Genomic DNA, 56,115 nt, shown 5'->3' on the forward strand with positions numbered 1-56,115 from the left:
TGTGTGTAGCAGGCTACTCGCAAACCACGGCTTATGATGCACCTGATATGATTCAGTGCGGTATCGAAGTTTTTGATTTAACTCTTCAAAACAATATTGTTTTGGGTAATCAGGATCCTTCAAATTTTACAGTGGCATATTTCCAAACAGAAGAAGATGCCATAAATAATACAAACCCTATTCCTGACCCAACGTTTTATATGACACCCGAAGATGTGTTTATTGAGGTTTTTGTAAGGGTAACTTCTGAAATAGATGACTCTTATGATGTAAGCTCGTTTTCTGTAGGATGGGGCAGCGGATGGATAGGGTATGATGAAGAAATTCTCCAATGCGAAAGCTATACATTGCCTGTACCTGAAATCGGCAATTATTACACTGGCCCCGGCGGCACCGGGACTATGCTCATGCCGGGCGATGTAATAACAGAAACAACAAATGTTTATGTTTATAATGAATGGGCAGGCATTTGTGCTGCTGAGAAAATTATATATGTAAATATATACCCAATACCCGCAATTACTGTCAGCCCGCTGATTGCGTGTGATGATAATGAAGATGGTTATGAGTTATTTGACTTAGCCCTGATATGGGAGCAGGTTTATGCCATGCTTAATGCAAGTGATAACTATGTAATAACAATACATGAAACTTACGCTGATGCAGAAGCAGGTATGAACGCAATTGCAGACCAAATGTGGAGTTATACGAACATTGTGCAATACCAGCAAACGCTTTATGTTAGGGTAGATGGCGGTACTTGTTTCGGGGTATATGAAGCCCCTATTGTAGCAGGGCCATGTACTGACAACACTATTAGCGGCACTGTTACTTATGACGCAGATGGTAACGGCTGCTCTGCAAGTGATATACCTGCCGCAGGTATTATTGTGAGCTATACACATAATAATGATGTTTACTATACATTTACAGATGAGAACGGGCAATATACTTTTTACCATGTTCCTGATGGTGACAATATTCTATATATAAATAATACCCAGCAATATGCACCAACCCCGGCAAATTATACTGTTACGCTTCCTGAAGATGAAACAGCATATGATTTCTGCCTTGCCGCTGCTAACCCTGTAAATGATGTTGCCGTAACAATTTTCCCGATACTTAACGCTATTCCGGGTATGGAAACAGGTTACCTGATTATGTATGAAAACTTAGGCTCTTATATACAAAATGGTACCATTACCCTGAACTTTGACGATGCAATGCTTAGCTATAATATGTCGGTTCCTGCGATGCAGCTAAACGGAAGTTCACTAACGTTTTCATATTCCGGGCTTCAGCCTTTTGAGTGGGAATATGTTTATGTGTACTTTAATGTAATGCAGCCGCCAACAGTACAATTAGGCGATGTGGTTACTCTTACTGTAGGTATAGACGGTACTTCTGATGATAATATGGCTAATAACAGCCACGTACTTAACCAGGTTGTTGTTAACAGCTACGATCCTAATGATATAAGGGTTCATGAAGGTGAATACATAACCCCTGAACAGGCAGAAGGTTACCTGCATTACACTATCCGATTCCAGAATGAAGGTACTGCCAATGCCCAAAATGTAAGGATTGAAACCGAACTGGATGCAAACCTTGACTGGAGCACATTCGAACCGATTGCTGCGAGCCACAATTATGTAACACAACGCAACGAAGAAAGTGTTGAATTTATCTTTAACGGAATTGACTTGCCTTATGCAGATATGGATGAGCCGGGAAGCAATGGTTGGGTTACTTATAAAATCAAGCCTGTATCAGATATTGCTTTAGGAGACTCTATGTCGGCTACAGCAGGTATATACTTCGATTTTAATGAAGCTATTATTACCAACACAGCTACAACAACTGTGCAGACTGCAGCTTCGGCAAAAGATTTTAATAACACAGCTTTTGTTGTGTACCCTAACCCTGCCTCAGGCTCAGTTTCTATATTGGCTGAAAACCTTACCGGAGAAGCAGATGTAGTATTTACAGATGTATTGGGTAAAACAGTTTTAAGTACAAAAGTGTCTGGAGCTGATTCAACTATTAATCTTTCATCTTTAACTAGCGGAATGTATTTTGTTACGCTTTCTGCAAATGGAAAATCTGTTACTCAGAAAATAATTGTAAGATAAATAACAGAAATAGTTTTTGGCCCTCCGTTTTTAAAGCGGGGGGCTTTTTATATTTATAAATATTGTATCTTTTCCATTTTAAAACCAACCACTTATGAAAAAAATTCTACTCTTTCTATCATTATTTTACGGAAGTACAGCATTTAGCCAGACTGTAGCCAACACCCCACCGGATATTGTGCATTGTAATCCTAATGTTTTTATGGATTCGGCGCCACCGGTAGATTTGACTCAGCAGACACCACTCATTTTAGGAGGGCTTAATCCTTCAATGTTTACTGTCAGCTATTATGAATCTGAAGCAGATGCGGAAGCTTCGGTAAACGCCATTCCTCAACCGGAGCAGTATACTGTACCCGCTATTGTGCCTGGGTATGTGACTATTTATGCGCGTGTAGAAAACAACAATGATGAGAGTTATATGATAGTTAATTTTACAGTTACGGATGTAAGCTTATATGCAATGGAACCTACTCTGATAGTTTGTGAAGGATATGATGTACCTGAACTGAATATCGGAGAATTTTATTCTGAGCCTGGAGGGCAGGGTACAATATATGGTTCAGGTACTATAGTACCTCAATTTACACATTTATACGCCTATGCCGAATATGAAGGATGTATATTAGAGTTTGATTTTATTGCACAGCCTGATTTTGTACATTTTGATGGGCCTTTAGAACCGCTTACAGGTTGTGACGAAAATATGGATGGTATTGCATTGTTTAACCTTGCATCGCTTATAGAAGGTATAAACGGAAACAATCAGTGGATTATGGTAACATTCCATCAGACGTATGCTGATGCTGAGGATGGTGTAAATGCAATAGCCACTACATCAGCCTACCAAAACATATTACCATATAACGAGACAATATATGTAAGAAAGTATGATGGCACCTGCCATTCTGTTACCTCTTTAGAGCTTATTGCCGGAGATTGTGAAGGTGCAAGTGTTACAGGTATGGTTACATATGACCTTGGTAGTAATGAATGCAATACAGGTGCTGTAGGCGCTCCGGGCTTACCTGTAAGCTTTAATAACGGCATTACAAATTATGTTGCATTTACGGACAGCAACGGAAATTATGGGTTTGTGAATGTACCTGAATTAGAGGGCACACTTACTGTAGGGCAGGGCGGCACATTCCCCTTTACCACAACGCCGGGAAGCTATACTTTATCACCTGAGGGAGAGGAACAAGGTTATAATTTCTGCCTTTCGGCAGAAGATAACAGTACCAATATATCTGTAACAATGGTGCCGATGGGTAATGCAATACCCGGTTTTGATGCTTATTACCAATTAGTAATACAAAATACAGGCAGCACTCCTGCAGGCGGCACTATAACCATAACCTTTAACGATGCAAGCCTTACCTTTAATTCTTCAAGCCCTGCAATGTCACCGTCAGGCAATGTGCTGACCTATAACTTTGCCCAGCTTATGCCATTTCAGTCTGTAACGGCAGCTATTAACTTTACAGTATTTACGCCTCCAACAGTAAACGGCGGAGATATACTTGAGTTTACAGCAGCACTATCGGGAACAGATGATATAGCAGATGATAATGTTTCAATAGTAAACCAGACTGTTGTAAACTCATATGACCCAAATGATATTACTGTTCACGAAGGTGCTTTTATAAGCCCAGAGCAGGCAGAAGGTTACCTGCATTATACAATAAGATTCCAGAATGAAGGTAACGGCAACGCCATAAATATACGAGTAGATGACATGCTGGATGACAATTTAGACTGGGACACCTTTCAGCCTGTTGCTTCAAGCCACAATATGCAGACGATGCGTACAGGCAATATGGTACAGTTTTATTTTAATAACATAAACCTTCCTTACACAGATGCAGATGAAGCGGGAAGTCAGGGATATATCAGCTACAGGATAAAGCCTGTCAGCAACATAGCAGAAGGAGATATTATTATGGCTTCAGCAGGTATTTATTTCGACTTTAACCCTGTAGTGCTTACCAACACTACTACAACAACTGTGCAGACGGCTGCTTCGGCAAAAGATTTTAATAACACGGCTTTTGTAGTGTATCCTAACCCTGCATCAGGAACAGTTTCTATACTGGCTGAAAACCTTACAGGAGAAGCAGATGTAGTATTTACAGATGTATTGGGTAAAAAAGTATTAATTGCAAAAGTAGCGGGTAATACAAATTCGATAGACATTTCCTCATTACATAGCGGCATGTACTTTATAAGGATAAGTACAGAAGGCAAATCTTCTACCCAAAAACTGATAATAAAGTAAAAATAAAGCTTGCAATACTAAAAGCCCTTTTGTAATGTGCAAAGGGGCTTTTTTATGGAGTAGTTTTTTCTGCGGGTTTGGCTGCTTTCTTGTAAAGTGGTATAAAATAAGAAACAGTATAGTTAAACCCTGCGCCAAAGCTGCCTGCATAGGTGCGGTTATAACCGGGTATATACAGGTTATCAAAATTATCGGGCTTTTTGTTTGCGAACAATAAATTCAGCCTAACGCTAAACCCTAAAAAAAGATTATCAAAAACTTCAGCTTTAACACCGCCTACAACTTCAGCCCAGTGTGCATTAAGGCTGCTATACTCTCTGCCCGATATCACTGTTACCTCATCAAGATAACGTACATTACCATCTAAAATCCGGTTATCATATATTTTGTAAGAGTTCAGTGTCTGGCTAAATGAAGCTATGCTATAGCGGAAACCCACATATATCATATTCTCCATATCAAGCCAGTTTTCATAGGCATTATAATCAAAGCCTACTTTTAAATAGCTGCCTGATGCCGTAAAATTTAACTGCCTGTCATCAATGGTATAATCTTCATTACCTATTTCTGCCGCTGCATAAAGCTTTTTACTCAGCCTGTAATCCCCAACTATCTCAAGGCCCCTGTAATCATCGGTATAGAAGCCTTTTGCAATCTTATTAAGATCTACACCTAGGCGTAATCCATACCGCTCACTTTTAGCAGCAGGCACTGCAGTCTCGGCAGGGGCAACAGTATCTGTTGCTACCTGCGCTGACCCCTGCATGGCAGCAAGCATAATGCCCAGGCTAGTAAAATATTTTAATATGCTCTGTGTTCTCATCTTCAATATTGCTTTCTATAACCTGTATTTCTTGAATCCACAGGTTATCTGCAGGTATAGTGTCTGTTAGTACAGGGTTTGGCTCTTCGTTAGTATTTTCTTTAAGATAGAAAAGGGATTTAAACCCACACGCCCTCGAAATGTAAACCTCATTGTGGGTATATTTAAATTCAATATAGTCGGTATTATAATTTAAGCCGCCGCCGGGCGCGTTTGTAACCAGTGTAAAGCCCCATCTTACAGATTCTGCATCTGCTCTTAGCGGTACTACTAAACTGTCAACAGCCACAGCATCCCTGCCTTCAATGCTGTCACCTTCCATAAATTGCAGTATCCTGCCGCTTTTACGTACTTCCTGGTTATCGGCATTATAAAAAGTGACAATCATGTTGGGAGTAGTAGGGGTATCTTCAGCACATATATCGTCTTTCTCACAGCTCCAAAAGTAGGTAGCTATAACTGTAGCGATAATTGCAGTAATAATAATCTTTTTCATAGCGGTTGTGCCGTGTTATTTTCTTTTTTCTAAAAGTACAACATTTTCTACGTGGTGCGTTTGCGGAAACATATCTACAGGGCGCACACGGGTTACTTTATACTGTTCATCCATCAGGGCAAGGTCGCGAGCCTGCGTAGCCGAGTTGCAGCTTACATATACCACACGCTCCGGAGCTATATTTAATATTTGCGCCACAACATCTTTATGCATACCATCACGCGGAGGGTCGGTTATTATAACATCGGGCCTGCCATGAGTAGCGATAAACTCTTCGTTAAAAACCTCTTTCATGTCGCCTGCAAAGAACTCGCAGTTCGTAATGGCATTGCGCTTAGCGTTCTCTTTTGCATCGGCTATGGCTTCGGGCACTGCTTCTACACCAATTACCTTACTTGCCTTTTTAGATACAAACTGCGCAATAGTACCCGTACCGGTATAAAGGTCATAAACCAGTTCGTTACCGGTTAGCCCTGCAAAATCTCTTGTAATTTTATACAGCTCGTAAGCCTGGTCTGAGTTAGTCTGGTAAAAAGATTTGGCATTAATGCTGAATTTTAAACCTTCCATTTCTTCCAGTATATAATCCCTGCCTTTGTAGAGTATGATATCCTGGTCGTAAAGCGTGTCGTTTGCCTTTTGGTTCACCACATACTGTAATGATGTAATTTCGGGGAAACGCTCAGCAAGAAAGTTGAGCAGCAATTCTCTTTTCTCCTTGTCGTCATCATAAAACTGTACCAGTACCATTATTTCCCCTGTGCTTGCCGTGCGTATCATAAGCGTGCGCAGTAGTCCGCTGTGCTCGCGGGGGTTAAAAAAGCTCAGGTCATTTGCATTTGCAAAATCACGTATTTCATTCCGTATTGCATTACTTGGATCTTCCTGAAGGCTGCAATGGGTAATATCAAGAATTTTATCCCACATCCTTGGTATATGAAAGCCAAGTGCGTTTGCATTATCTATTGTAGCTCCGCTTGCAATTTCTTCTTCCGTCATCCAACGGCTGTTAGAAAAAGAAAACTCCATCTTGTTGCGGTAAAAAAAGCGTTTCTCGCTGCCCATTATCGGTTCAAACTCCGGCATCTCAATTTTACCGATGCGTTTCAGGTTGTTATAAACTTCCTGGTTCTTGTAAAAAAGCTGCTGGCTGTAGGTCATGTTCTGCCATTTGCAGCCCCCGCACGAGCCAAAGTGGGCGCACACAGGCACAGTGCGGTGCTCTGACAATTCATGGAATTTTATAGCACGCCCCTCATAATAGGCGCGTTTCTTTTTAAGTGTTTGCACATCTACCACATCTCCGGGTACAACATTAGGTATAAAAATTACCTTTCCATCCGGCGCTTTTGCTACAGAAACACCTTTTGCGCCTGCATCCAGCACACTTACATTTTCAAATATGATCTTGTCTGATCTTTTTCTTCCCATGCGGCAAAAATAAGCTATTGGTAATTAAATATGAATAAATTTGCATGTAACCTTTTTCTATAGTATGCAAAAATACCTTGCTCTTTTTCGCGGAATAAACGTTAGCGGTAAAAATATCATTAAAATGGAAGGCCTGCGAAAGGTTATGGCAAATGCAGGATATACAGATGTAGCTACCTACATACAAAGCGGTAACGTAGTTTTCATAGCGACTGAACCTGATAAAGATATAGTAAGGCAGCATATAGAGGCATTGGTAGAAAAAGAATATAACCTTAGTATTGCCATTTTTATATTTGATGAAGCTGATATGCATAGGGCATTGTTCTTAAATCCGTTTGCAGGCCCTGATGACATAGAAGAAGGCATTAAAAAGCTGTACGTTACTTTTCTTTCCGGCATTCCTGAAGCAGGTTATTATGAAAAGCTGTTACAGGCGCCAATCGGTGAAGATGAAATAGTACTTAAAGATGATATTTTATATTTTAAACTTGCAGGAAAGGCATCTGATTCTAAGCTCTCAAATAACCTTATCGAAAACAAGCTTAAGCTGCGCGCCACCACACGTAACTGGAATACCACAATAAAACTTTATGGTATGCTTAAAGAAACCGGAAGCAAATCATAAGTTTGTGTTAATGGCAGTTGTTTGATAATGAGTTTTATATCTTATTTATTAATTTTAAATAACAGATAACAAAACAACAAACAATTACCATGAAAAGAAATGCAACCGCAGTTTGGGAAGGTTCCCTTAAAGAAGGTAACGGCAAACTTACCACAGAAAGTAACGTTTTAAGCAACACACAGTACTCATATAAAACCCGTTTTGAGAGCGGCAACGGTACCAACCCCGAAGAGCTTATAGCTGCTGCACACGCAGGCTGCTTTACTATGCAGTTAACGGCATACTTAAACGAATCAGGGTACAGGGTAGCATCGTTAGAAACAAAATGTAATGTAGATTTCCAGAACGGCAGCGTGGTTAGCAGCCACCTTTCTGTTATCGGCAGGGTAGATGATATATCAACAGAGGCGTTTCAGCAGCACGTACAGAAGGCAGAAAAAAACTGTCCTATATCAAGACTGCTTAATACCGAAATTTCATCTCATGCTACTTTAGTAAGGAGTTAGTTATTCGATTTCATATTTTGTGATAAGCCCCTTTATACAGGGGCTTTTTTTGTTATTTTTGGAGTATTGCTAAAGATAAGGCCATGAACCGTTTTGACAGGATAACCGCTATACTGATACAGCTACAGTCTAAAAAAGTAGTAAAAGCGCAGGATTTAGCCGAAAGGTTCGGCATAAGCCTTAGAACGGTGTATCGTGATATCCGTACCTTAGAAGAGGCAGGTGTGCCGCTTTATGGCGAGGCGGGTGTAGGCTATTCTTTAGTAGATGGCTACAGGCTGCCGCCGGTTATGTTTACACCCGAAGAGGCTATGGCTTTCGTTACTGCAGAAAAGCTCATGGAAAGGTTTACAGATGCTGCGCTTCAGCAAAATTACACTTCGGCTATGTTTAAGGTAAAGGCTGTTTTGAGGGGTTCCGAAAAAGACATGGTCGCAAATTTAGAAGAGCTTATTGAGGTGAAAGACCAAAAACGCAATAAGAACTTCCCGGCCAACACGCTGGATGTACTGCTTAAAGCAATAGCCGAAAAAAAAGCGGTAGAGATGGAATACCGCGCGTTTGGCAATGATGCAAACAGCAACAGGCTTATAGAACCCATTGGTATATTTCATGAAAACGAAAACTGGTACACCATTGGCTTTTGCCATTTAAGGGATGAATACAGGCAGTTCAGGATAGACAGGGTGCGGGCTATAAAATTGACTGATATACAGCAAAAAGAACGCGAAACCCTTAAAGAATACAGGAACAAAGAGCAGTTAAAGAATATGCACTGCCTTAAAAAAGCTGTTATACGGGTAGATAAAAACATTGCGATGTACCTGCAGGAGCGCAGGCATTTTTTCGGTTTTGTTGCTGAAGAGGAGAAAGAAGACTGCATTGAGATGACTTTTTTAACAGCATCATTAGATGAGGGGCTTGCACGGTGGGTACTCTCTTTTGCTGATTATGCTGAAATTTCAGAACCTCTGGAACTTAAAGACAGGATAGTGGAACTTACACAAAAAATTGCTGATAAAATGACAGCTGCCGCTGCAATAGCAGGATAATTGGTTTATAATCCGATTGCATTTAATGTAAAATAAACAGAAAATTATTTTATTTTTAGTAATTTGCACGCATGAATCGGATGATTTCTCTCCTATAATAAAGAAGGAATTACTTTTTAGAAAATTATAATTTCGGAATTAAAATGTCGGTATTAGAAAAAATGACTTCGGCAGATGCCATTGCCCTTGAAGATAAGTACGGAGCCCATAACTACCACCCGCTGCCTGTAGTGTTAAGCAGGGGAGAAGGTGTATATGTGTGGGATGTGGAAGGTAAAAAATATTATGATTTCCTTTCTGCCTATTCAGCAGTAAATCAGGGGCACTGCAACCCTAAGATTGTAGGTGCCATGATGAATCAGGCACAGACACTTACTTTAACTTCACGCGCATTTTATAACGACCAGCTTGGGCACTATGAAGAGTTCATTACCCAATACTTTGGTTTTGATAAAGTGCTGCCAATGAATACAGGCGCTGAAGCTGTTGAAACTGCAATAAAGATATGCCGCAAGTGGGCTTATGAGCGTAAAGGTATTGATGAAAAGCAGGCAAAGATTGTGGTGTGTGAGAATAACTTCCACGGGCGTACAACAACTATTATTTCTTTCTCTAACGATGAAAATGCAAGAAAGAACTTTGGACCCTATACTCCGGGATTCATTAAAATAGCTTATGATGATATTGCTGCGCTTGAAGAAGTGCTTAAGAATGATAAAGATATAGCAGGTTTCCTTGTAGAGCCTATTCAGGGTGAAGCAGGTGTTTATGTACCATCTGAAGGGTATCTTGCAAAAACAAAAGAATTGTGTGAACAACATAATGTACTTTTTATTGCAGATGAGGTGCAAACGGGTATTGCGCGCACAGGTAAACTCTTAGCATGCCATCATGAAGATGTGCAGCCTGATATCCTTATTTTGGGTAAAGCGCTTTCGGGCGGGGCATATCCTGTTTCGGCTGTACTTGCCAATGATGAGATAATGAATGTAATAAAGCCGGGACAGCATGGCTCTACTTTTGGCGGTAACCCTGTTGCTGCCGCTGTAGCCATAGCCGCCCTTGAAGTTATTGAAGAAGAAAAGCTTTCGGAAAATGCAGAAAAGCTGGGTAAACTGTTCCGCGAAAAAATGAATGAGTATATACAAACCAGCAATATTGTAACATTAGTAAGAGGTAAAGGCCTGCTTAATGCTATTGTTATAAACGATACCGAAGACAGCTCTACTGCATGGGATATATGTATAAAACTTCGCGACAATGGTTTGCTGGCCAAACCTACGCATGGTAATATTATACGCTTTGCTCCGCCTTTGGTTATGAATAAAGAACAATTGCTGGAGTGTGTTACAATTATAACAAACACATTGAAAGAATTTGAAAACCAATAAGTAATCACTAACCAATTAATACTTTATTTTATGGAAAACAATTCCGCTTTTGATTCTTTCGAACTGCAGTTAACAGAATCTGCAAAACTATTTTTAAGGGAAACAGCCAAATGGGGTAGGTTTCTGTCTATTGTGGGCTATGTGGTAATAGGTCTTATGGTGCTTGGCGCTTTTGCAATGTTTGCTTTAGGAGGCGCTATGGAGAGTTTAGCAGGTGGCATGGGCGGTGGCATGATGGCTTTGGGCGGAACTGCTTTAGGCATCATTTATCTGCTTATTGCATTGCTTTACTTTTTCCCGGTCATGTACTTATACAAATTTTCTACTAAAACATTAGCTGCTTTTAACACCAACAATACAGAACAGCTTACAGATGCTTTTGAAAACCTGAAGTCGCATTACAAGTTTGTAGGTATACTTACTGCAATTGTGCTTGGTATTTATGCGTTATTCTTTATATTAGGTTTATTTGCTGCGCTGGCTGCATTTTAATCAGTTATAATATTTACAATATACAATCCCCGTGAGTGCATTACGGGGATTTTTGTTTCTATTTTTTTAAATTTGCCCTTAAAGTACAGCTATGAAAACCATATATATAATTATAATGTTTATTGCGGCCTTTGTGGCCTTCTACCAGCAGAGCCTGCCAAAGCCAAATATGGTTATTATGGTTGTTGCGATAGTTGTTTTTATGCTTTTGCTGATGCGCCTTATGAGTAAAGTACCCAATAAGAAAAAAGATGAAAGTGATGATGTATAAGCCCGGAGATAACGTTAGTGTACTTGATGACGCCTTTAGCGGAAAAGTAAAAGGTTATAAAAAAGGACGTGTGGTTATAGAAACTTCCGAAGGGTTTGAGCTTGACTTTGATGAAAATGAGCTTATAAAAATTTCAGATACGGGCATGACCGGCCTTTTTAGCGGTAAAAGCCCTAATGCGGTATTAAAGGAAAAAGAACAACCTGTAAAGCGCAATTTTACTAAAGAAAAACGCACTAAAAAGGAAGGTTTTGTACTGGAAGTAGATTTGCATATAGAAAAGCTTGTACCTAACAAGAAAGGTATGAGCAACTATGATATTTTAACCCTGCAGATGGAAACTGCCAAACGCCAGCTCGATTTTGCAGTAAAGAACAGAATGCCAAAAGTAGTTTTTATCCACGGTGTGGGTGAGGGGGTGCTAAAGGCAGAACTTGACTTTCTTCTCGGGCGCTATGAAGGCATCAGTTTTCAGGATGCAAATTACCAGAAATACGGGCTTGGCGCTACAGAGGTATATATAAAGCAGAACCCAAACCGCTAAATGTAAAAAAGCTGTTTCAAAATTTTCTATAATAAGAATTTCGAAACAGCCTCATAAATTTAATTTGTTACATAAGTACCTATAAACAGGCCATTAGCGGGTAAAGCATTACGTGCTTCCTGCGTCAGTAAATCAACAAGTCTTACGCTTTGATTGCTGTCTGTTTGTGTAAATACTATGTTTTTCAGCCATATTTTGTGGTTAAATGTACCGGGTGTTACGTCACTCTCTGTTGTTTCTACAATTACATTACCTGCAGATGCCCTCCAGCGTTGCTGCACCACAGGGCTTATAGGATCAATAATCGAACATATATTGCTTTCTGTAGCATTTCCGCTGTAATATTCCAGATACAATTCAAACGCGTCTTCGGCAGATGCAAGGTCAATAGTATTTATATCACCATCTGTATTATCAAAAACATTTGCCGGAAAATCCATAACTACAGCTTCGCGCCCGCTGATGCGGTACACAAGCCCATTTTCATCACAACCCTGCACAGAAGTTTGTTCAGTAGTTGTAAAGTTAAAGCCAATACCCAGCGTAGTTACAATATCGCCAAAAGTTCTGTTTTGTACCACAATACTGCTTTCGCCACGTGCAAAAGTTACATTCTGTAAAGTTATAGTGTGGGAGTAACCTGTTAGTTTACCGTCAGTATTAACATTATCGTCAGTAAATATGGTTATAGTACCTGTGCCTTCCCACTGTTCTGTAACATTTGGAGATGTAGGCGGTACATCACTGCAAAAAAAGCTTCCTGCCCCTACAGGTACTTCAGAGCTGTAAGCCCTGTATATTAAATCTCCGGCTGCCAGGTTTACTTCGCGTACAATAAACTGTCCGTTGTCATTAGTCTCCGGAATAAGGTTAGAAGGTGAAATTTCAAGTATATAAGCCTGCGTGCCATCTACACGGTAATATATATTGCTTTCAGGGCAGTTAACCGCATCACCGGGCTCCAGGTTAAACTCATTAAAAGAAATATCGCCATCATCGCAGGCTGTCGCTAAAACAATTGCGCATGCAATTGTAAAAAACTTTTTCATAGGATAAATTTTAAACAAAAATAATGTTTTTAGCCGCTTTTGCGCAAAACATAATTACATTAACTTTTTAAGTAATTTTGCAGAGATGAAAAAAGCCTATTTAGATAATGCCTCTACCACTGCACTGCGCCATGAAGTAATTACAGAAATTACTAATGTATTGCAGGAACAGTACGGCAACCCGTCATCTACACACAGTTTTGGGCGATCGGCTCGCGTTGTGCTCGAAACTGCCCGCAAAACAATAGCTGCTTTATTAAACGCCGAAGCCCGCGAAATTATTTTTACATCCGGCGGTACCGAAGCTGATAATTTAATACTACATAGTGCTGTAAAAGATTTAAAAGTAAAAAGGATTATTACAGCTAAAACTGAGCATCATGCAGTACTTACCACTGCTGAAGCACTACAGTCGCAATATGGTGTAAGGGTAGATTATGTATTACTTACGCAACATGGCTATCCTGATATGCAAAACCTGCGTGAGCTATTGCAGGAAGAGATACCCACGCTGGTATCGCTTATGCATGTAAATAATGAAACCGGGGTTGTTTTTGACCTGGATGCAATAGGCAGTCTTTGCAGTGAGTATAAGGCATGGTTTCATTCTGATACCGTACAGTCGGTAGGAAAAGAAATATTGGATTTAAATCTCCTGCCAGTTGATTTTATAACGGCAAGTGCACATAAATTCCATGGGCCAAAAGGGGTTGGTTTTGCCTATATAAGAAAAGGCAGCGGGCTTAAAGCCATGATATATGGCGGTGAACAGGAAAAAGGGCTGCGTGCCGGTACAGAAGCTATACACCAGATTGCGGGAATGGCTAAAGCTCTTGAACTTTCATATAAAAACCTTGAGCAGGAAAAAGCACATATAACATCATTAAAAGAATACCTCTTGCAGCAGCTTGGCAGCGCCATGCCGGGCTATAAGCTTAACGGTGGTAACAACACATTTTATAATATTGTGAATGTGTTACTTCCGCTTGCGGAAGAGGTAACAGCCATGATACTTTTTCACCTTGATATGAAGGGTATTGCGGTATCGCGTGGCAGTGCCTGCCAGTCGGGTAGTGTAAGGCCATCTCACGTTTTGCAGGAAATACTTCCGCAGGAAGAAATTAAAAAGCCATCGCTGCGCATTTCGCTTAGCCACTTTAATACAAAAGAAGATATTGACCTGCTTATCTCGGCGTTGCAATCGCTGTAAACACGGAGAGCTGCCCGGTTGGAACGGACAGCCCTCAAGCATCACTAAAACCAAAATTGGGAATTAAAATTTCATGCCTACACCAAAGCCCACAAGCCAGGGGTTAATATCTACCTCGGCAGGTATTTTAAGGCCGGGTGCCAGGTTAGAGCCGTCAACAGTTACATCTGTAGAAAGGAACAGTTTTTTTACATCGGCATTTATAAAGAACTTGTCGTTCAGCTTAAGGTCAAACCCTAACTGAAACGCATAGCCAAGTGCGTTGTCATACTCCACATCTTTAACCACATCGCCTTCATCCACACCATAAAAAATAGTATAGTTAATACCCGCACCCACATAAGGCTTAAAGTAATCGCCTGCATAAAAGTGGTATTGCAGCGTTAAGGTTGGCGGCAGTAGGTAAACACTGCCCAAATCTACATCGGCTTTTGTGGGGCCGCCAATGGCTGAAATATCAGAGCCTGTGGTATTAACATCGTGCTTGGTTGTGCCAAGTATAAGCTCGGCAGCAATATTTTTAGTGAAGAAATAAGTAAAATCCACTTCAGGAATAAACGATGTCGAAATTTCGGCATTACCGCCTATAATGCCTACAGAGGCGTCTTCATCGGGCGCTACGGCAACACCGCGAAGGCGAACCTGCCATTTTTTAAAATCGTTTGTCTGGTTATCTTCCTGAGCATTTAATGCGTTTGTGCTGAATAGTGCTACTGCCATTACAGCCAGAACTATTTTTTTCATGTTTATTGGTTTTTAAATTACATATCAAAAGTATGTAAGATAAAAACCACAAAAACTGATTTAAATCATAGTTTAAAAACTATTTACGGTTATTATAAATGGTAGTGATTATAATGCTTTAAACTCGCCGAAATGCCATAAAATACCTGAAGGATCGTGTAAAAAACACTCTTTGCCCCAATCCAGTTCACGAATGGGTATAATGCGCACACCCTCATATTTTTCAGGCAGGTTTAGCTTAACCAGTTCCTCCCAAAAAGCGGCTACGTCGGCTACCTCCATAAAGAGCATAGTGTTATCTACCCAGTCTTTTACATAGGCATCCTGAAGATAAAATGCCTGGTTACCGGCTTTAAATACCGAAAGGTTATGCGCAAGTACATTTTCCTCAAAACCAAGGTCGCGGTAAAAGCTGCGCGATGTAGTAAAGTCTTTAGAGCCAATAAAAGGTCGGATTGATTTGTAATTGATTTTCATGGTTAGTAGTGTAGTTTGTGATTATTTTCACGTATCAGTTTCTTTAAAAACGTTATCTGCCCTAAATGATAGTGCGTATGCTCTATAATACCGAAAAGGTTACGGTAGTAATTCCCATATTTTGCATCTTCAAAAACTGTTGGCAGCTTTGCATCAGGAAGCTGTTCTGTAAGCTGGGTAAATACTTCAACATCAGCCCATATACTTTTCAGCATATTTTGCCAGTCTTCTTCTGACTGTATTTGCGGATGGTTAAAGCTCAGTTTGTCGTTACCGTCAAGCGGCCCGCCCTGTAATACCTGCTTTACCACTTTTACAAAATATGCTATATGGTAGGTTAACATTGCAATGGTATTGAAGGAGTGTACCTGAGCAAGTGCTTCGGTATGGGTAACATCTGAAAGCGTGTCTTTAAGGTTTACGCACGTCCAGTTACCCCCAAAGAAAACTTCCCTGAAATGCTTGGCAATTTGCGCTGAAGTGGCTGTTGCTTCCATAAACTTTTTGTGTAGTAAAGTAGTAAAAATTATTTACAGCTCTTGTTATGCAATACTGTTATTTTTTTGAGCAGCCTCGGGTTGCCATTAGCCAGTGCTGTAAGTTTTTCGGCGATAACGGATTTGTGTTCATCACTTAAGAAGATTCCGCACACCAGCACTTCATCTATTATCAGGCTGTTATTGGCTATTTCTTCGGCTTTGATGAGGAAATCAATAGTATCAGAAGTTAGTAAATCAGTTACCAGCTTGTACAGTAACTGCTCGTTAACTATACCGCCCGAATTAAATATCTTGTTCTTTATCTTTTTAAACAGCAACAAAATTCCCGTTGGTGTGTGTCCCGAAGCCGATGTCGGGGCTTTATACTTTTTCTGGTAGCCACAGGCATAATCATAGGCATCGCGTTTAACGGCATCACCAAGTATTATGTATGACTCTGATATTTCTTTAAAGCGTTCCTCACTGAGGCTGTCCCCATTGTTTTTATCCGGATGATACTGCACCGCCAGCAACCTGTAGGCTTTTTTTATTTCTGCCGGGCTGCAACCGGGTTCAACACCTAATATTTGATAGTGGTTTTTCAAAAAGATCTTACAAATTTTTCTTAATTAGCTACCACTTATCATCAATTGATAAATGTTTCCTTATCATCATTCTCAATTTTTTGATATCCTCAGCATGTTTAAATCTCAAATTTTCAAACCTTTTTACAGATGATTTAATTGAGTAATCCTTTTTAGTATCTATATTAAAAATTTCATATTCAATAACTTGCGGTATGACATTGAAAAAATTGTGTGCCATATTTTCACCAATTCCGTCCAAAATTTTTACAATATCGTTTGTCAAAAAAGGATTAGTACTTTTATCTTTTAAATTTAATATAAATTGCCATGATCTTTTGGTAATAATTATAGTGCGATTATTTTTTACATTTGAATATAATAAATCAAACTCATAAAGATTACCTTTAATCATCTCAAATCCTGTTAGACTTTTATCAGAATAATCATACCACCCAGCAATATTATTGTTCATTTCTATGTATAAATCTGAATCTACATCAATATTCATTAACTCCTCAGATCGCAAAGTCAAATATAAATTATAACGAAAGACGTTATAGTAATCAATAGCTGTATCAATATTATGTCCATCATTACTAATAAATTTTAAGAAATCTGTCAGTATTTGTATTTGAATTTTAATAATTTCTGTACGTTTTGGTTGTAATATAGTTGCCTTTGCTCTTCTATAAGTTAATATTGCTATTGTTGACGCAATACCCGTAAAGAGGATTGTACATATATCCTTAATCCAACCAATATTATTATTTAAATATGTTGTTATATTTGACATTATTTATTGGAATATTGATATATAAATATAAACCGAAGCAGCTCACACCACTTCGGTTATAAATGTATAAAATTATTTTTATGGATTAAACAACCTGAAACTTTAAACCTGAAACAAAAACTTACAACTTCTCCCTCAAATACTCCCCTGTAACCGATTTAGGATTTTTAGCCACTTCTTCAGGGGTACCAAAAGCAACCAGGTGACCACCGTTCTCGCCGCCTTCAGGGCCTATATCAATAATATAGTCGGCGCATTTAATCAGGTCGAGGTTGTGTTCAATCACCACAATGCTATGCCCTTTATCCAGTAATGCCTCAAAAGAAGCCAACAGCTTGCGTATATCATGAAAATGCAGTCCCGTAGTTGGTTCATCAAAAACAAATAATACTTTGTCTTTAGTCGCACCCTTAACCAGGAAAGAAGCAAGCTTAATGCGCTGCGCTTCGCCACCCGAAAGGGTAGAAGAGCTTTGCCCTAACTGCACATAACCCAAACCAACATCCTGTAACGGTTGCAGCTTTTGTATTATTTTGGCCTGTTTGTGCTCACTGAAAAATGCTACGGCATCATCTATGGTCATGGTCAGGATGTCGTCTATATTTTTACCCTCAAAGGTTACTTCCAGTATTTCCTTTTTAAAACGCTTGCCGTGGCAGGTTTCGCACTCCAGGTGCACATCGGCCATAAACTGCATTTCTATAGTTACCTCGCCTTCGCCTTTGCAGGTATCGCAACGCCCTCCATCCACATTAAACGAAAAGTGTTTGGACTGGTAGCCGCGAAGTTTAGACAGCTTCTGTTTCGAGAACAAGTCGCGTATATCGTCATAAGCCTTAATATAGGTTACCGGGTTAGAGCGCGAGCTGCGGCCTATGGGGTTCTGGTCTACGTACTCTATATGCTTAATGTGCGAATAGCTGCCCTGCAACTCGGTAAACTGCCCTGCTTTTTCGCCCACGCCTTCCAGCTTTTTTTGCAGCGCGGGGAAAAGTATCTTTTTTACCAGCGTACTCTTACCGCTACCCGAAACCCCTGTAATTACCGTAAGGCAGTCTAACGGAAAGGTAACATCTATATTTTTAAGGTTATTTTCCCTTGCGCCTACTACATCAATGTGGTGCTTAAACTTGCGGCGTTTTTTGGGTACAGGTATCTCAAAGTCGCCGTTAAGGTATTTTGCCGTTAACGAATCTGACTGCAGTATTTCATCATACGTGCCCTGCGCTACCAATTGCCCGCCATAAGTACCTGCTTCGGGGCCTATATCAATAATCATATCGGCGGCTTTCATTATATCTTCATCGTGTTCTACCACTATAACTGTGTTGCCCAGGTTGCGAAGGTTTTCCAGTACTTTAATAAGCCTTTCGGTATCTTTAGGGTGCAGGCCGATGCTTGGCTCATCTAATATATACATAGAGCCTACAAGGCTGCTGCCTAATGACGTAGCAAGGTTAATGCGTTGGCTTTCTCCACCAGAAAGGGTAGAAGACCTGCGGTTTAGTGTAAGGTAATCGAGCCCTACTTCCTGCAAAAAGCGCAGGCGGTTATTAATTTCAAGCAGTAGCCTGTGTGCTACTTTTTCGTCATATTCATTCAGCTCTATTCCTTTAAAGAAGTCGATAAGGTTCTTTATAGGCAAATCGACAAGGTCAGATATGGTGCGCCCGCCAACTTTAATGTAATTGGCCTCGGGGCGCAGGCGTTTACCTTTGCACGTTGGGCATTTTGTTTTGCCACGGTAGCGCGAAAGCATTACACGATTTTGTATCTTGTAGTTCTTTTCTTCCAGTTCGGCAAAAAAGTCATTAAGCCCGGTAAAGTATTTATTACCTGTCCATACAAGATGCTTGTCGGCATCCGAAAGTTCAAAATAAGGCTTGTGAACAGGGAAGTTAAACTTATGGCTGTTGTTTACCAACTGGTCGCGGTACCACCCCATGCTTTCGCCACGCCACGGGAATATCGCATTTTCATAAACAGATAGTGCCGTGTTGGGTATTACAAGCTCTTCATCTATACCTATAATACTGCCGTAGCCTTCGCAGGCAGGGCAGGCGCCATAAGGGTTATTAAAGCTGAACAGGTGCACATTCGGTTCAAGGAAGTTCATTCCATCCAGCTCAAACTTATTACTAAAGGTAAGCCTGTTACCTGTGCTTACTTCCTGCAGGTACAGCTCGCCTTTACCTTCATAAAAAGCAGTTTGTATGGCATCGGCAAGCCTGTTGTAAAACTCTTCTTCGTCTTTAACAACAATACGGTCAACTACAAGCAATACTTCTTTGTTGATAAAGTCGGTACCCTCTATTTCATCTAAACGCAATGTCTCGCCATCGGCAAGGATACGGGCAAAACCCTGTTGCAGCAGTATGCCCAGCTTTTCTTCTATAGTGCGGCCTTTCTCAATATGGACAGGCGCAAGCAGCAGCCAGCGGCTGTTTTGCTCAAAGCCTTTAACCTCGTTTACTACATCGGTAACCGTGTCTTTTTTTACCTCACGCCCTGATATGGGGGAGTAAGTGCGGCCCACACGCGCAAACAGCAGCTTCATGTAATCATAAATCTCGGTGCTGGTGCCGACTGTAGAGCGTGCGTTGGTAGTGTTTACCTTTTGCTCTATGGCAATGGCAGGGGCTATGCCTTTTATATATTCTACCTTTGGCTTATCTAACCTGCCCAGGAACTGGCGTGCATAACTGCTAAGGCTCTCTACATAGCGGCGCTGGCCTTCGGCATACAGCGTGTCAAACGCGAGACTCGACTTTCCTGAACCGGAAAGCCCCGTTACCACCACCAGCTTATTACGCGGAATGGCAACATCTATATTTTTAAGGTTGTGCAGTTGCGCCCCTTTTATCAGTATATTTTTTTTGGGTTCGAGTGCAGATATATCAGGTGTTCTCATAGCAAAAATGTAATGTGCAAAGATACGGTTTTCAGCCTGAAATTTTGTTAAGGGAATGGGAAGGGATTTTTTATATTACAGGAGTTGAGTGAGATTTATTTTTGAATTAGCTATTTACTAATACTGATTTTTATCTTTGTTAAAATTTATAATAATTATGCCATTATATAAATCAGGATCCAGCCTTGAGCACATAAAGGAACTCCCATTTAAATTTGAGAAAGAGATTCAGTTACTGGTTGAAGGAAATTTGCAACTGTTATTGAAATTAGATTTAATAAAATCTGAATTTTCACTTAATAATTTTAGAATAGATTCTTTAGCTTTTGATAACGAATCAAAATCATTTGTTATTATCGAATTCAAAAGAGATAAAAATTTCAGTGTTATTGATCAAGGTTATGCTTACTTATCATTAATGCTAAATAATAAGGCTGACTTTATTCTTGAATATAACGAGCGCAAAGAAACACCACTTCGGAGAAATGATGTTGATTGGTCGCAGTCAAAAGTTATTTTTATTTCTCCACACTTTACTACTTATCAAAAGGAGGCTATCAATTTTAAAGATTTACCTATTGAATTGTGGGAAATTAAAAGATTTGAAAATAATACAATAAGCCTTGATCAAGTTCAGAAATCCTCAGCAAAAGAGAGTATTAAAACTATATCAAGGAATGATCAGGTTGTCGAAGAGGTTAGCAATGAAGTTATTGTATTTACTGAAGATGAACATTTATTGAAGGCTGATTTTGAAACCAGAGAATTATATGAAACTTTAAAAGAAAGAATACTAAACTTAGATGATAATATAACGCTTAATCCTCGTAAGCATTTTGTTGGATTTAAGGTTGATGGCAGTACTTTTTGCGACATAGTTTTTCAAAGTAAAACACTTAAAATATACATTAACTTAAAGAGTGGTGAGCTTGAAGATAGTAAGTTATTAGCAAGAGATGTTTCTAATGTGGGGCATTGGGGTAATGGTGCTTATGAGGTTAAAATGAGCGATCAGGATAATTTAGAATATATATTAATTCTATTGAAGCAATCTTTAAAAAAGAATAAAGGTTAATTCACATGAGGTTATTTCTGGCATCACATATTCTTACATATTAGCACGTATGAAAACTAACCCCCTCATCAATCAGGAAATACTCCTCGAAAAATTTCCAGGTAAGGGCGGGTGGACGTTTGCAAGGCTGCCTGAAATAAAACCGGATAAAAATGCGCCATTTGGGTGGCGTAAGGTAAAGGGCACTATTGACGGTTACGAAATTAAAGCCTACCATCTTATGCCAATGGGCAACGGGCAGTTGTTTCTGCCTGTAAAGGCCGAAATACGCAAAAAGATTAAAAAGCAGGCAGGCGACTATGTCCACGTAATCTTATACATTGATGACAGCGTGTTTGAAGTCCCCGATGAACTCATAAACTGCCTTAAAGATGAACCCGGCGCTTATGAAATGTTTTGCAGTTATACCCAAACCGAGCAAAAGGCTTTTACCGACTGGATATACAGTGCCAAAAAAGAAGATACCAAAGTGGAGCGTATTGTAAAAATGCTCAAAATGCTGGAAAAAGGGGAAAGGCTATAGCTTACTTTTTCTTTTTCTTACTGCCTTTCTTTTTCTTCTTTTTGCCCCAGTTATTCTTCATTTTCTTATAGGACTTCTTGGAAACGGTGGAATTCTTTTTAGAACGGGACTTGCCTTTCTTTTTGCGGGCATTAATGTTATTCACCAAAGAGTTTTTAACGCCCAGTTTATTTTTCTTCTTACTGCTTTTTTTAGCTTTTTTCTTCAGTTTACTCATAGCATAAATTATTGTAACCTGAAGTTATGGCATAATAACGGGGAGTAAAAGCCAAATAACGCAACTTTAAATATTGTTCAATAAAAAATCCGCCCTGAAAACTCAAAGCGGATTTATATATTCTAATTCCTGAATCTTCAATCAGAAATCTTCAATCTTAAATTACAGGTGAATCACTTCGCCGTAAGCATCGGCTACAGCTTCCATAACCGCCTCGCTCATAGTTGGGTGCGGGTGAACGGCTTTCAGTATTTCATGGCCTGTAGTCTCCAGCTTGCGCGCTACAACAGCTTCAGCTATCATATCGGTAACGCCGGCACCAATCATGTGGCAGCCCAGCCATTCGCCGTACTTGGCATCAAAAATAACTTTTACGAAACCATCAGGTGTTCCGGCGGCTTTTGCCTTACCCGAAGCCGTGAACGGGAATTTACCCACTTTAATTTCGTAACCTTTTTCTTTGGCAGCTTTTTCGGTAAGGCCGACAGAAGCAATTTCAGGGGTAGCATAGGTACAGCCCGGTATGTTGCCATAATCAAGCGGTTCTACGTGCAGGCCTGCAATTTTCTCAACGCAAAGGATACCCTCGGCAGAAGCAACGTGTGCAAGTGCCTGGCCAGGAACAACGTCACCAATGGCATAGTAGCCCGGTATGTTGGTCTGGTAGTAGCTGTTCACTAATATCTTGTCCCTGTCGGTTGCAATGCCTACTTCTTCAAGGCCAATGTTTTCAATGTTTGATTTGATTCCCACAGCCGAAAGCACAATGTCAGCTTCAAGTACTTCTTCACCTTTAGCCGTTTTAACGGTAGCCTTAACGCCGTTGCCTGTAGTATCAACTTTTTCTACAGAAGCATTGGTCATGATTTTAACCCCCGCTTTTTTAAGCGAACGCTCAAACTGCTTAGAGATATCCTCATCTTCAACCGGAACGATGTTAGGCATAAACTCTACAACGGTTACATCGGTACCCATTGCATTGTAGAAGTGTGCAAACTCAACACCTATAGCGCCCGAACCTACCACTATCATTGATTTTGGCTGTTCCGGCAGTGTCATAGCCTGGCGGTAACCGATAACCTTTTTACCGTCCTGCGGCAGGTTAGGCAGCTCGCGCGAGCGTGCCCCGGTAGCAATAATGATATGATCGGCGCTAAGCTCGCTGGTTTTACCATCTTTATCGGTAACCTCAATTTTTTTGCCCGGCTTAACTTTACCGGCACCGAATATAACTTCTATCTTGTTCTTTTTCATAAGGAACTGAACGCCTTTGCTCATACCGTCGGCAACGTCGCGGCTGCGCTTAATAACAGCGCCAAAGTCTTTATCAAATTCCTTTACGGTAAGCCCGTAGTCAGATGCATGCTTAAGGTAATCAAATACCTGCGCGCTTTTCAGCAACGCTTTTGTTGGGATACAGCCCCAGTTAAGGCATATGCCGCCTAGGTTTTCTTTTTCTACTATGGCTACCTTAAAGCCTAACTGAGAAGCCCTTATGGCTGTTACATAACCGCCCGGGCCGCTTCCCAAAACAATAACATCGTATTTCATGAGTAAGTATTTTTTCTCGTTTATTTACGCGTACGAAAATAGTTAATATTTTACAAAGGGGGAAATGTTTCCGGATGATTTGGCTTAAGCCCCCGCCAAGATTATTCTAATATGTTTTTATTAGTTCCGTTTACTTTATGCGATATAACAGCTTTTCCTTCCTTAGCTCTTAATACCAAACGTTCGTCGGTAATTTTATCACCTAATTTTATTTGTGTAAGGTCGGCTTTAGTGTCATGCCAAAGCACCGCACGCTGGCGCACCTTGTCGTTTGTATTGGTATTCATCAGCAGGTATGCCACTTCATTAGAGGCATACAGGTAAATAGCTTCGCCACCGTCTTTACCGCCATAGTCAAGCCCAAGCCCTATACGGTCTTCATCATCGGCAAAACCAAACCCGCCGCGTTCATCACCTATGGTATCATTAATTATATAAGACCAGCCTTCTGAGTTCCTGTCCTCAAGCTCGCCGCCTATCTGCAATTTGCCATCCCTACCCATATACAGGCGGTCAATACCCTTTTCGTCTATAAACGCAATTCCTGACATTGGGTCTTTCCTTTTCCGGTTTTTATCCTGCGGAATAGGATTCCCCATCATGATAAAGGGTTTACCATCAGCGTCTTCTATAACTATACCTCTTGCGCGTACAATATTATTCTTATTGCTTGTAAATGATACAAGAATAAGTACAGCTGCAATTGCAACTATGCCCATTAGTATTATCTTTAGTTGCTTTACCTGTTTTTGTAAAGATTTGATTTGGTCTTCCATAACGTAATTATTAAGAAACTCGGAATGTTACTTAGAAGATGTTTTCTTAGTGTTTTTCAAAATAAACACAGCAATACCTGCATGTACTGCCACGTTTGCCATTACTAAAAAGATAGCTTGGTAAAACGGCAGTGGGGCATAAAAAGGGTAGGAGCGATCTATAAACGATATAGGCAGGCTTAGCACTGTAATGGTAAGGCTGCCGATAATATTAAAGAATTTTATGTAAACGCCCTGCGACAGATAAACTGCGAACATGCTTATCATCATTTCTGCAATAAACAGCACAAGGAATAATTTCAGGTATAACTTCATAACAGCTTAGTTTACTTCGCCTTCGGTACTTTCTACTGCAAACTGCGAGAAGTATAAATTGCGGTAATAGCCCATTTCACGGTTAATAAGGTCGTAATGCGAGCCCTGCTCTACAATAACACCCTTATCCATCACAATAATCTTGTCGGCGTTTACAATAGTGGCAAGCCTGTGAGCAATTACGATACTGGTGCGCCCTTCGGTTACTTTCTCTGTTGCGGTGCGTATCAGCTCTTCCGAATAGGTGTCTATAGATGAAGTAGCCTCATCCAGTATCAGTATGCTTGGGTTGCTCACATAAGCCCGTAAAAAAGCAATTAGCTGCCGCTGTCCTGAAGAGAGCATAACACCTCGTTCCTTTACATTATAATCATAGCCGCCCGGCAGGGTTTCTATAAAGTCGTGCACGCCAATGGCCTTGGCGGCGTCTATAACTTCCTCACGGCTAATGTTAGAGTCATTAAGCGTAATGTTATTTAAAATACTGTCCGCAAACAGGAAAACATCCTGCAGCACTATGGCTATCTGCCTGCGCAGGCTGTCCAGCGTAAAGTCATTTATATTAGTCCCGTCAACCGTTATGTTGCCGCTGTCAATCTCGTAAAAGCGGTTCAGCAGGTTAATTATAGTCGATTTACCCGCACCCGTTGCGCCCACTATGGCTATGGTTTCGCCTGCCTTAACGTCGAGGTTTATTCCCTTAATAACCTCTTCGCCCTGAATGTAGCTGAAGCGTACATTCTCAAAGTGGATTTCTCCTTTAAAATGACCGGCTTCAACCTGTCCCGGTACCTGCACAAAGTTTTCGATGTCGAGTAATTCCAGCACGCGGTCTGATGCTATGATACCCATCTGCAATTCGTTGAATTTATCGGCAATCTGCCTGAGTGGGTTAAACAGCATACTGATAAGCATTGTATAGGCAAACAGGTCACCAAACGTGGTAATGCCATCTCCATTCAAGATATTAAGCCCGCCGTACCAGATAATAAAACCAAGCGTTAATGATGAAATAATATCGGCAATAGGAAAAAAGATAGAGTTATAAAGAATATTCTTTAACCATGCCTTGTTGTGCTTCTGGTTGATGTTCTTAAACTTTTGATATTCAATTTCCTCACGGTTAAAAAGCTGAACTATTTTCATCCCCGTTAGGCGCTCCTGTACAAAAGTATTGAGGTTGGCTACCTGTGTGCGCACTTCTTCAAACGCGCCTTTCATTTTTATCTGGAAAATGCGGGTGGCATAAAGCAATATTGGCATTGCCAGCAGCACAATAAGCGTCAGCTTCCAGTTCATGTAGAACATAAAGCCCAGTATCACGATCATTTTAAGCAGGTCGCTTATAATCATGAACAACCCCTGGCTGAATATCTTGGCTATAGATTCGATGTCAAAAACGGTACGGGTTACCAGCTTGCCTACAGGCTCGTTATCAAAAAACTTCATACGGAAAGCCGTAATGTGGCGGAAAAGTTTTTCGCGAATGTCCTTCACAATGTCCTGCCCCAGCCAGTTCGCCCAGTACACGAAGTAAAACTGCGAAACTACCTCAAGCATAAGCACTATTCCCATTAAAATGATATAGTATAGCAAGCCCTCGGCATCGCCTGTCCGAACATAACTGTCAACTGTCTGCTTGAGCAGGTAAGGGCGCAGCGCTGCAAATACAGAAAGGGCTACGGCAAATATTATTACGCTTATATATCGCGATTTATAAGGCTTTGCAAACTGCATTACCTTTTTTAAAGAAGATGATTTTATCGTTTTCATTTTGTTTTCAGGCTTAAATATACGGATAAATTACCTTAGTAAGGTATAACCCGTGTGCCGGCACCGAGAAGCCTGCACGGTTTCGGTCACGGCTTTCTATAACATCCCTCACATCAGCTACCGTCATTTTTCCTAACCCTACATTTACCAGTGTGCCTACTATAGCGCGCACCATGTTGCGTAAAAACCTGTCAGCAGTAATGGTAAAAACCAGCTTTGTGCCGTTATGCACCCAATAGGCTTCTTTAATATCGCAATTAAAGGTTTTAACGTCGGTATGGGTTTTAGAGAAGCATTTAAAATCGGTATAATCAAATAAAACCTGTGCCGCTTCGTTCATTTTTGCCACATCAAGCTCGTGAAAATTATACCACGAACCTTCATGGTCAAAAGCATCCTTAAAGGTGTGAATATGATATTCATAGGTGCGGCTGGTGGCATCAAAACGCGCATGGGCATCATCAGCAACGGGTATAAAACGGTACACCACAATATCCTTTGGTAAAAATGAATTGAGCCGCTGCACAAGGGTATCGGCATCAAAAGGTTCCTCATAATCAAAATGGGCATACATCTGCTTTGCGTGCACACCGGTATCGGTACGCCCTGCTCCCAAAACGTCAATTTCTTTGCGAAACAGGGTAGAAAGCGCTTTATTAAGTGTTTCCTGTACACTGGGGCTTTGCGGCTGGTATTGCCACCCGCAATAATTTTTTCCGTTGTAGGCAAACTCTATAAAATATCTCAAAACTGACTGATGATTTTTAGGAAAAGCAAAGATAATCAATAGCCCCCAACCCCCAAAGGGGGCTATTGTTAAGTTACGATAATTATTCACCAAATTCAAAAACTCCCCCTTTGGGGGCAGGGGGTCATTTAATACATTTGTAGTATGAAAAAAATACTTCTCCTCAGCGATACCCACAGCCATATAGATGATACCATACTGAAATATGTAAAGCAGGCAGACGAAGTGTGGCATGCAGGGGATATTGGCAACCTTACCGTAACCGATACAATTAAAAAAGAGAAGCCGCTACGGGCAGTTTTCGGGAATATTGACAGCAGTGAAGCACGGCAGGAATTTCCGCTGAATAACCGTTTTATGTGTGAGGGGGTAGATGTGTGGATAACCCACATTGGGGGTTACCCCGGCAAATATAACCCAGCGGTTAGGGAAGAGCTGAATTTAAATCCGCCAAAGCTGTTTATATGCGGGCATTCTCATATTTTAAAGGTACAGTTTGATAAAAAGCTTGGCCTGCTGCACATGAATCCCGGCGCTGCGGGAGTGCATGGCTTTCATCAGGTGCGTACTATGCTGCGTTTTGAAATTGATGGCGATAAAATACAGAACCTTGAGGCTATTGAGATAGGTAAGAGGGGCTAAAGCTTGAAGCCGAGCATAATATTAAGCATTTGCACCCTGCCAAAAAAATCTTTATAATCAGGATGCGTGTTGGTTTCAAGAAACGCATGGCAGTAGTTAACCCCGGTAAAGAAACGGATGTTATCTAACTTAAAATCTATTGTTACTGTTGGTATTATAGTAAAGCCTTCCTGCCTGCCCAGGCTTTGTGAGCTTTTCTGGCGCAGGTATATATAACCGAACCCAATGCCCGGGTTTACTTCAAAGTAGTCATTAAGAGCAAACTTATACATTCCCTGTAAATTAAGCTGGCCCATATTAGTATTGTTTGCATTACCGGCTACCACTTATCAATTACAGTAAACTGAGACAATTCTCCACTACCAATAATGTGAACCCTCCCGATAATTCCAAAGGTAACCCCCATACCAATCCCCGTACCTGTACCATTGGCTTCTGCTATTACATTATCGCCAACACCATTAGAGGATACATAGTAAAGCCGGAAGAACTCCTTATATTTTAATTCTTCTTTAATTTCAGCCAGCTTTGCAGCATATTCTTCATCGGTAAGTTCTTCTTCCTGAGCAATACACGTAAATCCCAGCATAATCAAAATAAAGGTGAGAATGTGTTTCATAACTGTTTAGTAAGAGATTGTGTATTCAAATGATTCTTCCCCAACCGGTACTTCAACCTCATAAACAGAAAAGTCGGAGAGCATATACTTAACTGTAAGTACCTGGTTTTTGGCAACGGAGATATTATTGTATGAATAGTAGTCGTAATATGGTTCAAAACTCCTTGGTGTATCCATCGGGGTATTCTGAAAATTATAATCAACATAGTTTACATTCACCATACCCAGCACATCATATTTTAATAAGCTTCTGCCTGAATTGGAGCTAACAAAATTAAGCGCTAATGTAACGCTGTTATTTATCGGGTACAGCTTTACAGGCTCAAAGTTTATTTTATAATTTGTCAGACCTTAAAACACTTCGGGTAATATTTACATGGGTTGTATTAGAGAGAGAACTATAATTTTGGTATTGCCGGTTTATTTGTAATTCTATAGCTACATCTTCGCGTGCTCCGGGAAACATTATAAGGTATTCGCCATTCGCATTGGTTTCGCCAATTCCTGCAATATCCCTTACATCACCGTCATCATATTCTGCCTCAACAGGTATGCCTTCAAGCGGGTTACCATTCGGGTCGGTTACACGGCCTTCAAAAATAATTTTTGTAGAACCTTCATACTCAATTGTGTTACAACCATAAAGTGTGAGTGCTGTAATAGCGAGGAGTAGAACTTTATTCATTAGCAGGATTTTTAACTAAGACACCATAAGTGTAAAAAGGTTGCCTGTAAAAATAAAAAAACTCCGCTAACAGCGGAGTTTTTACGCACTAATAAACTAAGTTAAAAGGTTTATCGTAGCCTGTCTACAGATTTTACGAGATCTTCATCCTTCTTGATAGCCCTATTGGCAAGGCTTAGTAATACGATAGAAATGATGGGGATGAACATTCCAATACCCTTCTCTGAAACCACCTTATCAGGGTCGGTTTCTCCGGATAGATTTAGTAAACGGTAAACGAATAATCCTAATAAAATTAAATTTAATATTATGTTGAGCCTGTTCATTACAAACTGCCTCTTTCTCTTCTTATAAGTCAGTATACTTATTGCCGAAAGCGTTGTACTTAGCCCCAGCAGCGCCACAAATGCAAGGTTGCCTACAAAGTAGTAGTCGGTACCATTGCCATTAACCCACAAAGGGAAAATAAAGGGCAGCACGCCTGTTGCAATAAACGCTAAAAACAAGTAAACTGTTTGTATTCTTTGTAACATATTGCTTTTTTGCTCCACAAAAATATGGTTTCTTTTTAAAAAATACTATTGTACAGTAAAAATAAATTTGTAATATTGCAGTACTTAATCTTAAGTACTTCATTCTGCGAAGTATGGAATTTCCGAAAGAAAATACCCTCCACATTTTGAACATACCATTTTAATTTAATCAAGAAATCAATACATGTTTGATATTTCCGAATTGAAAGAAATGAAGCTCCCTGAGCTTCAGGAAATTGCGAAAAAAGCCAAAATAAGCAAGTACAGGGGTTTAAAAAAAGATGATTTAATATACCAGATTTTAGACAGACAGGCAGCAGACCCTGAAGCTGTTAAACCACTGAACGAAGATGCCGCACAAAATAATAATACCGAAGCTATCGCTAATACGGAAGATAAGCCTAAAAGGGCGAGGATAGCAAAAACGGATAAAAACAGCCCTGCAATAGAAAAAGCACCTGCAAAGGCGCAGCCAAAGGATAAAACCCTGAAGCCAAAGGCAGACAGTAAAATAATAAGCCCTAAGTCAGATACACCGGCAAAGAGCGGTGAAGAAGATAAGCCTGCCGATAATGAACGTGCCGGCAATCAGAAAGCTGAACTCCAGCAAAAAAGGCAGGAGCCAGCTGACAATAAGCCTGACACTAAAGATGCTAAGCCGCAACAGAAGCAAAAAAATGCTACTCCTGATAAAAAAAGGCAGCTAACAGAAGAAGAGCGCCAGGCGATGATTGAAAGGGCAAATGCAAACAATCCTAACCACCCGAGCTATAAAAAGAAAATGGAGCAGGCCGGGCAGCAGCAAAATGCAGGTAATAACAACCAGCAAAATAACAGCAACGGCCACCAGAATAATAACAACCACCAAAAGAAGCAAAACCCGCGCGAACCCGATTATGAGTTTGACGGTATTATAGAAAGTGAAGGCGTACTGGAAATGATGCCTGACGGATATGGTTTTCTTCGTTCATCTGATTATAATTATCTTGCTTCACCTGATGATATTTACCTTAGTAATTCACAGATACGCCTTTTCGGCTTAAAGACCGGCGATACCGTTAAAGGTGTGGTGCGCCCGCCGAAAGAAGGTGAAAAATACTTCCCGCTTGTACGCGTGCTTAAAATTAACGGGCATGACCCGCAGGTAGTGCGCGACAGGGTGGCATTTGAGCACCTTACGCCACTTTTCCCTGAAGAAAAATTTAACCTTGCCGAAAAGCAAAGTACCATATCTACACGTATTATTGATTTGTTCTCACCTATTGGTAAAGGCCAAAGGGGTATGATTGTGGCACAGCCTAAAACAGGTAAAACAATGCTGCTTAAAGACATTGCCAACTCTATTGCGGCAAACCACCCTGAAGTATATCTTATTGTGCTTCTTATTGATGAAAGGCCGGAAGAGGTTACCGATATGCAGCGCAGCGTTAGGGGAGAGGTAATAGCCTCTACCTTTGATGAGCCTGCAGAACGCCATGTTAAAGTTGCCAATATTGTTCTTGAAAAAGCAAAACGCCTTGTAGAATGCGGACATGATGTAGTAATATTATTGGATTCTATTACCCGCCTTGCAAGGGCATACAACACAGTACAGCCTGCTTCGGGTAAAGTGCTTAGTGGTGGTGTAGATGCTAACGCACTGCAAAAGCCGAAACGCTTTTTTGGTGCAGCCCGTAATATAGAAGGTGGCGGCTCTTTAAGTATTATTGCCACTGCACTTACCGATACCGGTTCTAAAATGGATGAAGTTATCTTTGAAGAATTTAAAGGTACAGGTAACATGGAGCTGCAGCTTGACAGGAAAATTGCCAACAGGCGTATTTTCCCTGCTATAGACCTTACTTCTTCCAGCACACGCCGCGATGATTTGTTGCTTGATGAAAAAACAATACAGCGCATGTGGATAATGCGCAAGTATCTTGCTGATATGAATCCTGTAGAAGCAATGGATTTTATAAACGACAGGTTTAAAAAGACAAGGAACAATGAAGACTTCCTGATGTCGATGAACGACGATTAATTTACTACCACATAAAACAAATGCCCGCTTTTGAGCGGGCATTTGTTTTTATATTCAGTTGTTTAAAATCTATTCTTTGATAACCATAACGGTAGCTTTAAAGCCAGTTGCTAAATTCCATTGGTTTGATGATACAAGATTCTCTTTATCATCATACACATAAAATTCCGCTGTATTAGGCCCGCTTGTTCCCTGGTTAAGCGCTTCAAAATCAATTTTATTAAAACCCGGTTCAAGCTTTATTTGGATACCCCTGAATTGGTTTGTTAGTACAATTTCGGGTACTACGGTACGTCCGTTAACCAATACCTTAATCCTGTCTCCATCTTCATATTCAAAATCGCGCGCCATGATCTGTACAAATTCAGACGTAATTTTATATTCGCCAAAAAACTGGTTGCCCCTGTAAGGCTCGTTAGATTCTCCTTTTCTTTTTACTTCTGTACGGTCGCGGTACTCATCAGTCCTGTTCACAAACTTGTCTTCCTGATACATACTGAAGCTGTTATTGTCTCCGCCTATCTGATATGTAGCTGTATTAGATGGTTTTGGCGGTGTAACCGAAAAAGGGCTTGTTGTACTTACAGAAGGGGTATTGTTTGGTGCTGTTGTGTTACTTCTGGGTACAGAAATACTGCCTGTATTGCTATCGAACTGTGCCCATGCATTACAGGTAACAAAGGTAAAAGAAGCAAAAACAAGTAATTTTTTCATAAAGTACTGACCTTTAAAAGCAAAATAACAAAATTTAACCGGATAATCAATAAATGCAAACGCATTTACTGCTGTATTATTTCAGGTGTTGCCATCCACAATTTAACAGGCTGTTTAAAATTTATACTGCCCGGTGTTGTTATATATTCCCATACAAAAATAAAGCCAGCTTTTTCGAGAACTCTGTTTGCTGCATCATTATCTGCGTGTGGCTGACAAAATAATCTTTCAAGTTTTAAATTGTTAAAGAAATAGGATAGTGACAACTTTACAAGCTTAGCTGCAATACCTTTACGCCTTGCTTCCTGCTTCCATATATGCAGGTGCATATAAGCCTCTTTGCCGTAAGTAAAAGGATTTACATTGCAATGCCCGATTGCTTCACCATTATATTCCCATATCAGGGCATAAGCTCTTTTTGAATTGTATGGCAGCAATATCTGTTGTTGTAGCATTCCTTCAAATTCTTTGCGCTTTGGTAACAGCTTTTTATCGGCACCCATTGCCATAAGTTCAGCTTTAGTAGTTTTATACCAGTAATCTGCAATAGCTGCTATATCTTTTTGCTGTAATTCGCGTACGGACACCGAAAATTTATCCATATTTGTAGAGTTGATACTGCAATGCTAATGAAAAAATTACTTTGTTTTATACTTGCAACAGGTTTATTGTTGCTTTTAGGCTCTTGCAAGCTGGGCAGGTTTGCCTACTATAACTTTGCAAATATAACCGACCACGAAATTTTTCCTTACCGAACAGCCGAAAAAGGAGATTATATTTTTACTTATGCTGTGGCAGAAAGCGGTAAGGCACCTAAACAAATTACGGTTGAAGGAAATGAAACTACTTTTGATGCCTATCTTGAAAAGAACCGTACAGTAGCTTTTCTGATCATTCAAAACGATACCATACAGTATGAAAAATATTTTGACGATTATAGTGAGGATGCGGTTGTCGCTTCATTTTCTATGGCAAAGTCAGTTACCTCAATTTTAATTGGCTGTGCTATTGATGATGGTTACATAAAGTCTGTAGATGAGCCTGTTACTAACTACATATCCGAACTAAAAGAAAACGGATTGCAGAGTGTTACAATAGAGCACCTTTTACAAATGACAAGCGGTATAAAGTTTAGTGAGAGCTACACCAATCCTTTTGGCGATGCCGCAACCTTTTATTACGGACGCAATTTAACAAAGGCAGTGCTTAAACGCAAACTTAAAAAAGAACCCGGTTCGGCATTTAGTTATAGTAGTGGCGATACACAGGTATTAGGTATGGTTTTGCAAAGGGCGCTTAAAGGTAAGAGCATAACACAATATCTTGAAGAGAAGCTATGGAAGCCCTTAGGCATGGAGTATGACGCAACCTGGAGCCTTGACAGGGAGAACGGGATGGAAAAAACGTTTTGTTGCATAAATGCACGCGCCCGTGACTTTTCTAAAATAGGAAGGCTTTATCTGAATAATGGTAATTGGCAGGGAAAACAAATTGTTCCTGAAGAATGGGTAAGGCGCTCTGTAACGGCAGATACAGTTACCGGTGCGAGTTTTTACAAATACCAGTGGTGGCTGCCCAGCCAAAGCGGAGACTTTATGGCGCAGGGCATACTGGGGCAGTATATATATGTAAACCCTTCCAAAAACTTAATTATAGTGAGGCTTGGAGAGAACTACGGCAATACAGACTGGAGAAACCTATTTAAGTCGTTAGCACAGCAATATTGATTTTTCATTTATGCCTGCCAGTGCGGCTTTGCTCGGCATTCCAGTCTTCTGTGCTGTCTTTTTGGTCGCGCTCATCAAGCTGTACCGGTTCATCTGTTTTTTCGTAATGTGCATTATGGCTAACATCATCATTAGCCTGAAGCTTTTCGTTATTTGCTTTTTTATCTTCCGTGTTCATAATTACTTTTTATTAAAGTTAGCAATTATGGCAGGATGATGCTGTTAAACAGGTTATAAATCTTAATAGATAAGTTCCTCTACATTTTTTCTTATGTTATCGGCTATTTTAGAGGTAGGCAGGTCGTTCGGGTCATTACCAAACGGGTCTTCAATCTCTTCTGCGATAAGCTCAAGACTTGCCAGCACATAAAAAATAAATACTACAACAGGTATTACGTAATACCCTAACTGGAACACATAACCAAACGGCAACGACATCACATAAAAGAAAATAAATTTTTTAATGAAAACGCTGTAAGAGTAGGGTATAGGTGTGTTTTTTATACGCTCGCACGCGCCGCAAATATCAGTGAATGATTGTATCTCAGAGTTTAACACAATAAGCTGATCTCCGGTTATCTTACCCTCTTCATAAAGCGTATTCACCTTTGCTATTATTGCTTTGGCAATCTGGTTGGGCTTGTGGTTATAATAATCAGCCGAAAGCGTTTCATCTTCAAAAAGCTCATGATTTATTTCCTCGTTTTTAAGATGCAGGCTCAATACATGCGAATAAGCAGGTATAAGCCTGCGCAGTATGGCTTTATCATCTTTATCTTTTAGCATTACAGCAACTTTTAGTGCCAGGTTACGGCTGTTGTTTACCAGTGCACCCCACATCTTTCGGCCTTCCCACCACCTGTCGTAAGCAGTGTTGGTCCTGAAAACCAGCAATAATGATATAACAAACCCCAGCATGGTATGGGTAATGGTAATGTTCTTTACGTGGCTGGTTTGAGAGAGTTGCCACACTTCAATTTCAAGATAGGCTACACTACCCGAATATGCTCCTATAGCAATCATTATGGGCAGCAGCTTTCGGAAGGTGTCTGCTTTATGAAACTGGAATATAATGCCGAACCATTCGCGCGGGTTGTACGATATCATGCTATTGTAGTTGTAATGCGGTTCCAAATATAAACTATTTGCAGCTATATAGCAGCCAACTTGCAACAGCCATTTTATTAACGCTGATATTTAACGTACTTTTGCAAACTGATAATGTACTGCACATAATGGAAAATTTTACAATGATAGCCAAAACGCTTTTTGGCTTTGAAGAGATACTGGCAAAAGAGCTGTTGCAGCTTGGCGCACAAAACATTGAAACCGGCGTGAGGATGGTGAGCTTTAAAGGCGATAAAGGCTTTATGTATAAAGCCAACCTGGCTCTGCGCGCGGCACTTAAAATATTAAAGCCAATACACAGCTTCAGGCTGTTTAATGAGCAGCAGCTTTATAAAGGCATACAGGTGATTGACTGGAGCGATTATCTTAGCCCCGACCAGTCTTTCGTGGTGGATGTTACCCTGCATTCGGATAACTTTAACCATTCGCAGTTTGTTGCCCTTAAAACCAAAGATGCCATTGTTGACCAGTTCAGGGAAAAGTACGGCAGGCGCCCGAACATTGATAAGGATTTTCCTGACCTGCGCATCAATGTACATATCCATAAAGAGCAATGTTCTGTTGCGCTCGATACATCGGGTAATTCCCTTCACCATCGCGGTTACCGTACTGCTACCAACATTGCCCCTATAAATGAGGTACTTGCAGCAGGTATGCTGTTGCTTAGCGGCTGGGATGGTCAGGGCGATTTTCTTGACCCGATGTGCGGTAGCGGTACCATACTGGCAGAAGCAGCCATGATTGCCTGCAACATTCCCGCAAATATAAACCGTAAAGAGTTTGCCTTTGAAAAATGGAATGACTGGGATAACGACCTTTTTGATAAGATTGTTGACTCTTTAATGAGTAAAACAAGAGAGTTTCATTACACGATAAAAGGTTTTGACAAAGCACCATCAGCAGTAGAAAAGGCAAAAGACAATATAAAAAACGCCAACCTTGACGAGTATGTAACGATAACACGTGACAATTTTTTTGATTCTGAAAAGGAAACAAGCGGGCCGTTGCACATACTGTTTAACCCACCCTATGGTGAACGCCTTGATATAGATATGGAGCGTTTTTACCGCGAAATAGGCGATACTTTAAAACAGGGCTATCCCGGCACGAATGCCTGGTTTATAACAGCTAACCTTGAAGCACTTAAATTTGTAGGGCTAAAGCCATCGCGCAAAATAAAGCTGTTTAATGGTAAGCTTGAGGCGCGCCTGGTTAAGTATGAAATGTATGAAGGCAGTAAAAAAGCAAAATTTCAGGAGCAACAATAACAACAGATTATGAACAGGAAAGTAAAAGCCATATTATATAACTTTTTGGGTTTCGCCCCGTTTTTCTTAATCACTTATTTTCTGGTAATGGAGTTTACCGGCCTCGACGGATTGTTTATTCCGCTTACTGCTTTTGTTGTAAGTACCATACTGGCACCTAAGTTTCAGGCTGTAAAATACCAGGGCGAAGAAAAGATATTTATGAAATGGATATTTATAAAGGGAGTAAAAGAGATAAAATAAAAAGGGGCATTTGCCCCTTTTTATTTTAAACTGCTGCCGCCTTGTACTTATGATAAAAGTAGTAAGGAAGTAAAGCAATATTCATAAATGCAAAGCCAAGCACAAGCATTATGTTTGCGCCAGGCCAGTGCATTATTTTAAACAGCAAGCCGCTGCTGATTAAAAAGGAGGTAATAAAACCTAATAAATAAACTGTTCGTTTCATGATATGATTGATTTTAATGATTACTTGTAAATTTTCTTTCAGCATTTTTGTAGCGCTGAATCAGGTAAACAGGTAACAGGAACAGGGCTAAACTTATAAAGCTGAAAAAGAGCAATATCATGGCACCCGGCCAATGAAATATTTTAAATACTGCACCTGATATAAAAAGCAACACCGTTACAAATACTGCTATATAAGTAACTTTCTTTCTTTTAAGGTAATTTTTAAGGTGTACTTCCATAAATGTTTCCCGCTGAATACTGCTAAAAGCGTGATGCCCCCCAAACTGTTGCAGGGCTGCCTTATATGCAGTTTCAAAATCATCAAACTGCCCTGTTTCAATATAAGTGCATATATGATCCAGCAGGTCATCTTTAAGTTCTCCCTGCCTAACGCCATAAAACTCCAGATTGGTGGCTATATATTCGATTTGTTCATCCGTTAAAATCATATACTGCTTTTTTATCATTAAAAATAACCGATAGTGTTTCAATAAAGTCATTCAGTTCGGCAGTAACTTTTATAGCTGCCTTTTTACCTGAATCTGTTACTTTATAATATTTGCGGACTCTTTTACCTATAAATACTTTTTCAGTATCAAGTATTTTTTCTGCCTCCATCCTGTGAAGAATAGGATATAATGCCCCTTCAGATATGTCTATCTTCCCTTGGGTTATCTCTTTTACCCTTTGTGTTATCTCATACCCATACATTTTGTCCGACTCACTTATCAGTTTTAATATGATAGGCTGCAGGGTTCCTTTGGTCAGTTCTTTACTATACATAGTACAAATATACATTTTATTTAAATGTATACAATACAAATGCTAAATGTTTTTATAAAAAAATGGAACTGTTTCACTTTTGAAACAGCCCCATTTAATTTTTACTATTATAACTCTTAGTATCTGAACAGTTTTTTAATAGCTCCGATTATACCTTCATTCTTTATTTTGTTCTCTTCAGGTATAGCGATACTAAAAGGTTCTTTAAGACTGCTATCATCAATTTCCGGTAACTCAAATGTGATGTCAGCATTTATAACGGATGTACTGCCGCCAAAATCATTTTTATAGACGAGATTATCATCTGTAACAATATAAACATTGTCATATTCTTTATCGGTATCCGGAATGAAGAATAGCAGATTCTTACCTTTGATATCAGGATGCAGATTGCCATCTCCTTTTGTTAAACCCTTTGCCTTTAAACGTGTACCTTGTTTTGAATAAACAACATAATTTACAAGGTAGGAGAAGTAAATATTGTCAAAACTATCCGGTGCCTGAATTAAAAATTCAGATTCTGATATCGCGTATATGAAAAATGTATCGCCTGCATTAACTACAGGTTCGTCAATACTATGCATGTCAATAAAATCAATTATTGCCTTTGTTACCAGCTCGAGATAACTTTCCCAAATGTAAATGCTGTTATACTTCATACTACTTTTTTAAATATATATCAAAATAGTCAGCAATCTTCTGGTTCAGGTGAAAACGGTCTTTACCGCGCACGTTATGCTCATGGGTAGGGTACAGGAAGTAATCTACCTGTACACCGGCTGCAATACAAGCTTGTATAAACTCCATGCTGTGTTGTTGTACCACTACATTATCCTGAGCCCCGTGTATCATCAGTAGCCTACCTTTAAGGTTCTTTGCCTTGTCAATAAGATTTGTTTTAGCATAGCCTTCCGGGTTTTCCTGCGGAGTATCCATATAGCGTTCGCCATACATAATTTCATAGAATTTCCAGTCAATTACCGGGCCTCCGGCAACGCCAACCTTAAATGTTTCAGGATAAGTTGTCATTAAAGTAGTTGTCATAAATCCGCCAAAGCTCCAGCCGTAAACGCCAATCTTATCCTGGTCAACAAATTGTTTAGCTTTCAGGTAATCAATGCCTTTCATTTGGTCGGCAATCTCATTTTGTCCCAGTTGCCTGTGTATTACATGCTCAAAGTCGCGGCCGCGTGCATCGCTGCCACGGTTGTCAAGTGTAAATACCACAAAACCCTGCTGTGCCATATAATAATCGAATAAAGATGCACCGCCCAACCACTCATTGGTTACAAGTTGTGCATGCGGCCCGCCATATACATACAGCATTACCGGATATTTTTTAGAGGCATCAAAATCAGCAGGATAAATCAGCCTTCCGTTAAGTGGTGTCTTTCCATCTGCTGCTGTTACTGTAACCAATTCCATTTTAGGCAGTACCGTTTTACCAGTATATGGGTTCTCTGCACTAAAGAGCGTATTGGTTTTATTGTTGCTCAGGTTAATGATGCTTACTTTATTTGGTGTATCGATATTGCTGAAGCTGTCAAGCGCATAGGTTGCGTTATTGCTCATTTCTATGCTGTGCGTACCCGAAGCAGTGGTTACCTGTGTGGTTTTACCTGACCTTAGTTCTACTTTATATAATTGCCTGTCAAGCCCATTGTTAGCAGTACCTATGTAATATACATTTTTGGCTTTAGCATCAAATTCCAACAGGCCTGTAACAACAACGTCTTTGTAGCCAAGCTTCTTTATGAGCTTCCCGTCTGTATTGTAATGGTATAGCTGCTCATAACCCTCTTTTTCAGTTCGGTATAAAAACTCATCATTTTTACCGGGAATAAAAGTAAGATCGTGCAACGGCTCTACATAGGTATCCGCTTTTTCTTCAAAAAGTGTTTTAATAAAATTACCGTTTGCAGCATCATATTTATTAAGCTTCAGGTGATTTTGCCCGCGGTTAAGGACTCCTACAAAAGCATACTTACCATCCGGCGACCACGTAACGGTAGTAAGAAATTGTTCTTTATCGCCTTCTGTTTTCAGGGTAACTTTATTTCCTGTTTTTATATCATAAACAACAAGTGTTACTTCTTCACTTTTCATACCTGCCATCGGGTAACGAATATCGTTTGAGGCAGCAATACGCTCGCTCCACTGCACCAGTGGATATTCCGCCACCATAGTTTCGTCCTTACGGTAGTACAGCAGCTTGTCGCTGTTAGGGCTCCACCACATACCACGGTTAATACCAAATTCCTGGCGGTGCACATAGTCGCTTCCGTTAACAATACCTTTATCTGTATCATTGGTCACAGCTATCACTTTACCGTTTGTATCGGTAACCTGTAAATTATTTTCGTTTGTAGAAGCTAAATACTTACCATCGGGCGATACAAATTTCTGCCCACCTTGTATATAAGGAAAAGCCGCCACTATGTTTTTTGTATCTACATTATAATGTACAATATAATTTAATGCTTCAGTATTGGCATCAAATGCTATTGTGCTTTTATCAATCCAGCTATATCCGTAAGGGAATATCTGCATTGCAAATTTCACCTCGGGGAACTTAACCCTGAGTGCATTCAGCAACTCATCTTTTGTAAGCAATGTGGTTTCATTCCAGTTGCTGCTTTCGCTACGTGCCATAAGTACAGCATAAGTATCATTAAGGTAGGTAAGCGTGTTGCTGTCAGGCCTCCAGTGAGGACTTACTAAGCTTTTAGGAGCAAATGCCTGATACTGTCCGTAGGTAGCTTCCTGAATGGTAAGGTTACGCTGTGCTGTAGCGGCTATTCCGGTTAAAAGGAACAGCCATAACATTTTTTTCATATGTATTTGTTGTTTGTTGTTCGATGTACGGCGAATTTAAGCAAAACAGCCCATATCGCGCCGATTTTTGGTTATTAGTGACAATTCAGCTAAAATTGTTACAAAAAAATCCGCTTCAGGTACTGAAACGGATCTTGCATTTAATTAGTTGGTTGGATAGGATATTATAAGATGCCAAGTTCTTTCATGCAGTCTTTCATCATGTTATAGGTACGCTCAATATCATTGTCAAGGCCTATCGAGAAACGGATAAGCCCGTCGGTTAAGCCCATTTCTTTTTGCTCTTCGAGTGGTATTTCACTTGAAGTTGAGCTTCCCGGCGCACTGAACAATGTTTTGTAGAAACCTAAGCTTACAGCAAGGTAGCCCAGGTTGCGGTGTTGCATCAGCTCCATTAGTTCATTGGCCTTGTCAAGTGTGCCCACATCAATAGTAAGCATACCGCCAAAGCCATATTCCGGGTTAATCATGTTTTTATAAAGCTCGTGGCTTGGGTGGCTTGCAAGTCCTGGATAAACGGTCTTAAGCCCGTCCTGCTCAAAACGCTCCGCAAGATACATAGCGTTGTGGCTGTGCTGTTTAATCCTGATATGCAGCGTGCGCAGGTTTTTTAACACACTTGCCGCACGAAGGCTATCCATAGTAGGGCCTAAAAGCATACTGGCGCCATCGTTTACATTACGAAGCTGGTCTATAAATTCCTGAGTACCGCAGGTAACACCACCTACAGTATCGCTGCTGCCGTTGATGAACTTGGTAAGGCTGTGTATAACTACATCCGCACCCATTTTTGCCGGCGCTACCGAAAGCGGGGAGAAGGTGTTATCAACCACAAGCTTAAGGTTATGTTTTTTAGCAATCTTCGCAAGGCCTTCTATATCGGCAACTTCAAGAAGCGGGTTACTTACTGTTTCGCAATAAAGCACTTTTGTATTTGGTGTTATGGCTGCCTCAACAACATCAAGTTTTGTAATATCTACAAAAGCCGTATTGATATTTAGTTTCGGCAGGAAGTTTTTCATAAAGGCATAGGTACCCCCATAAATCGTGCGGCTCGATACAATATGGTCGCCAGCGGCGCAAAGCTGTAACAGTACAGGGGTGATGGCTCCCATACCCGAAGCGGCTACGTTTGCAGTCTCGGTACCTTCCATAGCAGCAAGTGCCTGGCCTAAGTACAGGTTGCTTGGAGATGAGTGACGCGAATACAGATAACAGCCTTCGGCATTGCCTTCAAATGTATCAAACATGGTTTTAGCCGAAAGGAAAGTATATGTTGATGAATCGGATATTGATGGGTTTACACCTCCAAATTCTCCAAAGTACTGTAAGTCCTGTATTTTGTCTGCGGGATTAAATTTCATGATAAATAGTTTTTGCTGTTTATAGGTTGTATGATGGCAAAGGGAAATAAAATGTATTAAAAAATCAACATACACTTAATTATGCAGTTCTTTTTCCTGCTATTTTGTGATAATGTAGTTTTAAAATCATATAAGGTTATATTTGTACAGAATAAAATGAAAATTTTTCAGTCATGACATTAGATGCCATTGATAAAAAACTGCTGTTGCTGTTACAGAAAGACAGCCGCCGCACTACAAAAGAGCTTTCGTTGCAGTTAAACCTTTCTGTTACTGCGGTTTATGAGAGGGTTAAAAAACTGGAAAGGGAAGGTGTTATAAACCGTTATGTGGCATTGCTTAATCCTAAAAAAGTGCAACGTGCATTTGTGGTGTTCTGCCACATAAAACTGGTGCAACATACTAAAGAATATCTCACCAAGTTTGAGCAGGAAGTAAAAAAGCTGGATGAGGTTTTAGAATGCTACCACGTTAGCGGCGATTATGATTACATTTTAAAAATATATGTCGCCGATATGGAAGCCTACCGCGAGTTTATGGTAACTAAACTTACCACATTACAACATATAGGCAGTACGCACAGCACCTTTATGATTAGTGAAGTAAAGAACACCAATGTTATAGCGGTATAACTTTTGCAACACTTTTTGTTTTTAAGTAGCCTGTACAAAAAAACTTCTGTAAATTTGCCTTACAATTAACAAAACATACAAAAAACTATAGTCAATATGAGTTCATTCGACGTAGCCGTAATAGGTTCGGGCCCCGGCGGGTATGTGGCAGCCATCCGTTGTGCACAGCTTGGGTTTAAAACAGCCATTATAGAGAAATACCCAACCCTGGGCGGTACCTGCCTTAACGTAGGGTGCATACCATCTAAAGCCTTGCTTGACTCTTCACACCACTACCACGATGCCATTTCTCATTTTAAAGAGCACGGTATTGAAATTCCTGGTGAGGTAAAAGTAAACTTTGAGCAGATGATTGCCCGCAAGCAGGGCGTTGTGGAGCAAAATGTTAGCGGCATTAAATACCTTATGGACAAAAATAAAATTACGGTTCTTGAAGGTGTTGGCTCGTTTGAAGATGCAACTCATATAAAAGTGACTAAAGATGGTGGCGAAAGCGAAACTATAGAGGCTAAATATACCATTATAGCAACAGGTTCTAAGCCGTCAACGCTGCCATTTATAAAAATAGATAAAGAAAGGATTATAACTTCTACCGAAGCGCTGAAACTGAAAGAGATACCAAAACACCTTATTGTTATTGGCGGTGGCGTTATTGGCCTTGAACTTGGGCAGGTTTACCTGCGCCTGGGCGCACAGGTATCTGTAGTAGAATACCTTGACAGGATTATACCGGGCATGGATGGTGCGCTTTCTAAAGAGCTGACTAAAGTGCTTAAAAAGCAGGGTATGAAGTTCTACACCAGCCACAAAGTGAAGTCGGTTGAAAGAAATGGCGACACTGTAAAAGTTGAAGCTGATAACGCTAAAGGCGAAACAGTAACCCTTGAAGGTGACTACACACTGGTATCGGTAGGGCGCCGTCCGTTTACAGATGGCCTTAACGCTGATAAAGCAGGTGTAAAAGTTACAGAGCGCGGCATGATTGAAGTGAATGACCACCTGCAAACAAATGTATCGAACATCTATGCTATTGGTGATGTGGTTCGCGGTGCTATGCTTGCCCACAAAGCCGAAGAAGAAGGTGTTTTTGTAGCCGAAACAATTGCCGGGCAAAAGCCGCATATTGATTATAACCTGATACCGGGAGTTGTATATACATGGCCTGAGGTTGCCGCTGTTGGTAAAACTGAAGAACAGCTTAAAGAAGCAGGAGTAGAGTATAAGTCAGGTAGTTTCCCGTTCAAGGCACTGGGCCGTTCGCGCGCAAGTATGGATACCGATGGTTTCGTGAAAATACTTGCTGACAAGAAAACCGATGAGGTTCTTGGTGTGCACATGATAGGTGCCCGTACCGCCGACCTTATCGCTGAGGCAGTTACCGCAATGGAGTTCAGGGCATCTGCAGAGGATATCTCAAGGATGAGCCATGCACACCCAACCTATGCCGAAGCTATGAAAGAAGCTGCGCTTGCCGCTACCGATAACAGGCCGTTGCATTTGTAATTAGTTACATATTATAATTTAAAACCCGCTCCGATAAAGAGTGGGTTTTTTGTATATTTGTTTAAACGCTTTTTATATGACCACATTAGAAATAAAAAAAGAACTTCACGATTTAATTGATAAAGGCGATGCAAGCACTATAAAAGGTTTTTATGAAATGCTAAAATCATATATTGTTTCTGCTAAAAATGATAAGATGATTGCTGATGCAGAAAAAGATATAAAGTCCGGTGACGTTTTAACACACGAGCAGGTGAAAAATATTGTTGCTGCCTGGAGAAATGAGTAAGCCGATAGTATGGTCGCGCAGGTCATTAAATGATCTTAGAAAGGTATATGATTTTCATGTTGCATCATCAGGCCTTAAAGTTGCCGATAAAATTGTAGCAAATATTTTAGATAAGGCAGATTTACTTGAAAGTAATAAATTCGATTATTCACATATAGGCTCGGTTGATGAATCATTTTCACATCTTAAATATTCATATAGAAAATTAATTGAGGGTCACTATAAGATAACTTATCGTATTGGCAGGGGCAAAATTTATATTGTTAGGATTTTTGATACCCGTCAAAACCCGAATAAGAATAAATAAAATCCTTGAGAACTAACACTACATATATACTTAAAGATTTTAAGTTGTTTAAAAACCAACTGTTGCAATGGTCACAACAATTCCGGGAAGTAGTGTTCCTAGACGGGAATGATTACCACAGGAAATATACTTCTTTTGATGCTGTACTTGCCGTTGATGCTTTTACATCAATTGAAACCGATTATGTAAATGCCTTTGCAAAACTTGATGAATACCAGCAGGTAACAAAAGACTGGCTTTTCGGTTACCTGTCTTATGACCTTAAAAACGATACTGAAAAACTAAGTTCTGATAATCATGACGGGCTTCATTTTCCTGACCTGTTTTTCTTCCAGCCAAAAAAAGTATTCTTGATAAAGGGAGATACTATAGAATTACAATTTCTCAATATTTGTGAGGAAGAAAGCCCCCTAACCCCCGAAGGGGGATTAAAACCCCAAGGTGAGTGCGACGACAATTTGCTTTGGAAAATATTTGCCGGTAACGAATTTGAAACCCTTACCCCTCAACCCACAACCCGCAACCCGCAACTGATACAACAACGTATTTCCCACGAAAGCTATTTAGATAAAGCAAACCAAATGTTGGCATACATTCAGCGGGGCGATATTTATGAGGCGAATTTTTGCATGGAATTTTATGCCGAAGATGCGGTAATTGATCCGCTACAAACTTATCAAAAACTAAACGCCATTTCCAATCCGCCTTTTGCGGCTTATTTTAAAAATAATAAACAATACCTTTTGTGTGCCTCGCCCGAGCGCTATTTACGCAAGGAAGGGAATAAAATTATTTCACAGCCGATAAAAGGAACCGCCCGCCGTAGCAGCAATGCGGTTGAGGATGAATCAATAAAGCAGGAACTGCTTACTAACGAAAAAGAGCGCAGCGAAAACATCATGATAGTTGATTTAGTCCGTAATGACCTTTCGCGTACCGCTGCTAAAGGTTCTGTGGTTGTAGAAGAGCTTTGCGGTGCCTATACATTTAAGCAGGTGCATCATCTTATATCCACAGTATCATCACAGCTTAAAGAGGGTTTTACGGCAACTGACGCGCTTAAAACTACATTTCCGATGGGCAGCATGACTGGTGCGCCTAAAATTTCTGCTATGGAGATTATTGAGAAGCTCGAAGAGACCAAGAGAGGTCTCTACAGTGGTGCTTTGGGCTATTTTACTCCTGAAGGGGATTTTGATTTTAATGTGGTAATCCGCAGTATTTTGTATAATGCAGCAGAAAGGTATGTTTCGTTTTCTGTCGGGAGCGCTATAACAGCAAAGGCAGACCCTGAAAAAGAATATGAAGAGTGCCTGCTAAAAGCAAAAGCCATGCGGAGTGTGCTGGAGCAGTAGGCAGATAGGTAACAATTCCTTATTTTTGTGAATGCTTAATCAACTTCGCCATCACTTACAGCAAAACCTGCCTTTTTTACGTAACAGTAAGCTACTGCTTGCTGTTAGCAGCGGTATAGACAGTATAGTTATGGCAGTGCTCTTTAAAACGCTTGGCTATGAAATAGCGTTGGCGCATTGCAACTTCAAATTAAGGGGTAGCGAGAGCGATGGTGATGAAAACTTTGTCAATAGTTTTGCAGAAATAAATAATATTTCTGTACACACAACCCGCTTTAATACAGTTTCTTTTGCTTCAGATAATAAAGTATCTGTTCAAATGGCAGCAAGGCAGCTTCGTTACAGCTGGTTTAATGAATTGGTAGAGAAGCACAACTATGATTACCTGCTCACAGCCCACCATCTTGATGACCAAATAGAAACATTCCTGATCAATTTTACGAGGGGTACCGGCCTTGAAGGCTTAACGGGTATCCCGCAGCAAAACGGCAGAGTTGTCCGCCCGTTGTTGCCTTTCAGCCGTACTGAAATAGAGCAGTATGCACAGCAGGAAGGTTTACAGTGGCGTGAAGACAGCAGTAATGCATCAGATAAATACCTGCGCAACAAGTTGCGCCATGATGTGGTACCGGTACTTAAAACATTAAATAAAGATTTTGGTATGTCGTTTGCATCTACTACAGAGCATTTGCATCAGGCTTTGTCTTTGGTTCAGGATGCGGCTGTCATAGTGTATAAAGAAGTGGTTACAGAGAAGGAAAATCAAAAGCATATCAATTTACTACAATTGCTCAGGCTGCCAAACTACAAAGCATACCTTTACCAGTGGCTGCATCCGTTTGGCTTTACAGCTTGGCACGATATTTATAGCCTTGTTGAGGCGCAGCCCGGAAAGTTTATACTTAGTGAAGGTTTCAGGTTGCTTAAAGACCGCGATGTGATGATACTGGAACCAACTTTATCTGAAACGGATGCTATTTATACCATTGAAGAAGGTCAGGAAATAGTAAGTGAACCTGTAAATTTACGCCTTCAGGAAATTGGAGAATTACCTAAGGATATGCTTAAAAACGGGATATATGTTAACAAACAATTAATAAAATTCCCGTTATTTGTAAGAAAGTGGCAGGAAGGTGATTATTTTTACCCTTTTGGTATGAATGGCAGAAAAAAGAAAGTATCGAAATTTTTTAAGGACGAAAAGATGTCGCTGTCTGATAAAGAAAACACCTGGTTGTTATGCTCCGCCAATGATGTTGTGTGGATTATAGGGCAGCGGGCGGATGAACGTTTTAAAGTAACTGAACAAACAACGCAAATTTTAAATATACAGCTATTATCAAAATGAAAAAAACAGCATTTTTATTTTTTTCAATCTTTGCTTTTATTTCAATGCATTCGCAGGTGCTTGATCCTGTTAAATGGAAATCGAAGATCGAAAAGAAATCGGATACCGAATATGTCCTGATTTTTGATGGTGTAATTGAAGACGAGTGGCACATGTATTCGCAATTTACACCGGAGGGCGGGCCACTGCCAACAGAAATACTTTTTAATAACGCTGAAGGTAATTTTGAGGCACCGGAAAAAGCCGAAGAGAGTGAAACCCACACCCAGTTTAATGATGTTTTTGGCGTAGATGAAACGTATTTTGACAAAACAGTTCAGCTAAAGCAGACCATTAAAGTTACCAATCCTAAGAATAATCTCGTTCAGGCAGAGCTTTTTTACCAGGTTTGTAAGGAGCAGTGCATCATGCAGAACAAATATTTTGAATTTGATTTAAAAGCATTAACCTCTAAAGAAGTAGTTGAGTTTGGAGCAGCTGCTGTTGCCCCGACAGGAGATCAGGATGAGGGAAACGATAAGCCTGCTGCTGAAACTCCGCAGCCAGAAAAAGAGGATGATTTAAGCTTATTGGGCTTTTTCTTGTTGTGCTTTGCAGGGGGATTTACAGCTTTACTAACCCCTTGTGTATTTCCTATGATACCTATGACGGTAAGTTACTTTACGAAACAAAGTAAAACAAAAGCTGCGGGTATAAAAAACGCATTTATTTACGGAATCTCTATAATCATCATCTATGTAGTTCTGGGTCTTGCGGTAAGTGCAATATTTGGTGCTGATGCGCTTAATGAACTCTCTACAAGCGTTTCGTTCAACCTGATATTTTTTATCTTGCTACTCGTATTTGCCTTTTCATTTTTGGGGGCATTTGAAATTATGCTGCCTAATTCTTGGGCAAACAAAATAGACCGGCAAGCTGATAGAGGAGGTTTTATAGGTATATTTTTTATGGCATTGGCTCTTGCCGTTGTATCCTTCTCATGTACAGGTGTAATAGTTGGAAACGTTTTGGTAAAAGCATCCATTGAGGGCGGCCTTGCACCGGTTATAGGTATGTTAGGGTTTTCCTCTGCTTTGGCATTACCGTTCATGCTGTTTGCCATGTTCCCTGGCTGGCTTAACTCGTTGCCTAAATCAGGAGGCTGGCTTAATACTGTAAAAGTATTTTTAGGCTTTTTAGAGCTTGCTTTTGCATTTAAGTTCCTTTCTAATGCCGACTTGGTTTTGCAGGCTCATATTCTGGAGCGTGAAACCTTTCTTGCTATCTGGATAGCTGTATTTGGTACACTTGCATTATACCTGTTTGGTAAAATTACCTTACCGCATGATAGCCCTATCACCTCTATTTCAGTTGGCAGGCTTAGTTTGGGAATATTCGTATTGTCATTTACAATATATTTAATTCCTGGCCTTTGGGGCGCCCCTTTAAAATTAATAAGCGGATTCCCGCCACCATCCACCTACAGCGAATCACCATTTGGTTTCGGGGGGTCGGCGAACACCATCGGCGATAAAGAACTTCCGGAAGGCGCAAAGTATGCTGAAAATGGCATAATTTCTTTTGAAGATTATGACAGAGGTTTAGAATATGCGAAAGAGGTAGATAAACCGGTTTTATTAGATTTTACAGGATATGCCTGCGTAAATTGCCGTAAGATGGAGCAGCATGTTTGGAGTGATCCGAAAATACTTTCGATATTAAAAAATGATGTAGTGCTGGTTTCACTATATGTAGACGGTACTGAAAAACTTCCGGAAAATCAACAATATGTTTCTGAAACTACCGGCAAAAAGATTAAAACATACGCTCATAAATGGAGCGATCTGCAAATAAGCAGGTATAATGTAAATGCGCAGCCGTATTATGTGCTGATGCACCCTGAAACCGAAGAAAATTTAAATGCCCCTGTTGGTTATACCCCCGACATTTCAGAATATGAGGAGTGGCTTACCTCCGGTATCAGCAACTTTAAATAATATTAAAAGCTCCCATAACGGGAGCTTTTAGTTTATATCTGCTTTATTAAATGCCTTGCGGCTGTCTGCACCGGATCCCATACAGGAGAGAAGGGCGGGGCGTAGCTGAGGTCTAAATCGATAATGTTCTGCAAAGTAAGGTTATACGTTAAGGCTGTTGCAATTACATCTATGCGTTTAGCAGCGCCTTCTTCGCCTATTATTTGTCCTCCTAATAAGCGTCCGCTGTTCTTTTCAGCTAATAGTTTAACCGTTATGTCTTTAGCGCCGGGATAGTAATGTGCTCTTGTTTTACTGTTTATAGAAGCAGCAACATATTCTATCTCCAGTTTTTCGAGGTCTCTTTCCCTAAGCCCTGTGCGTGCTACTTCATATTTGCACAGCTTGCATACGGCTGTACCTACTGCTCCCGGAAAAGTAATGTTTTCTCCTGCTAAATTGCTCCCGACAACAAGCCCCGTTTTATTGGCTATTGTACCCAAAGCAATATGCGTATGCTTTTTACTGACAAGGTCAAGCGTTTCTGTGCAGTCGCCGGCAGCATAAACATCTTCAATGTTTGTCTGCATCCTTCCATTTACCTTTATAGCATCTTTTACTCCAAGTGCTATACCCGACCCTTTAAGGAAACCGGTATTGGGAGAAGAACCCATGCCTAAAATAACCATATCGGCTTCAATTTCCCTGTTATCCGATATAACTCCTGTAACCTTGCCATCTTCAGTTTTGAATCTTTTGAGTCCCTCATTGCAGTATAAGGTAATATCGAGGCTGCGAATGGCTTCCGATATTTTATTACCCATATCAGGATCGAGCGTATTCATAACATGGCTGCCCCTGTTAATGATGGTAACCTTCAGACCGCGTATTAAAAGCGCCTCTGCCATTTCGAGTCCTATATAGCCCCCTCCGACAATAACAGCAGTCTTAGGTTTTTTATATTCTATAAAGTTTTCAACTTTAATACCACTTTTAAGTGTAGATACCCCAAAAATACCTTCGGCTCCATAACCTTCCACATCAGGGCAATAAGCCTTAGCCCCGGTTGCTATCAAAAGTTGGCCATAATCTTCCCAAAATTCGGTCTGATTACCGATGTCCAGTACTTTAACCCTTTTATTTTCAGTATCTACAGCAGTAACTTCATGAAGTGTTTTAACATCAATATTATATTTATTGCGAAACTCTTCCGGGCTGCGCACAATAAGGTCTTCAACTTCAGGAACGGTTTCAGATATAAAGTAGGGTATGCCACAGGCAGAGTAGGAGGTGTACCTCGACTTTTCGAAAACGAGTATTTCCCTTTCGGGCTGCTCGCGCCTGACCTTAGAGGCTGCCGACATACCTGCGGCATCTCCGCCGATTACTACAAGTTTAGGAAGTGTTATTTTGTTATTCATATTTTTCAATTCTTTTTTGAACCATGTGTGCGGTAAGCCCATGGATGAGTACCGAGAAAAATATTGTGGCTATGGTTATATCAAACAATTTCTCGGAATCTTCAAATGTTGCCGATGTTAAAGCATAAGCCAAGTAATATACAGAACCTATACCCCTGATACCGTAAAACGAAAGCACAAACTTCTGGAAACGGTTCAGCCGCATCCCGGCAAGAGAAGCATAGCCCGCAACAGGCCGCACTATAAGTATCATTACAAGTGCCACAATAAGGATGCTCGGGTTAAGTAGTATATAATAATGCGATGCAATAAAAATACCTGTAGCTAAAAATATTAACGCTACTACCATACTTTCCAGCTCTTCATTAAAATCATGAAGGCTGTCCATGTGCTCATCAAATTTCTCATACCGGCTAAACATGCAGGCAGCAACAAATACTGCTATAAATCCGTAACCTCCTGCAATTTCCGTAAGGGCATAAGGTAATAAAGTTAATGATAATGATAATATCCCGCGGCTTATCTTGCTAAGCATATCGTGGTGGGCAATATTAAATACAATTTTAAATAGTCCCCATCCCGATATTAATCCAATAATAAGTGCAATTCCTATTTTAAACAATACATGGTGCAGTAGCCAGTCGCCAATCCAGTTTTCATATTGTGTGCCATATTGTGCAGCCATTATGGCAAAATAAGTGAAGGGGAATGCAAGCCCGTCGTTAAGTCCCGCTTCAGAGGTAAGCCCCAGGCGTATTTTGCTGGTGTCTGCTTCGCTTGGCTGTGATGTTTGCAGTTCTCCTGCCAAAACGGGGTCTGTCGGGGCTATTAAGGCACCAAAAAGCAATGCGGTTGCCGGTGCAAGCCCTGCTATCCACCAGCCCAAGTATGCCGCTGCCACTATGGTTATGGGCATTGTAATTGCCAGCAGGCGGAAGGAGCTTTTCCATGTTTGCCATTTAAAAGGTTCCTTAATTTTAAGTCCGGCATTGGTTAGCGCTACAATTACCACAAACTCTGTTATGCGCTTAATGATTTCCATGTACTGCATCGGCTGAAAAAAATAGTGCAGTAATATAAAATATACCGCTATGCCAACAAGCATATATACTATTGGCGCAGAAATTATTTTTTTTTGCATGATAACCGGCACAATGGCAGCCAGTAGTGCAATAACACCGGCAGCCAGCATGAACAGGTCATATTCTTCCAGTTTAAAATATTCGGGCATTTGTATAATGTAAAATAGCCAAAACAGGCGTTTTGGCTAAGTGTTTTTGGTGTTAGTAAATTAGCCTAAAACATATTGGCTAAGAATCTGGTATACTTCGTTAATGTTATTGTCTTTTCCGAACTGCTTTTTAAGGGGTGCATCTTCGCCTCGTATCCATATTTTAAGCTCTGCATCCAAATCCATAAGACCTGCGCTTTCTTTAGAAAATTTGGTAATGCTACCGTAAGGTATCGTCATATAATCGGCTTTAGAGCCTGTAATGCCCTGTTTGTCTATAAGGATAAGCCTCTTGTTGGTAAATACAAACATATCCCTGATGATACGATAGGCTTTTTGTATCGATTCACCCGGTACTAAAACAGATTCAAATTCTTTCTGTATTTTTTCTACAGAAACCTCTGAAGCCTGGCCTAATATTGCATTAAAAATTCCCATAATTATAATTTGTGTTATCTGTACTAAAGTTAAAACTTAATTTGCTACGAATAATAGGTGGAGCAAATTTTTACAAGTATTTTAAGATTTGAGAAATATTTACTTTATTTTCGGCTGTTAAAAATTACTATATGCTTATAAAAGTTTTCGGAAGTGCCGTGTTTGGAGTAGAAGCCACTACAATTACAGTAGAGGTAAATATAGATAAAGGTGTGGGCTACCATCTTGTAGGGCTTCCGGATAACGCAGTTAAAGAAAGCAGCTACCGCATTGCAGCCGCACTAAAAAACAACGGCTATCAGCTACCCGGAAAGAAAATAACCATTAACATGGCACCTGCCGACCTGCGAAAAGAAGGCTCGTCGTATGACCTTACGCTTGCCATAGGCATACTGGCGGCAAGTGGACAAATTAATGCAGATGAAGTAGGTAACTATATTATCATGGGAGAGCTTTCGCTGGACGGAAGCCTTCAACCCATTAAAGGTGTCCTGCCAATAGCTATTAAGGCAAAGGAAGAAGGCTTTAAAGGTTTTTTCCTGCCAAAGCAAAACGTAAATGAGGCCGCCATAGTAGCAGGGCTTGATGTGTATGGTATAGAGAATGTGACAGAGGTAATCGACTTTTTTGAAGGCGAAGGTTCGCTATTGCCCACTGCAATAAATACCCGCGAAGAGTTTTATAAAACCCTTGATTTCCCTGAATTTGATTTTAGCGATGTGAAGGGACAGGAAAGTATTAAACGCTGTATGGAAATTGCAGCCGCAGGGGGGCATAACATTATATTAATTGGCCCACCCGGTGCAGGTAAAACCATGCTTGCCAAAAGGCTGCCCAGCATACTGCCTCCCATGACGCTTAAAGAAGCTTTGGAAACCACTAAGATACACAGCGTGGCAGGCAAGATAAAAAATGTTGGATTGCTAAACCAACGCCCTTTCCGAAATCCGCATCATACTGCAAGTTCTGTAAGCCTTGTTGGAGGGGGGAGTTTCCCACAACCCGGTGAAATATCACTGGCACATAATGGTGTTCTGTTTCTTGATGAGTTGCCGGAGTTTAAACGCGAAGTGCTTGAAGTCATGCGCCAGCCCCTTGAAGACAGGGAGGTAACTATAAGCCGTGCTAAATTCACCATCACATATCCATCATCTTTTATGCTTGTGGCGAGTATGAACCCCAGCCCCGGCGGTTATTTTAATGACCCTGATGCACCCGTTAGCTCATCGCCACACGAAATGCAACGCTACCTCAGCAAAATATCGGGTCCGTTGCTGGACAGGATAGATATACATATAGAGGTTACACCCGTACCTTTTGAAAAACTCAGCGATACCCGTAAAGCCGAGAGCAGTGTGGAAATAAGAAAGCGTGTTACTAAAGCACGCGAAATACAAACACAACGTTTTGCAGAATCTGACACGGTGCATTATAACGCACAAATGAGTACAAGGCAAATAAGGGAATATTGCAAACTGGACAATACCTCTTTGCAGTTGCTGAAAACCGCGATGGAGAGGCTTAATCTTTCAGCACGGGCTTATGACAGGATTTTAAAAGTGAGCCGTACCATAGCCGATCTTGATAATGCGGCAGATATTGAACCGCAGCATATTAGCGAAGCGATACAGTACAGGAGCCTTGACAGGGAAGGCTGGCTGGGTTAATTTATATTTTATTTCTGAAAATTATACTCTAAAGGTTTTACCTTTATTAAAAACCATTTTATGTTTAAGCAGGAACTACAGGATTTATTTACAAATATGCCCCAACAGGTACAGGAAAAACTAAAGCCTGTTACCGATAACCTTTTGGAGAGGGCAGGAGAGGTCGATGCGTTTGCCGCTGATGACCCTGACTATTATGAAAATGAAAAAGAGCTCATTATGAAAGAGGTGCGCAAAGTAAAATATATTAACTACCAATGGCAGATTATGAATTCCGGCAGGAATAATTAAGCAGCTATAATACTAAATCCTCAAACAGCTTTTGTGCCTTGCTTTCTAAATCTGTACAGAAGCCTGGGTGCGGGCGTGATGTCTGTATTACCGAGCTTCTTACAGCCGTTAGCCACCGAAAACGCTCTGCTGCTTCTAAACCTGCAATTGGGCCGCCATCTTTTGCGCCGTTGCCCACTTTTTTAAATGCTTCGAGATTGCGCTTTACCTGCTCTGTATCCAGTTTGGGGTTAAGCATTAATAGCTTTGCTTCATCAACGGTATAGAGTACTTTTACAAACTTTTGCCGTTTGCAAAACAGTATAACACCTGCATTAACAAACTCTTCGCGCTCTACCCGGGGTACAATCCGGATTACGGCATACTCATATAAGTGTTTGTCTTGCATCTTCAGCTTCTTTTATAAATATATCGGCATTTTCTAAGCGTGTCACCAAAAAAGTAAGGTAAACTTTCCTTATTTCTTCTGCATTAAGCTCGCTTTCCTCCCATTGCAGCCATTCGTCAGGTATAAGATTAACAATGTCCCGTAAAACTTCTGTGGTAAGCAACTCCCTGCACTCCTTGTCTACTTTTTGCAATTCTGAAGCTTGTGGCAGCAGCACATGGTCTTTTATAAGGGCGAATTTGCTTTTGGCATGGCCTTCAGGGTCAGAAAATGAATGATGGAAATATAAGCTTGCTCCGTGATCTATAAGCCATAGCTCCTTGTGCCATATTAGCATATTGGTATTCCTGAAGGTACGGTCAACATTGGTTATATAAGCATCCAGCCACACAATTTTAGATGCCATATCAGCAGGTACAGTTGTAACTACAGGGTCAAAGTTTATAGCTCCCGAAAGATAATGCAGTGCAAGGTTAAGCCCCCTGCTGCCCTGCAATAAGTCCTGTATTTCTTCATCAGCTTCTGTACGCCCAAAGGCTTCGTCAAGTTCTGCAAACACAAGCTCAGGTACCTTTAAGCCCAAAACGCGTGCTATCTCTCCGCCAATCAGTTCAGCGATAAGGGCTTTAGGCCCGTGGCCTGCTCCCTTAAATTTCAGTACATAATTAAAGTTATCGTCTGCCTCTGCTATAGCAGGCAAAGAACCGCCTTCGCGAAGGGGTGTTATATAGCGGGTTACGTTAACCGTTCGCAATTTTATATCTTCCGGCATAAGCTTAGGCTTTGTGTAGGTAAAAGTACTAATAATTGGCAAAACATTATTATTTGTAGAACTATGCGTTTTGTAACTTTAAATGAAATAGATGTAACATGAGATATATATTTTCTGCTTTAGCTCTTTCTGCTTTTGCGTGTAATAATAATGAACCCGTAAAAGAATATGTACCCCCTGTTGAAGTTCAGGATGTTAACCATGATGAGGAACTAAGACAGTCAATAATAAATTTTGCGAAAGAACACCTGGGTGTAACGTATTGCTATGCAGGCAGTACTCCAGAGCAGGGTTTTGATTGCTCGGGCTTTGTCTATTATGTTTATAAACATTTTGGTATAGAATTGCCGAGAAGCTCTTCCGGGTTTAAAAACTTTGGAGAACAGGTTAAGCCAAAAGATTTCAGAGTAGGGGATATATTGGTTTTTTATGGCTACCGTGATTCCGACTCTATAGGCCATGTAGGTATTATTTG

Annotated in this window: 63 protein-coding genes (2 of these 63 only partly in view); 27 read left to right on the top strand and 36 right to left on the bottom strand. The window is 40.4% G+C overall.

Translation table 11 applies throughout. The features are described from left to right. Together KJK34_RS02130 and KJK34_RS02135 are read left to right on the top strand one after the other, a co-directional pair. Window positions 1-2,135 carry the 3' portion of a T9SS type A sorting domain-containing protein gene (locus tag KJK34_RS02130; protein ID WP_223052194.1) on the top strand. 40 nt of this gene lie to the left of the window's left edge, so the window shows 2,135 of its 2,175 coding nt (coding positions 41-2,175); its start codon lies beyond the left edge, outside the window; its stop codon occupies window positions 2,133-2,135. A gap of 94 nt (window positions 2,136-2,229) precedes the next feature. Beyond that, window positions 2,230-4,413, top strand: coding sequence for a T9SS type A sorting domain-containing protein (locus KJK34_RS02135; RefSeq protein ID WP_223052195.1), 2,184 nt, complete (start codon window positions 2,230-2,232; stop codon window positions 4,411-4,413). A 52-nt stretch (window positions 4,414-4,465) separates the two neighbouring features. On the opposite strand, the gene KJK34_RS02140 is transcribed toward KJK34_RS02135, so the two are convergent. The 3 genes from KJK34_RS02140 to rlmD are packed head-to-tail and all read right to left on the bottom strand — an operon-like array spanning window position 4,466 to window position 7,163. Continuing rightward, the gene (locus tag KJK34_RS02140; protein ID WP_223052196.1) at window positions 4,466-5,236 is read right to left on the bottom strand and encodes a DUF6048 family protein; all 771 of its coding nucleotides are present in this window, start codon (window positions 5,234-5,236) and stop codon (window positions 4,466-4,468) included. Then, the gene (locus tag KJK34_RS02145; protein WP_223052197.1) at window positions 5,202-5,732 is read right to left on the bottom strand and encodes a DUF6452 family protein; all 531 of its coding nucleotides are present in this window, start codon (window positions 5,730-5,732) and stop codon (window positions 5,202-5,204) included. Before KJK34_RS02145 ends, KJK34_RS02140 begins: the two co-directional genes overlap by 35 nt. A 15-nt stretch (window positions 5,733-5,747) precedes the next feature. Further along, window positions 5,748-7,163, bottom strand: a complete 1,416-nt coding sequence (gene rlmD / locus KJK34_RS02150) for a 23S rRNA (uracil(1939)-C(5))-methyltransferase RlmD (protein ID WP_223052198.1) — start codon at window positions 7,161-7,163, stop codon at window positions 5,748-5,750. Between the two features lie 64 nt (window positions 7,164-7,227). Between rlmD and KJK34_RS02155 the strand changes: the two genes are divergently transcribed. From KJK34_RS02155 to KJK34_RS02185, 7 genes are all read left to right on the top strand, one after another. After that, the gene (locus tag KJK34_RS02155; protein WP_223052199.1) at window positions 7,228-7,791 is read left to right on the top strand and encodes a DUF1697 domain-containing protein; all 564 of its coding nucleotides are present in this window, start codon (window positions 7,228-7,230) and stop codon (window positions 7,789-7,791) included. Window positions 7,792-7,880: 89 nt separating this feature from the next. Further along, complete coding sequence (locus KJK34_RS02160) at window positions 7,881-8,297, top strand: OsmC family peroxiredoxin (RefSeq protein ID WP_223052200.1); 417 nt, start codon at window positions 7,881-7,883, stop codon at window positions 8,295-8,297. 83 nt (window positions 8,298-8,380) lie between these two features. Beyond that, window positions 8,381-9,349 (top strand): helix-turn-helix transcriptional regulator, encoded by a 969-nt coding sequence (locus KJK34_RS02165; protein ID WP_223052201.1) that lies wholly within the window; start codon window positions 8,381-8,383, stop codon window positions 9,347-9,349. Window positions 9,350-9,492: 143 nt separating this feature from the next. Continuing rightward, a complete protein-coding gene (gene rocD / locus KJK34_RS02170) occupies window positions 9,493-10,740 on the top strand; it encodes an ornithine--oxo-acid transaminase (RefSeq protein WP_223052202.1) in 1,248 nt (415 codons plus the stop codon). Between the two features lie 30 nt (window positions 10,741-10,770). Then, window positions 10,771-11,232 (top strand): DUF5362 family protein, encoded by a 462-nt coding sequence (locus KJK34_RS02175; RefSeq protein WP_223052203.1) that lies wholly within the window; start codon window positions 10,771-10,773, stop codon window positions 11,230-11,232. 91 nt (window positions 11,233-11,323) lie between these two features. After that, the gene (locus KJK34_RS02180; protein ID WP_223052204.1) at window positions 11,324-11,503 is read left to right on the top strand and encodes a hypothetical protein; all 180 of its coding nucleotides are present in this window, start codon (window positions 11,324-11,326) and stop codon (window positions 11,501-11,503) included. Continuing rightward, window positions 11,496-12,047 carry a DUF8465 domain-containing protein gene (locus KJK34_RS02185; RefSeq protein ID WP_223052315.1) on the top strand — a complete coding sequence of 184 codons (552 nt, stop codon included), beginning with the start codon at window positions 11,496-11,498 and terminating at the stop codon, window positions 12,045-12,047. Before KJK34_RS02180 ends, KJK34_RS02185 begins: the two co-directional genes overlap by 8 nt. A 59-nt stretch (window positions 12,048-12,106) precedes the next feature. On the opposite strand, the gene KJK34_RS02190 is transcribed toward KJK34_RS02185, so the two are convergent. Next, window positions 12,107-13,096 (bottom strand): hypothetical protein, encoded by a 990-nt coding sequence (locus KJK34_RS02190; RefSeq protein WP_223052205.1) that lies wholly within the window; start codon window positions 13,094-13,096, stop codon window positions 12,107-12,109. A gap of 85 nt (window positions 13,097-13,181) precedes the next feature. On the opposite strand from KJK34_RS02190, the gene KJK34_RS02195 reads away from it, so the two are divergent. Beyond that, window positions 13,182-14,306 (top strand): cysteine desulfurase family protein, encoded by a 1,125-nt coding sequence (locus KJK34_RS02195; RefSeq protein ID WP_223052206.1) that lies wholly within the window; start codon window positions 13,182-13,184, stop codon window positions 14,304-14,306. Window positions 14,307-14,369: 63 nt separating this feature from the next. Here the strand turns inward: KJK34_RS02195 and KJK34_RS02200 are convergent, their stop codons facing one another. From KJK34_RS02200 to uvrA, 6 genes are all read right to left on the bottom strand, one after another. Beyond that, on the bottom strand, window positions 14,370-15,050 hold the full coding sequence (locus KJK34_RS02200) for an OmpW/AlkL family protein (protein ID WP_223052207.1): 681 nt from the start codon (window positions 15,048-15,050) through the stop codon (window positions 14,370-14,372). 108 nt (window positions 15,051-15,158) lie between these two features. Beyond that, entirely contained in the window at window positions 15,159-15,527 is a 369-nt protein-coding gene (locus KJK34_RS02205) for a VOC family protein (RefSeq protein WP_223052208.1), read from the bottom strand. A 2-nt stretch (window positions 15,528-15,529) separates the two neighbouring features. Beyond that, a complete protein-coding gene (locus tag KJK34_RS02210; protein ID WP_223052209.1) occupies window positions 15,530-16,024 on the bottom strand; it encodes a DUF1572 domain-containing protein in 495 nt (164 codons plus the stop codon). A gap of 29 nt (window positions 16,025-16,053) precedes the next feature. Next, window positions 16,054-16,611, bottom strand: coding sequence for a J domain-containing protein (locus KJK34_RS02215; protein ID WP_223052210.1), 558 nt, complete (start codon window positions 16,609-16,611; stop codon window positions 16,054-16,056). 28 nt (window positions 16,612-16,639) lie between these two features. Continuing rightward, window positions 16,640-17,386 (bottom strand): hypothetical protein, encoded by a 747-nt coding sequence (locus KJK34_RS02220; RefSeq protein WP_223052211.1) that lies wholly within the window; start codon window positions 17,384-17,386, stop codon window positions 16,640-16,642. 121 nt (window positions 17,387-17,507) lie between these two features. Further along, a complete protein-coding gene (uvrA, locus tag KJK34_RS02225; protein ID WP_223052212.1) occupies window positions 17,508-20,297 on the bottom strand; it encodes an excinuclease ABC subunit UvrA in 2,790 nt (929 codons plus the stop codon). Window positions 20,298-20,454: 157 nt separating this feature from the next. On the opposite strand from uvrA, the gene KJK34_RS02230 reads away from it, so the two are divergent. Continuing rightward, window positions 20,455-21,372: a DUF5655 domain-containing protein gene (locus tag KJK34_RS02230; protein ID WP_223052213.1), complete on the top strand. Its 918-nt coding sequence runs from the start codon at window positions 20,455-20,457 to the stop codon at window positions 21,370-21,372. 49 nt (window positions 21,373-21,421) lie between these two features. Further along, the gene (locus tag KJK34_RS02235; RefSeq protein WP_223052214.1) at window positions 21,422-21,895 is read left to right on the top strand and encodes a YdeI/OmpD-associated family protein; all 474 of its coding nucleotides are present in this window, start codon (window positions 21,422-21,424) and stop codon (window positions 21,893-21,895) included. 1 nt (window position 21,896) lies between these two features. On the opposite strand, the gene KJK34_RS02240 is transcribed toward KJK34_RS02235, so the two are convergent. The 6 genes from KJK34_RS02240 to truA all read right to left on the bottom strand — a co-directional run bounded on the left by KJK34_RS02240 (window position 21,897) and on the right by truA (window position 27,275). Next, the gene (locus KJK34_RS02240) at window positions 21,897-22,112 is read right to left on the bottom strand and encodes a hypothetical protein (protein WP_223052215.1); all 216 of its coding nucleotides are present in this window, start codon (window positions 22,110-22,112) and stop codon (window positions 21,897-21,899) included. Between the two features lie 162 nt (window positions 22,113-22,274). Then, a complete protein-coding gene (gene lpdA / locus KJK34_RS02245) occupies window positions 22,275-23,663 on the bottom strand; it encodes a dihydrolipoyl dehydrogenase (RefSeq protein WP_223052216.1) in 1,389 nt (462 codons plus the stop codon). A gap of 101 nt (window positions 23,664-23,764) precedes the next feature. Continuing rightward, window positions 23,765-24,439: a hypothetical protein gene (locus KJK34_RS02250; protein WP_223052217.1), complete on the bottom strand. Its 675-nt coding sequence runs from the start codon at window positions 24,437-24,439 to the stop codon at window positions 23,765-23,767. A 27-nt stretch (window positions 24,440-24,466) separates the two neighbouring features. Next, on the bottom strand, window positions 24,467-24,754 hold the full coding sequence (locus KJK34_RS02255) for a hypothetical protein (protein ID WP_223052218.1): 288 nt from the start codon (window positions 24,752-24,754) through the stop codon (window positions 24,467-24,469). Window positions 24,755-24,760: 6 nt separating this feature from the next. Then, window positions 24,761-26,527, bottom strand: coding sequence for an ABC transporter ATP-binding protein (locus tag KJK34_RS02260; protein ID WP_223052219.1), 1,767 nt, complete (start codon window positions 26,525-26,527; stop codon window positions 24,761-24,763). Between the two features lie 13 nt (window positions 26,528-26,540). Continuing rightward, window positions 26,541-27,275, bottom strand: a complete 735-nt coding sequence (gene truA, locus KJK34_RS02265; RefSeq protein ID WP_223052220.1) for a tRNA pseudouridine(38-40) synthase TruA — start codon at window positions 27,273-27,275, stop codon at window positions 26,541-26,543. 144 nt (window positions 27,276-27,419) lie between these two features. Between truA and KJK34_RS02270 the strand changes: the two genes are divergently transcribed. Next, window positions 27,420-27,917 carry a metallophosphoesterase family protein gene (locus tag KJK34_RS02270; protein WP_223052221.1) on the top strand — a complete coding sequence of 166 codons (498 nt, stop codon included), beginning with the start codon at window positions 27,420-27,422 and terminating at the stop codon, window positions 27,915-27,917. Here the strand turns inward: KJK34_RS02270 and KJK34_RS02275 are convergent. From KJK34_RS02275 to KJK34_RS02295, 5 genes are all read right to left on the bottom strand, one after another. After that, a complete protein-coding gene (locus tag KJK34_RS02275; RefSeq protein ID WP_223052222.1) occupies window positions 27,914-28,213 on the bottom strand; it encodes a hypothetical protein in 300 nt (99 codons plus the stop codon). The genes KJK34_RS02270 and KJK34_RS02275 overlap by 4 nt on opposite strands. 23 nt (window positions 28,214-28,236) lie before the next feature. After that, on the bottom strand, window positions 28,237-28,536 hold the full coding sequence (locus tag KJK34_RS02280; RefSeq protein WP_223052223.1) for a hypothetical protein: 300 nt from the start codon (window positions 28,534-28,536) through the stop codon (window positions 28,237-28,239). 6 nt (window positions 28,537-28,542) lie between these two features. Continuing rightward, complete coding sequence (locus KJK34_RS02285; protein ID WP_223052224.1) at window positions 28,543-28,758, bottom strand: hypothetical protein; 216 nt, start codon at window positions 28,756-28,758, stop codon at window positions 28,543-28,545. Window positions 28,759-28,870: 112 nt separating this feature from the next. Then, window positions 28,871-29,221, bottom strand: a complete 351-nt coding sequence (locus KJK34_RS02290) for a peptidase associated/transthyretin-like domain-containing protein (RefSeq protein WP_223052225.1) — start codon at window positions 29,219-29,221, stop codon at window positions 28,871-28,873. Window positions 29,222-29,331: 110 nt separating this feature from the next. Then, a complete protein-coding gene (locus KJK34_RS02295; RefSeq protein ID WP_223052226.1) occupies window positions 29,332-29,754 on the bottom strand; it encodes a DUF4293 domain-containing protein in 423 nt (140 codons plus the stop codon). 184 nt (window positions 29,755-29,938) lie between these two features. Between KJK34_RS02295 and rho the strand changes: the two genes are divergently transcribed. Then, window positions 29,939-31,774: a transcription termination factor Rho gene (gene rho / locus KJK34_RS02300; protein ID WP_223052227.1), complete on the top strand. Its 1,836-nt coding sequence runs from the start codon at window positions 29,939-29,941 to the stop codon at window positions 31,772-31,774. 69 nt (window positions 31,775-31,843) lie between these two features. On the opposite strand, the gene KJK34_RS02305 is transcribed toward rho, so the two are convergent. Together KJK34_RS02305 and KJK34_RS02310 are read right to left on the bottom strand one after the other, a co-directional pair. Beyond that, window positions 31,844-32,488, bottom strand: coding sequence for a hypothetical protein (locus tag KJK34_RS02305; protein ID WP_223052228.1), 645 nt, complete (start codon window positions 32,486-32,488; stop codon window positions 31,844-31,846). A 65-nt stretch (window positions 32,489-32,553) separates the two neighbouring features. Next, window positions 32,554-33,090: a GNAT family N-acetyltransferase gene (locus KJK34_RS02310; RefSeq protein WP_223052229.1), complete on the bottom strand. Its 537-nt coding sequence runs from the start codon at window positions 33,088-33,090 to the stop codon at window positions 32,554-32,556. 27 nt (window positions 33,091-33,117) lie between these two features. Here KJK34_RS02310 and KJK34_RS02315 point away from each other — a divergent pair, with 27 nt between their 5' ends. After that, window positions 33,118-34,215 (top strand): serine hydrolase domain-containing protein, encoded by a 1,098-nt coding sequence (locus KJK34_RS02315; protein ID WP_223052230.1) that lies wholly within the window; start codon window positions 33,118-33,120, stop codon window positions 34,213-34,215. 4 nt (window positions 34,216-34,219) lie between these two features. Here the strand turns inward: KJK34_RS02315 and KJK34_RS02320 are convergent, their stop codons facing one another. Together KJK34_RS02320 and KJK34_RS02325 are read right to left on the bottom strand one after the other, a co-directional pair. Beyond that, window positions 34,220-34,393: a hypothetical protein gene (locus KJK34_RS02320; protein WP_223052231.1), complete on the bottom strand. Its 174-nt coding sequence runs from the start codon at window positions 34,391-34,393 to the stop codon at window positions 34,220-34,222. Window positions 34,394-34,455: 62 nt separating this feature from the next. Then, window positions 34,456-35,322, bottom strand: a complete 867-nt coding sequence (locus tag KJK34_RS02325) for a bestrophin family protein (protein WP_223052232.1) — start codon at window positions 35,320-35,322, stop codon at window positions 34,456-34,458. 143 nt (window positions 35,323-35,465) lie between these two features. On the opposite strand from KJK34_RS02325, the gene KJK34_RS02330 reads away from it, so the two are divergent. Then, complete coding sequence (locus KJK34_RS02330; protein ID WP_223052316.1) at window positions 35,466-36,611, top strand: THUMP domain-containing class I SAM-dependent RNA methyltransferase; 1,146 nt, start codon at window positions 35,466-35,468, stop codon at window positions 36,609-36,611. A gap of 9 nt (window positions 36,612-36,620) precedes the next feature. Further along, complete coding sequence (locus tag KJK34_RS02335) at window positions 36,621-36,854, top strand: hypothetical protein (protein ID WP_223052233.1); 234 nt, start codon at window positions 36,621-36,623, stop codon at window positions 36,852-36,854. A gap of 25 nt (window positions 36,855-36,879) precedes the next feature. Here KJK34_RS02335 and KJK34_RS02340 read toward each other — a convergent pair whose 3' ends face one another. From KJK34_RS02340 to KJK34_RS02365, 6 genes are all read right to left on the bottom strand, one after another. Further along, window positions 36,880-37,104, bottom strand: coding sequence for a GldL-related protein (locus tag KJK34_RS02340; protein WP_236937561.1), 225 nt, complete (start codon window positions 37,102-37,104; stop codon window positions 36,880-36,882). Then, window positions 37,073-37,510, bottom strand: a complete 438-nt coding sequence (locus tag KJK34_RS02345) for a hypothetical protein (RefSeq protein ID WP_223052323.1) — start codon at window positions 37,508-37,510, stop codon at window positions 37,073-37,075. Before KJK34_RS02345 ends, KJK34_RS02340 begins: the two co-directional genes overlap by 32 nt. Continuing rightward, complete coding sequence (locus KJK34_RS02350; RefSeq protein WP_223052234.1) at window positions 37,494-37,844, bottom strand: PadR family transcriptional regulator; 351 nt, start codon at window positions 37,842-37,844, stop codon at window positions 37,494-37,496. The genes KJK34_RS02345 and KJK34_RS02350 overlap by 17 nt, the downstream gene beginning before the upstream one ends. 116 nt (window positions 37,845-37,960) lie before the next feature. Then, a complete protein-coding gene (locus KJK34_RS02355; RefSeq protein WP_223052235.1) occupies window positions 37,961-38,503 on the bottom strand; it encodes a hypothetical protein in 543 nt (180 codons plus the stop codon). A 1-nt stretch (window position 38,504) separates the two neighbouring features. After that, window positions 38,505-40,679, bottom strand: a complete 2,175-nt coding sequence (locus KJK34_RS02360; RefSeq protein WP_223052236.1) for a S9 family peptidase — start codon at window positions 40,677-40,679, stop codon at window positions 38,505-38,507. Window positions 40,680-40,843: 164 nt separating this feature from the next. Beyond that, on the bottom strand, window positions 40,844-42,046 hold the full coding sequence (locus KJK34_RS02365; RefSeq protein WP_317196854.1) for an aminotransferase class I/II-fold pyridoxal phosphate-dependent enzyme: 1,203 nt from the start codon (window positions 42,044-42,046) through the stop codon (window positions 40,844-40,846). 170 nt (window positions 42,047-42,216) lie between these two features. Here KJK34_RS02365 and KJK34_RS02370 point away from each other — a divergent pair, with 170 nt between their 5' ends. The 7 genes from KJK34_RS02370 to KJK34_RS02400 all read left to right on the top strand — a co-directional run bounded on the left by KJK34_RS02370 (window position 42,217) and on the right by KJK34_RS02400 (window position 49,453). Next, window positions 42,217-42,675, top strand: coding sequence for an Lrp/AsnC family transcriptional regulator (locus tag KJK34_RS02370; RefSeq protein ID WP_223052238.1), 459 nt, complete (start codon window positions 42,217-42,219; stop codon window positions 42,673-42,675). A 96-nt stretch (window positions 42,676-42,771) separates the two neighbouring features. Further along, window positions 42,772-44,178: a dihydrolipoyl dehydrogenase gene (lpdA, locus tag KJK34_RS02375; protein WP_223052239.1), complete on the top strand. Its 1,407-nt coding sequence runs from the start codon at window positions 42,772-42,774 to the stop codon at window positions 44,176-44,178. Window positions 44,179-44,254: 76 nt separating this feature from the next. Next, a complete protein-coding gene (locus KJK34_RS02380) occupies window positions 44,255-44,467 on the top strand; it encodes a hypothetical protein (protein WP_223052240.1) in 213 nt (70 codons plus the stop codon). Continuing rightward, the gene (locus KJK34_RS02385; RefSeq protein ID WP_223052241.1) at window positions 44,460-44,774 is read left to right on the top strand and encodes a type II toxin-antitoxin system RelE/ParE family toxin; all 315 of its coding nucleotides are present in this window, start codon (window positions 44,460-44,462) and stop codon (window positions 44,772-44,774) included. The genes KJK34_RS02380 and KJK34_RS02385 overlap by 8 nt, the downstream gene beginning before the upstream one ends. A gap of 5 nt (window positions 44,775-44,779) precedes the next feature. After that, the gene (locus KJK34_RS02390) at window positions 44,780-46,129 is read left to right on the top strand and encodes an anthranilate synthase component I family protein (protein ID WP_223052242.1); all 1,350 of its coding nucleotides are present in this window, start codon (window positions 44,780-44,782) and stop codon (window positions 46,127-46,129) included. 31 nt (window positions 46,130-46,160) lie between these two features. After that, window positions 46,161-47,477, top strand: coding sequence for a tRNA lysidine(34) synthetase TilS (gene tilS / locus KJK34_RS02395; protein WP_223052243.1), 1,317 nt, complete (start codon window positions 46,161-46,163; stop codon window positions 47,475-47,477). Next, window positions 47,474-49,453, top strand: coding sequence for a protein-disulfide reductase DsbD family protein (locus KJK34_RS02400; RefSeq protein WP_223052244.1), 1,980 nt, complete (start codon window positions 47,474-47,476; stop codon window positions 49,451-49,453). The genes tilS and KJK34_RS02400 overlap by 4 nt, the downstream gene beginning before the upstream one ends. Before the next feature lie 32 nt (window positions 49,454-49,485). Here the strand turns inward: KJK34_RS02400 and KJK34_RS02405 are convergent, their stop codons facing one another. From KJK34_RS02405 to KJK34_RS02415, 3 genes are read right to left on the bottom strand one after another with little or no spacing between them, the layout of a single operon-like run. Then, entirely contained in the window at window positions 49,486-50,853 is a 1,368-nt protein-coding gene (locus KJK34_RS02405) for an FAD-dependent oxidoreductase (RefSeq protein ID WP_223052245.1), read from the bottom strand. Next, complete coding sequence (locus tag KJK34_RS02410) at window positions 50,846-52,084, bottom strand: cation:proton antiporter (RefSeq protein ID WP_223052246.1); 1,239 nt, start codon at window positions 52,082-52,084, stop codon at window positions 50,846-50,848. The genes KJK34_RS02405 and KJK34_RS02410 overlap by 8 nt, the downstream gene beginning before the upstream one ends. Before the next feature lie 60 nt (window positions 52,085-52,144). Further along, the gene (locus tag KJK34_RS02415; protein ID WP_223052247.1) at window positions 52,145-52,522 is read right to left on the bottom strand and encodes a PH domain-containing protein; all 378 of its coding nucleotides are present in this window, start codon (window positions 52,520-52,522) and stop codon (window positions 52,145-52,147) included. A gap of 131 nt (window positions 52,523-52,653) precedes the next feature. Between KJK34_RS02415 and KJK34_RS02420 the strand changes: the two genes are divergently transcribed. Both KJK34_RS02420 and KJK34_RS02425 read left to right on the top strand, forming a co-directional pair. Then, a complete protein-coding gene (locus KJK34_RS02420; protein WP_223052248.1) occupies window positions 52,654-54,189 on the top strand; it encodes a YifB family Mg chelatase-like AAA ATPase in 1,536 nt (511 codons plus the stop codon). 60 nt (window positions 54,190-54,249) lie between these two features. Continuing rightward, on the top strand, window positions 54,250-54,480 hold the full coding sequence (locus KJK34_RS02425; protein WP_223052249.1) for a hypothetical protein: 231 nt from the start codon (window positions 54,250-54,252) through the stop codon (window positions 54,478-54,480). A 4-nt stretch (window positions 54,481-54,484) separates the two neighbouring features. On the opposite strand, the gene KJK34_RS02430 is transcribed toward KJK34_RS02425, so the two are convergent. Both KJK34_RS02430 and KJK34_RS02435 read right to left on the bottom strand, forming a co-directional pair. Further along, window positions 54,485-54,868, bottom strand: a complete 384-nt coding sequence (locus tag KJK34_RS02430; RefSeq protein ID WP_223052250.1) for a DUF3037 domain-containing protein — start codon at window positions 54,866-54,868, stop codon at window positions 54,485-54,487. Further along, complete coding sequence (locus KJK34_RS02435) at window positions 54,846-55,640, bottom strand: HipA family kinase (RefSeq protein ID WP_223052251.1); 795 nt, start codon at window positions 55,638-55,640, stop codon at window positions 54,846-54,848. The genes KJK34_RS02430 and KJK34_RS02435 overlap by 23 nt, the downstream gene beginning before the upstream one ends. 98 nt (window positions 55,641-55,738) lie before the next feature. Here KJK34_RS02435 and KJK34_RS02440 point away from each other — a divergent pair, with 98 nt between their 5' ends. After that, window positions 55,739-56,115, top strand: partial view of a C40 family peptidase gene (locus KJK34_RS02440; protein WP_223052252.1) — the 5' portion only. The gene runs 133 nt beyond the window's last position; the window shows 377 of its 510 coding nt (coding positions 1-377); it begins with the start codon at window positions 55,739-55,741; its stop codon lies beyond the right edge, outside the window.

The organism is Flavobacterium coralii, from assembly GCF_019891545.1.
GTDB lineage: Bacteria > Bacteroidota > Bacteroidia > Flavobacteriales > Flavobacteriaceae > Flavobacterium > Flavobacterium coralii.

What these genes read in the sequence shown, in the direction of transcription:
- KJK34_RS02270 (WP_223052221.1), top strand. Translation starts at nt 27,420, where the DNA reads ATGAAAAAAATACTTCTCCTCAGCGATACCCACAGCCATATAGATGAT.
- KJK34_RS02435 (WP_223052251.1), bottom strand. Translation starts at nt 55,640, where the DNA reads ATGCCGGAAGATATAAAATTGCGAACGGTTAACGTAACCCGCTATATA.
- KJK34_RS02210 (WP_223052209.1), bottom strand. Translation starts at nt 16,024, where the DNA reads ATGGAAGCAACAGCCACTTCAGCGCAAATTGCCAAGCATTTCAGGGAA.
- KJK34_RS02250 (WP_223052217.1), bottom strand. Translation starts at nt 24,439, where the DNA reads ATGGAAGACCAAATCAAATCTTTACAAAAACAGGTAAAGCAACTAAAG.
- KJK34_RS02140 (WP_223052196.1), bottom strand. Translation starts at nt 5,236, where the DNA reads ATGAGAACACAGAGCATATTAAAATATTTTACTAGCCTGGGCATTATG.
- KJK34_RS02200 (WP_223052207.1), bottom strand. Translation starts at nt 15,050, where the DNA reads ATGAAAAAAATAGTTCTGGCTGTAATGGCAGTAGCACTATTCAGCACA.
- KJK34_RS02325 (WP_223052232.1), bottom strand. Translation starts at nt 35,322, where the DNA reads ATGATATCGTACAACCCGCGCGAATGGTTCGGCATTATATTCCAGTTT.
- rocD (WP_223052202.1), top strand. Translation starts at nt 9,493, where the DNA reads ATGTCGGTATTAGAAAAAATGACTTCGGCAGATGCCATTGCCCTTGAA.
- KJK34_RS02410 (WP_223052246.1), bottom strand. Translation starts at nt 52,084, where the DNA reads ATGCCCGAATATTTTAAACTGGAAGAATATGACCTGTTCATGCTGGCT.
- KJK34_RS02385 (WP_223052241.1), top strand. Translation starts at nt 44,460, where the DNA reads ATGAGTAAGCCGATAGTATGGTCGCGCAGGTCATTAAATGATCTTAGA.
- KJK34_RS02190 (WP_223052205.1), bottom strand. Translation starts at nt 13,096, where the DNA reads ATGAAAAAGTTTTTTACAATTGCATGCGCAATTGTTTTAGCGACAGCC.
- rlmD (WP_223052198.1), bottom strand. Translation starts at nt 7,163, where the DNA reads ATGGGAAGAAAAAGATCAGACAAGATCATATTTGAAAATGTAAGTGTG.
- KJK34_RS02315 (WP_223052230.1), top strand. Translation starts at nt 33,118, where the DNA reads ATGAAAAAATTACTTTGTTTTATACTTGCAACAGGTTTATTGTTGCTT.
- KJK34_RS02405 (WP_223052245.1), bottom strand. Translation starts at nt 50,853, where the DNA reads ATGAATAACAAAATAACACTTCCTAAACTTGTAGTAATCGGCGGAGAT.
- KJK34_RS02235 (WP_223052214.1), top strand. Translation starts at nt 21,422, where the DNA reads ATGAAAACTAACCCCCTCATCAATCAGGAAATACTCCTCGAAAAATTT.
- KJK34_RS02275 (WP_223052222.1), bottom strand. Translation starts at nt 28,213, where the DNA reads ATGGGCCAGCTTAATTTACAGGGAATGTATAAGTTTGCTCTTAATGAC.
- KJK34_RS02350 (WP_223052234.1), bottom strand. Translation starts at nt 37,844, where the DNA reads ATGTATAGTAAAGAACTGACCAAAGGAACCCTGCAGCCTATCATATTA.
- lpdA (WP_223052239.1), top strand. Translation starts at nt 42,772, where the DNA reads ATGAGTTCATTCGACGTAGCCGTAATAGGTTCGGGCCCCGGCGGGTAT.
- KJK34_RS02145 (WP_223052197.1), bottom strand. Translation starts at nt 5,732, where the DNA reads ATGAAAAAGATTATTATTACTGCAATTATCGCTACAGTTATAGCTACC.
- KJK34_RS02310 (WP_223052229.1), bottom strand. Translation starts at nt 33,090, where the DNA reads ATGGATAAATTTTCGGTGTCCGTACGCGAATTACAGCAAAAAGATATA.
- KJK34_RS02135 (WP_223052195.1), top strand. Translation starts at nt 2,230, where the DNA reads ATGAAAAAAATTCTACTCTTTCTATCATTATTTTACGGAAGTACAGCA.
- KJK34_RS02355 (WP_223052235.1), bottom strand. Translation starts at nt 38,503, where the DNA reads ATGAAGTATAACAGCATTTACATTTGGGAAAGTTATCTCGAGCTGGTA.
- KJK34_RS02330 (WP_223052316.1), top strand. Translation starts at nt 35,466, where the DNA reads ATGATAGCCAAAACGCTTTTTGGCTTTGAAGAGATACTGGCAAAAGAG.
- KJK34_RS02340 (WP_236937561.1), bottom strand. Translation starts at nt 37,104, where the DNA reads ATGCTGAAAGAAAATTTACAAGTAATCATTAAAATCAATCATATCATG.
- KJK34_RS02185 (WP_223052315.1), top strand. Translation starts at nt 11,496, where the DNA reads ATGTATAAGCCCGGAGATAACGTTAGTGTACTTGATGACGCCTTTAGC.
- KJK34_RS02400 (WP_223052244.1), top strand. Translation starts at nt 47,474, where the DNA reads ATGAAAAAAACAGCATTTTTATTTTTTTCAATCTTTGCTTTTATTTCA.
- KJK34_RS02220 (WP_223052211.1), bottom strand. Translation starts at nt 17,386, where the DNA reads ATGTCAAATATAACAACATATTTAAATAATAATATTGGTTGGATTAAG.
- KJK34_RS02420 (WP_223052248.1), top strand. Translation starts at nt 52,654, where the DNA reads ATGCTTATAAAAGTTTTCGGAAGTGCCGTGTTTGGAGTAGAAGCCACT.
- lpdA (WP_223052216.1), bottom strand. Translation starts at nt 23,663, where the DNA reads ATGAAATACGATGTTATTGTTTTGGGAAGCGGCCCGGGCGGTTATGTA.
- KJK34_RS02285 (WP_223052224.1), bottom strand. Translation starts at nt 28,758, where the DNA reads ATGGTGAATGTAAACTATGTTGATTATAATTTTCAGAATACCCCGATG.
- KJK34_RS02345 (WP_223052323.1), bottom strand. Translation starts at nt 37,510, where the DNA reads ATGATTTTAACGGATGAACAAATCGAATATATAGCCACCAATCTGGAG.
- KJK34_RS02205 (WP_223052208.1), bottom strand. Translation starts at nt 15,527, where the DNA reads ATGAAAATCAATTACAAATCAATCCGACCTTTTATTGGCTCTAAAGAC.
- KJK34_RS02155 (WP_223052199.1), top strand. Translation starts at nt 7,228, where the DNA reads ATGCAAAAATACCTTGCTCTTTTTCGCGGAATAAACGTTAGCGGTAAA.
- KJK34_RS02260 (WP_223052219.1), bottom strand. Translation starts at nt 26,527, where the DNA reads ATGAAAACGATAAAATCATCTTCTTTAAAAAAGGTAATGCAGTTTGCA.
- rho (WP_223052227.1), top strand. Translation starts at nt 29,939, where the DNA reads ATGTTTGATATTTCCGAATTGAAAGAAATGAAGCTCCCTGAGCTTCAG.
- KJK34_RS02295 (WP_223052226.1), bottom strand. Translation starts at nt 29,754, where the DNA reads ATGTTACAAAGAATACAAACAGTTTACTTGTTTTTAGCGTTTATTGCA.
- KJK34_RS02370 (WP_223052238.1), top strand. Translation starts at nt 42,217, where the DNA reads ATGACATTAGATGCCATTGATAAAAAACTGCTGTTGCTGTTACAGAAA.
- uvrA (WP_223052212.1), bottom strand. Translation starts at nt 20,297, where the DNA reads ATGAGAACACCTGATATATCTGCACTCGAACCCAAAAAAAATATACTG.
- KJK34_RS02165 (WP_223052201.1), top strand. Translation starts at nt 8,381, where the DNA reads ATGAACCGTTTTGACAGGATAACCGCTATACTGATACAGCTACAGTCT.
- KJK34_RS02280 (WP_223052223.1), bottom strand. Translation starts at nt 28,536, where the DNA reads ATGAAACACATTCTCACCTTTATTTTGATTATGCTGGGATTTACGTGT.
- KJK34_RS02160 (WP_223052200.1), top strand. Translation starts at nt 7,881, where the DNA reads ATGAAAAGAAATGCAACCGCAGTTTGGGAAGGTTCCCTTAAAGAAGGT.
- KJK34_RS02175 (WP_223052203.1), top strand. Translation starts at nt 10,771, where the DNA reads ATGGAAAACAATTCCGCTTTTGATTCTTTCGAACTGCAGTTAACAGAA.
- KJK34_RS02335 (WP_223052233.1), top strand. Translation starts at nt 36,621, where the DNA reads ATGAACAGGAAAGTAAAAGCCATATTATATAACTTTTTGGGTTTCGCC.
- KJK34_RS02255 (WP_223052218.1), bottom strand. Translation starts at nt 24,754, where the DNA reads ATGAAGTTATACCTGAAATTATTCCTTGTGCTGTTTATTGCAGAAATG.
- KJK34_RS02240 (WP_223052215.1), bottom strand. Translation starts at nt 22,112, where the DNA reads ATGAGTAAACTGAAGAAAAAAGCTAAAAAAAGCAGTAAGAAGAAAAAT.
- KJK34_RS02305 (WP_223052228.1), bottom strand. Translation starts at nt 32,488, where the DNA reads ATGAAAAAATTACTTGTTTTTGCTTCTTTTACCTTTGTTACCTGTAAT.
- KJK34_RS02425 (WP_223052249.1), top strand. Translation starts at nt 54,250, where the DNA reads ATGTTTAAGCAGGAACTACAGGATTTATTTACAAATATGCCCCAACAG.
- KJK34_RS02180 (WP_223052204.1), top strand. Translation starts at nt 11,324, where the DNA reads ATGAAAACCATATATATAATTATAATGTTTATTGCGGCCTTTGTGGCC.
- KJK34_RS02320 (WP_223052231.1), bottom strand. Translation starts at nt 34,393, where the DNA reads ATGAACACGGAAGATAAAAAAGCAAATAACGAAAAGCTTCAGGCTAAT.
- KJK34_RS02195 (WP_223052206.1), top strand. Translation starts at nt 13,182, where the DNA reads ATGAAAAAAGCCTATTTAGATAATGCCTCTACCACTGCACTGCGCCAT.
- KJK34_RS02360 (WP_223052236.1), bottom strand. Translation starts at nt 40,679, where the DNA reads ATGAAAAAAATGTTATGGCTGTTCCTTTTAACCGGAATAGCCGCTACA.
- KJK34_RS02290 (WP_223052225.1), bottom strand. Translation starts at nt 29,221, where the DNA reads ATGAATAAAGTTCTACTCCTCGCTATTACAGCACTCACACTTTATGGT.
- KJK34_RS02230 (WP_223052213.1), top strand. Translation starts at nt 20,455, where the DNA reads ATGCCATTATATAAATCAGGATCCAGCCTTGAGCACATAAAGGAACTC.
- KJK34_RS02380 (WP_223052240.1), top strand. Translation starts at nt 44,255, where the DNA reads ATGACCACATTAGAAATAAAAAAAGAACTTCACGATTTAATTGATAAA.
- KJK34_RS02415 (WP_223052247.1), bottom strand. Translation starts at nt 52,522, where the DNA reads ATGGGAATTTTTAATGCAATATTAGGCCAGGCTTCAGAGGTTTCTGTA.
- tilS (WP_223052243.1), top strand. Translation starts at nt 46,161, where the DNA reads ATGCTTAATCAACTTCGCCATCACTTACAGCAAAACCTGCCTTTTTTA.
- KJK34_RS02430 (WP_223052250.1), bottom strand. Translation starts at nt 54,868, where the DNA reads ATGCAAGACAAACACTTATATGAGTATGCCGTAATCCGGATTGTACCC.